This window comes from Erwinia persicina (assembly GCF_019844095.1).
In the GTDB taxonomy this organism is placed as follows: Bacteria; Pseudomonadota; Gammaproteobacteria; order Enterobacterales; family Enterobacteriaceae; genus Erwinia; species Erwinia persicina.
On sequence record NZ_CP082141.1, the window covers coordinates 3,162,918 to 3,220,588 of the forward strand.

General features: G+C 56.8%; 53 protein-coding genes (1 of these 53 only partly in view). 30 read left to right on the top strand and 23 right to left on the bottom strand.

Translation table 11 applies throughout. The features are described from left to right. Positions 1-84: 84 nt before the first annotated feature. From K6L24_RS14480 to mntR, 7 genes are all read right to left on the bottom strand, one after another. Positions 85-1,677, bottom strand: a complete 1,593-nt coding sequence (locus tag K6L24_RS14480; RefSeq protein ID WP_062746635.1) for an ABC-F family ATPase — start codon at positions 1,675-1,677, stop codon at positions 85-87. Positions 1,678-1,828: 151 nt separating this feature from the next. Then, entirely contained in the window at positions 1,829-3,319 is a 1,491-nt protein-coding gene (locus K6L24_RS14485) for a sugar porter family MFS transporter (protein ID WP_062746633.1), read from the bottom strand. A gap of 605 nt (positions 3,320-3,924) precedes the next feature. Then, on the bottom strand, positions 3,925-5,475 hold the full coding sequence (locus K6L24_RS14490) for an efflux transporter outer membrane subunit (protein ID WP_062746631.1): 1,551 nt from the start codon (positions 5,473-5,475) through the stop codon (positions 3,925-3,927). Position 5,476: 1 nt separating this feature from the next. Further along, a complete protein-coding gene (locus K6L24_RS14495) occupies positions 5,477-7,045 on the bottom strand; it encodes a DHA2 family efflux MFS transporter permease subunit (protein ID WP_062746629.1) in 1,569 nt (522 codons plus the stop codon). Then, complete coding sequence (locus K6L24_RS14500) at positions 7,042-8,172, bottom strand: HlyD family secretion protein (RefSeq protein WP_118664378.1); 1,131 nt, start codon at positions 8,170-8,172, stop codon at positions 7,042-7,044. The genes K6L24_RS14495 and K6L24_RS14500 overlap by 4 nt, the downstream gene beginning before the upstream one ends. 109 nt (positions 8,173-8,281) lie before the next feature. After that, positions 8,282-9,397 (bottom strand): SLC13 family permease, encoded by a 1,116-nt coding sequence (locus K6L24_RS14505; RefSeq protein ID WP_062746625.1) that lies wholly within the window; start codon positions 9,395-9,397, stop codon positions 8,282-8,284. A 119-nt stretch (positions 9,398-9,516) separates the two neighbouring features. Beyond that, a complete protein-coding gene (gene mntR / locus K6L24_RS14510) occupies positions 9,517-9,966 on the bottom strand; it encodes a manganese-binding transcriptional regulator MntR (protein WP_062746622.1) in 450 nt (149 codons plus the stop codon). 187 nt (positions 9,967-10,153) lie between these two features. Here mntR and K6L24_RS22545 point away from each other — a divergent pair, with 187 nt between their 5' ends. Both K6L24_RS22545 and K6L24_RS14515 read left to right on the top strand, forming a co-directional pair. After that, entirely contained in the window at positions 10,154-10,261 is a 108-nt protein-coding gene (locus K6L24_RS22545; protein ID WP_478279657.1) for a hypothetical protein, read from the top strand. 231 nt (positions 10,262-10,492) lie between these two features. Further along, a complete protein-coding gene (locus K6L24_RS14515; protein ID WP_062746620.1) occupies positions 10,493-12,073 on the top strand; it encodes a phosphoethanolamine transferase in 1,581 nt (526 codons plus the stop codon). Between the two features lie 92 nt (positions 12,074-12,165). On the opposite strand, the gene ompX is transcribed toward K6L24_RS14515, so the two are convergent. After that, positions 12,166-12,675, bottom strand: a complete 510-nt coding sequence (ompX, locus tag K6L24_RS14520) for an outer membrane protein OmpX (RefSeq protein WP_062746618.1) — start codon at positions 12,673-12,675, stop codon at positions 12,166-12,168. A gap of 375 nt (positions 12,676-13,050) precedes the next feature. Between ompX and rhtA the strand changes: the two genes are divergently transcribed. The 6 genes from rhtA to ybiO all read left to right on the top strand — a co-directional run bounded on the left by rhtA (position 13,051) and on the right by ybiO (position 19,773). Further along, on the top strand, positions 13,051-13,947 hold the full coding sequence (gene rhtA / locus K6L24_RS14525; RefSeq protein ID WP_222681596.1) for a threonine/homoserine exporter RhtA: 897 nt from the start codon (positions 13,051-13,053) through the stop codon (positions 13,945-13,947). 355 nt (positions 13,948-14,302) lie between these two features. Next, positions 14,303-14,806 (top strand): DNA starvation/stationary phase protection protein Dps, encoded by a 504-nt coding sequence (gene dps, locus K6L24_RS14530; protein WP_062746613.1) that lies wholly within the window; start codon positions 14,303-14,305, stop codon positions 14,804-14,806. Between the two features lie 373 nt (positions 14,807-15,179). Then, on the top strand, positions 15,180-15,926 hold the full coding sequence (gene glnH / locus K6L24_RS14535; protein ID WP_062746611.1) for a glutamine ABC transporter substrate-binding protein GlnH: 747 nt from the start codon (positions 15,180-15,182) through the stop codon (positions 15,924-15,926). Between the two features lie 90 nt (positions 15,927-16,016). After that, entirely contained in the window at positions 16,017-16,676 is a 660-nt protein-coding gene (gene glnP / locus K6L24_RS14540) for a glutamine ABC transporter permease GlnP (protein WP_062746608.1), read from the top strand. Further along, positions 16,673-17,395, top strand: coding sequence for a glutamine ABC transporter ATP-binding protein GlnQ (gene glnQ / locus K6L24_RS14545; protein ID WP_062746606.1), 723 nt, complete (start codon positions 16,673-16,675; stop codon positions 17,393-17,395). Before glnP ends, glnQ begins: the two co-directional genes overlap by 4 nt. 122 nt (positions 17,396-17,517) lie before the next feature. Beyond that, complete coding sequence (ybiO, locus tag K6L24_RS14550; protein ID WP_222681597.1) at positions 17,518-19,773, top strand: mechanosensitive channel protein; 2,256 nt, start codon at positions 17,518-17,520, stop codon at positions 19,771-19,773. A 5-nt stretch (positions 19,774-19,778) separates the two neighbouring features. Here the strand turns inward: ybiO and rlmF are convergent, their stop codons facing one another. After that, on the bottom strand, positions 19,779-20,708 hold the full coding sequence (gene rlmF, locus K6L24_RS14555; RefSeq protein ID WP_062746604.1) for a 23S rRNA (adenine(1618)-N(6))-methyltransferase RlmF: 930 nt from the start codon (positions 20,706-20,708) through the stop codon (positions 19,779-19,781). Between the two features lie 104 nt (positions 20,709-20,812). On the opposite strand from rlmF, the gene K6L24_RS14560 reads away from it, so the two are divergent. Then, on the top strand, positions 20,813-21,445 hold the full coding sequence (locus K6L24_RS14560; protein ID WP_062746736.1) for a flavin reductase family protein: 633 nt from the start codon (positions 20,813-20,815) through the stop codon (positions 21,443-21,445). An 83-nt stretch (positions 21,446-21,528) separates the two neighbouring features. After that, positions 21,529-22,050, top strand: coding sequence for a 5' nucleotidase, NT5C type (locus K6L24_RS14565; protein ID WP_062746602.1), 522 nt, complete (start codon positions 21,529-21,531; stop codon positions 22,048-22,050). Positions 22,051-22,096: 46 nt separating this feature from the next. Here the strand turns inward: K6L24_RS14565 and hutG are convergent, their stop codons facing one another. Continuing rightward, positions 22,097-22,882 (bottom strand): N-formylglutamate deformylase, encoded by a 786-nt coding sequence (hutG, locus tag K6L24_RS14570; RefSeq protein WP_062746600.1) that lies wholly within the window; start codon positions 22,880-22,882, stop codon positions 22,097-22,099. After that, a complete protein-coding gene (hutI, locus tag K6L24_RS14575; protein WP_222681598.1) occupies positions 22,879-24,096 on the bottom strand; it encodes an imidazolonepropionase in 1,218 nt (405 codons plus the stop codon). The genes hutG and hutI overlap by 4 nt, the downstream gene beginning before the upstream one ends. Positions 24,097-24,177: 81 nt before the next feature. On the opposite strand from hutI, the gene K6L24_RS14580 reads away from it, so the two are divergent. Then, entirely contained in the window at positions 24,178-25,533 is a 1,356-nt protein-coding gene (locus K6L24_RS14580) for a formimidoylglutamate deiminase (protein ID WP_222681599.1), read from the top strand. Continuing rightward, the gene (locus tag K6L24_RS14585) at positions 25,530-26,105 is read left to right on the top strand and encodes a HutD/Ves family protein (protein ID WP_062746594.1); all 576 of its coding nucleotides are present in this window, start codon (positions 25,530-25,532) and stop codon (positions 26,103-26,105) included. Before K6L24_RS14580 ends, K6L24_RS14585 begins: the two co-directional genes overlap by 4 nt. A 6-nt stretch (positions 26,106-26,111) precedes the next feature. Here K6L24_RS14585 and hutC read toward each other — a convergent pair whose 3' ends face one another. Further along, positions 26,112-26,867, bottom strand: coding sequence for a histidine utilization transcriptional repressor HutC (hutC, locus tag K6L24_RS14590; protein WP_118664384.1), 756 nt, complete (start codon positions 26,865-26,867; stop codon positions 26,112-26,114). A gap of 303 nt (positions 26,868-27,170) precedes the next feature. On the opposite strand from hutC, the gene hutH reads away from it, so the two are divergent. The 3 genes from hutH to K6L24_RS14605 all read left to right on the top strand — a co-directional run bounded on the left by hutH (position 27,171) and on the right by K6L24_RS14605 (position 31,711). After that, positions 27,171-28,715: a histidine ammonia-lyase gene (hutH, locus tag K6L24_RS14595; protein WP_062746590.1), complete on the top strand. Its 1,545-nt coding sequence runs from the start codon at positions 27,171-27,173 to the stop codon at positions 28,713-28,715. A 23-nt stretch (positions 28,716-28,738) separates the two neighbouring features. Next, a complete protein-coding gene (hutU, locus tag K6L24_RS14600; RefSeq protein ID WP_137269612.1) occupies positions 28,739-30,424 on the top strand; it encodes a urocanate hydratase in 1,686 nt (561 codons plus the stop codon). 126 nt (positions 30,425-30,550) lie between these two features. Then, entirely contained in the window at positions 30,551-31,711 is a 1,161-nt protein-coding gene (locus tag K6L24_RS14605) for a M20 aminoacylase family protein (RefSeq protein ID WP_118664386.1), read from the top strand. Between the two features lie 60 nt (positions 31,712-31,771). Here the strand turns inward: K6L24_RS14605 and ybiB are convergent, their stop codons facing one another. The 4 genes from ybiB to K6L24_RS14625 all read right to left on the bottom strand — a co-directional run bounded on the left by ybiB (position 31,772) and on the right by K6L24_RS14625 (position 36,162). Further along, on the bottom strand, positions 31,772-32,743 hold the full coding sequence (gene ybiB, locus K6L24_RS14610) for a DNA-binding protein YbiB (protein ID WP_222681600.1): 972 nt from the start codon (positions 32,741-32,743) through the stop codon (positions 31,772-31,774). 27 nt (positions 32,744-32,770) lie between these two features. Beyond that, positions 32,771-34,933 (bottom strand): ATP-dependent DNA helicase DinG, encoded by a 2,163-nt coding sequence (gene dinG / locus K6L24_RS14615; RefSeq protein WP_062746583.1) that lies wholly within the window; start codon positions 34,931-34,933, stop codon positions 32,771-32,773. A 138-nt stretch (positions 34,934-35,071) separates the two neighbouring features. Beyond that, entirely contained in the window at positions 35,072-35,602 is a 531-nt protein-coding gene (locus K6L24_RS14620; protein ID WP_118664388.1) for a GNAT family N-acetyltransferase, read from the bottom strand. After that, a complete protein-coding gene (locus K6L24_RS14625; protein ID WP_137269609.1) occupies positions 35,599-36,162 on the bottom strand; it encodes a helix-turn-helix domain-containing protein in 564 nt (187 codons plus the stop codon). Before K6L24_RS14625 ends, K6L24_RS14620 begins: the two co-directional genes overlap by 4 nt. Positions 36,163-36,312: 150 nt before the next feature. On the opposite strand from K6L24_RS14625, the gene K6L24_RS14630 reads away from it, so the two are divergent. The 13 genes from K6L24_RS14630 (at position 36,313) to K6L24_RS14690 (ending at position 46,172) form a co-directional block, all read left to right on the top strand. Beyond that, a complete protein-coding gene (locus K6L24_RS14630) occupies positions 36,313-37,044 on the top strand; it encodes a MerR family transcriptional regulator (protein ID WP_062746577.1) in 732 nt (243 codons plus the stop codon). A 10-nt stretch (positions 37,045-37,054) separates the two neighbouring features. Beyond that, positions 37,055-37,486 carry a nuclear transport factor 2 family protein gene (locus tag K6L24_RS14635; RefSeq protein WP_062746575.1) on the top strand — a complete coding sequence of 144 codons (432 nt, stop codon included), beginning with the start codon at positions 37,055-37,057 and terminating at the stop codon, positions 37,484-37,486. After that, a complete protein-coding gene (locus tag K6L24_RS14640; protein ID WP_062746573.1) occupies positions 37,483-38,199 on the top strand; it encodes an SDR family NAD(P)-dependent oxidoreductase in 717 nt (238 codons plus the stop codon). Before K6L24_RS14635 ends, K6L24_RS14640 begins: the two co-directional genes overlap by 4 nt. 3 nt (positions 38,200-38,202) lie before the next feature. Then, positions 38,203-39,468, top strand: a complete 1,266-nt coding sequence (locus tag K6L24_RS14645; protein WP_222681601.1) for an NAD(P)/FAD-dependent oxidoreductase — start codon at positions 38,203-38,205, stop codon at positions 39,466-39,468. Continuing rightward, complete coding sequence (locus K6L24_RS14650) at positions 39,465-40,181, top strand: DUF1365 domain-containing protein (RefSeq protein ID WP_222681602.1); 717 nt, start codon at positions 39,465-39,467, stop codon at positions 40,179-40,181. Before K6L24_RS14645 ends, K6L24_RS14650 begins: the two co-directional genes overlap by 4 nt. Positions 40,182-40,184: 3 nt before the next feature. Beyond that, on the top strand, positions 40,185-41,414 hold the full coding sequence (locus tag K6L24_RS14655) for an SAM-dependent methyltransferase (RefSeq protein ID WP_062746567.1): 1,230 nt from the start codon (positions 40,185-40,187) through the stop codon (positions 41,412-41,414). Beyond that, positions 41,411-41,890, top strand: a complete 480-nt coding sequence (locus K6L24_RS14660; protein ID WP_062746565.1) for a DUF2878 domain-containing protein — start codon at positions 41,411-41,413, stop codon at positions 41,888-41,890. Before K6L24_RS14655 ends, K6L24_RS14660 begins: the two co-directional genes overlap by 4 nt. Further along, a complete protein-coding gene (locus K6L24_RS14665; RefSeq protein WP_137269634.1) occupies positions 41,890-42,402 on the top strand; it encodes a chalcone isomerase family protein in 513 nt (170 codons plus the stop codon). Before K6L24_RS14660 ends, K6L24_RS14665 begins: the two co-directional genes overlap by 1 nt. Beyond that, complete coding sequence (locus K6L24_RS14670) at positions 42,402-42,935, top strand: DUF3833 domain-containing protein (protein ID WP_062746561.1); 534 nt, start codon at positions 42,402-42,404, stop codon at positions 42,933-42,935. Before K6L24_RS14665 ends, K6L24_RS14670 begins: the two co-directional genes overlap by 1 nt. Positions 42,936-43,008: 73 nt before the next feature. Beyond that, the gene (locus K6L24_RS14675) at positions 43,009-43,113 is read left to right on the top strand and encodes a protein YohO (RefSeq protein ID WP_072277467.1); all 105 of its coding nucleotides are present in this window, start codon (positions 43,009-43,011) and stop codon (positions 43,111-43,113) included. A 134-nt stretch (positions 43,114-43,247) separates the two neighbouring features. Next, positions 43,248-44,723, top strand: coding sequence for an MFS transporter (locus tag K6L24_RS14680; protein ID WP_222681603.1), 1,476 nt, complete (start codon positions 43,248-43,250; stop codon positions 44,721-44,723). 71 nt (positions 44,724-44,794) lie between these two features. After that, positions 44,795-45,526 carry a DUF2384 domain-containing protein gene (locus K6L24_RS14685; RefSeq protein ID WP_222681604.1) on the top strand — a complete coding sequence of 244 codons (732 nt, stop codon included), beginning with the start codon at positions 44,795-44,797 and terminating at the stop codon, positions 45,524-45,526. Further along, positions 45,519-46,172, top strand: coding sequence for an RES family NAD+ phosphorylase (locus K6L24_RS14690; RefSeq protein ID WP_062746553.1), 654 nt, complete (start codon positions 45,519-45,521; stop codon positions 46,170-46,172). The genes K6L24_RS14685 and K6L24_RS14690 overlap by 8 nt, the downstream gene beginning before the upstream one ends. On the opposite strand, the gene idi is transcribed toward K6L24_RS14690, so the two are convergent. From idi to bglX, 5 genes are all read right to left on the bottom strand, one after another. Further along, positions 46,154-46,708 (bottom strand): isopentenyl-diphosphate Delta-isomerase, encoded by a 555-nt coding sequence (gene idi / locus K6L24_RS14695; RefSeq protein ID WP_118664397.1) that lies wholly within the window; start codon positions 46,706-46,708, stop codon positions 46,154-46,156. The genes K6L24_RS14690 and idi overlap by 19 nt on opposite strands. A 123-nt stretch (positions 46,709-46,831) precedes the next feature. After that, positions 46,832-47,941 (bottom strand): suppressor of fused domain protein, encoded by a 1,110-nt coding sequence (locus tag K6L24_RS14700; protein ID WP_062746549.1) that lies wholly within the window; start codon positions 47,939-47,941, stop codon positions 46,832-46,834. 151 nt (positions 47,942-48,092) lie between these two features. Further along, on the bottom strand, positions 48,093-48,506 hold the full coding sequence (locus K6L24_RS14705) for a lysozyme inhibitor LprI family protein (RefSeq protein WP_245006688.1): 414 nt from the start codon (positions 48,504-48,506) through the stop codon (positions 48,093-48,095). Positions 48,507-48,534: 28 nt separating this feature from the next. After that, the gene (locus K6L24_RS14710) at positions 48,535-49,401 is read right to left on the bottom strand and encodes an oxygenase MpaB family protein (RefSeq protein ID WP_062746545.1); all 867 of its coding nucleotides are present in this window, start codon (positions 49,399-49,401) and stop codon (positions 48,535-48,537) included. Between the two features lie 50 nt (positions 49,402-49,451). Then, the gene (gene bglX / locus K6L24_RS14715; RefSeq protein ID WP_062746543.1) at positions 49,452-51,749 is read right to left on the bottom strand and encodes a beta-glucosidase BglX; all 2,298 of its coding nucleotides are present in this window, start codon (positions 51,747-51,749) and stop codon (positions 49,452-49,454) included. Positions 51,750-51,937: 188 nt separating this feature from the next. Here bglX and dld point away from each other — a divergent pair, with 188 nt between their 5' ends. Continuing rightward, positions 51,938-53,659 carry a D-lactate dehydrogenase gene (gene dld, locus K6L24_RS14720; protein WP_062746541.1) on the top strand — a complete coding sequence of 574 codons (1,722 nt, stop codon included), beginning with the start codon at positions 51,938-51,940 and terminating at the stop codon, positions 53,657-53,659. Positions 53,660-53,699: 40 nt separating this feature from the next. Here the strand turns inward: dld and K6L24_RS14725 are convergent, their stop codons facing one another. Beyond that, positions 53,700-56,132, bottom strand: a complete 2,433-nt coding sequence (locus K6L24_RS14725) for a DUF3772 domain-containing protein (protein WP_062746539.1) — start codon at positions 56,130-56,132, stop codon at positions 53,700-53,702. A gap of 187 nt (positions 56,133-56,319) precedes the next feature. Between K6L24_RS14725 and K6L24_RS14730 the strand changes: the two genes are divergently transcribed. Next, positions 56,320-56,835 carry a GNAT family N-acetyltransferase gene (locus K6L24_RS14730; protein WP_062746537.1) on the top strand — a complete coding sequence of 172 codons (516 nt, stop codon included), beginning with the start codon at positions 56,320-56,322 and terminating at the stop codon, positions 56,833-56,835. Between the two features lie 53 nt (positions 56,836-56,888). Here the strand turns inward: K6L24_RS14730 and pbpG are convergent, their stop codons facing one another. Beyond that, positions 56,889-57,671 carry the 3' portion of a D-alanyl-D-alanine endopeptidase gene (pbpG, locus tag K6L24_RS14735; RefSeq protein WP_062746535.1) on the bottom strand. The gene runs 168 nt beyond the window's last position, so the window shows 783 of its 951 coding nt (coding positions 169-951); the start codon falls outside the window, past its right edge — the gene reads right to left on this strand; the stop codon is at positions 56,889-56,891.

Sequence of the window (57,671 nt, forward strand, 5' to 3'; positions counted from 1 at the left end):
CCGGCGAACCGATCACCCTGCGGGATAACGTCCCCCGTGTCGTGACGATCCACAACACGGACAGATATCCCAACCGGCAGAACGTTAAACGATACCCTGGCTGCGCAGGTAATCTTCGTAGTCACCGGTGAAGTCGTTAATTTTGCCCGGCGTCATTTCAATCACGCGGGTCGCCAGTGAGCTGACGAACTCGCGGTCGTGAGAAACGAAGATCAGCGTCCCTTCGTACATTTCCAGCGCCATGTTCAGCGCTTCGATAGATTCCATATCGAGGTGGTTAGTTGGCTCATCCATGATCAGCACGTTAGGCTTTTGCATCATCAGCTTACCGAACAGCATGCGGCCCTTCTCGCCGCCGGACAGTACCTTAGCCGGCTTCTTGATGTCGTCCTGGCTGAACAGCAGACGACCCAGAATACCGCGTACTGCCTGCTCGTCATCGCCTTCCTGCTTCCACTGGCTCATCCAGTCAAACACGGTCAGATCGTCTGCGAAGTCATGCGCGTGATCCTGCGCGTAGTAACCGACCTGCGCATTTTCAGACCATTTTACCGTACCGTTATCCGGCAGCAGTTCACCAATCAGCGTTTTCAGCAGCGTGGTTTTACCAATACCGTTAGGGCCTAAAATTGCCAGTTTCTCGCCCACTTCCAGCAGCATGTTGACGTTTTTAAACAGTGGACCGTTATCGAAACCTTTGGTGACGGCTTCCAGCGTCAGCGCATTACGGAACAGCTTCTTATCCTGCTCAAAACGGATAAACGGGTTCTGGCGGCTGGAGGCTTTCACTTCGTCGAGCTTGATTTTATCAATCTGCTTGGCGCGAGAGGTGGCCTGACGGGATTTCGAGGCGTTGGCGCTGAAGCGGCTGACGAAGGACTGTAGTTCGTTGATCTGCGCTTTTTTCTTCGCGTTATCGGACAGCAGGCGTTCGCGGGCCTGGGTGGCCGCCGTCATATATTCGTCGTAGTTACCCGGATACACGCGCAGTTCGCCGTAATCCAGATCCGCCATGTGCGTGCACACCATGTTCAGGAAGTGACGGTCATGCGAAATAATGATCATGGTGCTGTTACGTTCGTTCAGCACCTGCTCCAGCCAGCGAATCGTATCGATGTCCAGGTTGTTCGTCGGTTCGTCAAGCAGCAGAATTTCCGGGTTAGAGAACAGCGCCTGTGCCAGCAGCACACGCAGTTTCCAGCCGGGCGCGACTTCACTCATCGGGCCGTAATGCTGTTCCAGCGGGATCCCCACGCCCAGCAGCAGCTCTCCGGCACGCGCTTCTGCGGTGTAGCCGTCCATCTCACCATATTTCTCTTCGAGATCGGCCACTTTATAGCCGTCCTCTTCGCTCATTTCAGGCAGCGCATAAATGGCATCACGCTGTTCTTTCACCGCCCACAGCTCGCCGTGGCCCATGATCACCGTATCCAGTACCGAGTACTTTTCAAAGGCGAACTGATCCTGGCGCAGCTTACCGAGACGCTCGTTAGGATCGAGGGCGACGTTGCCGCCAGACGGCACCAGATCGCCACCCAGAATTTTCATAAAGGTGGATTTACCGCTGCCATTGGCACCGATCAGACCGTAGCGGTTGCCGCCGCCAAATTTGACAGAAATGTTTTCGAACAGCGGCTTACTGCCAAACTGCATGGTGACGTTGCTGGAAACTAGCACAGAGATAGCCTTTAATTTGCGATGTGAGTATGTGAGTCAGCGCGCATTATGCCAAAAAAAAGGCGCGCGGCATACAGTGGTCTGGCAGGAGGGAGAGTCAGGAAGCACATTGCGGCCGGGGTGCCCCCCGGCCAGTAGAGTAGTGATCAGATTAGTGACTTGTTGCTTTACGCTTCGATGCGTTCAGCGCTTTACTCTCTTCTTCGTTGCTCAGCCAGTCATGCAGATAATGTTCGATCTGCTCCAGGCTGCGGTTGCGGGTTTCCGGGATGCACTTAATCACGAATATCGCCCCGACAATGCCGATTAAGCCAAAGATAAAGAACGCACCTGACAGCCCCACGCTGGCCAGCAGCATCGGAAACGCCAGGGAGATGAGGAAGTTGGCAATCCACATAGCAAAGACGGCTCCGCCCATAAAGATGCCGCGCAGCCGCGTCGGGAAGATTTCCGACAGCAGCAGCCAGGTCACCGGCGACAGCGCCCCCTGCTGGAAGCTCAGGAACATCAGCATTCCCAGCAGTACCATATAGCTACGTAATACATCCACCTGTCCGTTAATGGTTTCCGGCATGAAGTAGCTGACAGCGCCGATAAAGAACAGGCAGGCAGTACAGCCAAACTGGCCGATTTTCACCATCGTTCGCCGGCCGATTTTGCCCAGTAACCAAATCCCGACAAAGGTCATGATCACGGAGATGGCACCATTGGCGATAGTGGCAAACAGCGCAGCATCGGTACTCATACCCACCGCTTTCAACATCGTCGGGGCGTAATACATGATGGTGTTAACACCGGAGGTTTGCTGGATCACCGCCACACCAATGCCGATCAGAAACAGCTTAAACAGCCAGGGCTTTCTCAGTTCGCGGAGGCTGGTCCTTGTCTGCTGCTTGTCTTCCTCTTCCAGCGTTTCGGTGATCTCTTCAAGCTCCCACTCGACATCCTCTTTGGCGCGGGTACGTTCCAGCACCTGACGCGCTTCAGCCAGACGCCCTTTCATCGCATACCAGCGCGGCGAGTCCGGCATAAACATCATGCCAAACCACAGCAGAACCGCAGGAATGGTGGCGACGGCCAGCATCCAGCGCCAGGTTTCATGCCCGCCCCACGCGGCGTTAAAGCCGGCGTTAGAAATGTAAGCCAGCATCTGCCCGGAGACAATCATCAACTCCTGGATGGTCACCAGCTGACCGCGCTTATTCGCCGGGGCAATTTCAGCAATGTAGATCGGCACGGTAGCCGAAGCGCCGCCGACGGCCACGCCTAATACCAGTCGGAAGAAGATCATCCATTCCACATTCGGTGCCAGGGCGGTACCCATAGCGCCAACAGCGAAGATAATCGCCAAAATGATAATGATCTTTTTACGGCCGGCAGACGCGGCGAAATGCCCGGAGAACAGCGCGCCAAATGCGGCACCAAACAACAGTGAACTGGTTACCAGTCCGGTGGTGAAGGGAGTAAGGTGTAATTCGTCGCCCATAAACAGCAGCGCGCCAGAAATAACGCCGGTGTCGTAACCGAAAAGTAATCCGCCGAGGGTAGCAACCAACGCAATGACCTTAACAAAGGGTTCTGTTTTGGTATCGCTGTTGGGCCCTGATGCCCGGTTCGGGGTGATATATTGTTCTTTTGCCATGGTGACTACAGTGACCTCTCATCGACCTGGTTAGTGGGGTACAGAGTGGTGAATCATTATGTGGTGGATCGTTCACCGCCTCTGCGAACCAATTTAGATCATTTTTTTCATTTTAATTAACAATGAAAATTAAATTTTGAGGCTTACATCCCACTATTTCATTATATTTGCGATACAAGTCACAGATACGCGCCATTTACGTTGTAATGGTGTGATCCAAATGCAGCAAATATAATTTGAGAACATTTCATCTCATCATAAATAATCCTCTCTCGTTTCATTTTTAAGTCTGTCAGGATAGAAACACATCAACTTCATGACAGTAAAACATCATCAATAAACAAAATAAGCTATTTATATCAATGAATTAAACCCATGATAGAGAGTTTTCATATAAACGACTTTATCTATCACCCTGCAATCTATCGCTCTCATGTCGGCTGGCAGAGCATGGGATAAGAGGTTTACGTGGACAGGCACTGATAAAAAAGCCTCAAAGGCATGAAAGCAGGGCAACTAATGTGGGTATGTTTGTCAGGAGGTGGTGGTGGAAAAAAAGCGTGGCTGTCAGGCGACAGCCACGCGGGATGAACAACAGAACCGGATTACTGCGGATTTTCTGCCGGGCCGAATACCGAATAATTCGGCAACGCCACATTTTGATACGCTTCCCAGCCACCGCCGAGCGCTTTATACAGCGCCACCAGATCGAGCGTGCTTTGCACCCGCGCCTGTTCGGCCTGCTGCTGCGCCTGTGCCAGCTGGCGCTGTGCGTCCAGCGCCTCAATAAAGGTGGAGATCCCCTGACGATAACTGTCGCTGGCGAGGTTGAAGGTACTCTGCAACGCTGCCACGGTATCGTCCAGCCCGTCCACCTGCTGCTGATCGCTGCGGTAGCTAACCAGCGCATTCTCCACATCCTGCAGTGCGGTCAGCACCGTCTGACGGTAGCCCAGCGCCGCGCTGGCCTGCTGCGCGCGGGCCAGTTTCACGCCGGAGACCAGCCTGCCGCCCTGGAAGATGGGAATGGTCACCGAGGGGCCATAACTGTAAAAATTACTGCTCCAGTTATCCAGGTAGCTGGCATCGCTGTTGCGCATGCCAAACTGCCCGGTCAGGGAGAAACTGGGAAAGAGCTGTGCGACGGAAACGCCGATATTCGCCGTGGCAGCATGAAGCCTGGCTTCAGCCTGCCGCACATCGGGGCGGCGACGCGCCAGTTCCGACGGCACGCCGACCGGGATTGCTTTGGGCAGAACGGGCAGCGGTTTCACCGTCATCAGTTCGGCATCCAGCGCCCCCGGGATTTTGCCCGTTAATACAGCCAGGCCATTCATCGCCTGATGGATCTGCGCCTGATACTGCGGCATCTGGGCCCGCAGCGAGTTAACCTGTGCGCGGGCATTTTCCACATTCGTCTGCGGAGCCAGCCCGTTACGCTGCTGGCTCTGCGTCAGCTCCAGCGTCTGCTGCGCCACATCGAGCTGAGTCTGCAGAGTTTGCGTGATGGCCTGTGCCCCGCGCAGTTGCAGATAGGCCCGGGCCACTTCCGCTTCTAATGACACCAGTGCGTCATTACGCTCTTCCACCGACTGCTGCTGCTGCGCGTCAGCCATCTCCACCTGACGGCGAACTTTACCCCACAGATCCAGCTCCCACGAGGCGTCAAAGCTCCCCTGATACAGGCCAACGGGCTTCGACAGGCTGTCGAGCGCCGGGCGAAGCTCCGTCTCACTGTTCGCCTGATCTATCTGGTCATAGACACCTTCAGACTCCAGCTCGCCTTTAATCCCTAACTGCTGACGGGTAAAGCGAGCGTTACCGTTCACCGAGGGTGCCCAGGCACCGCGCGCCTGATTAAGCTGCTGTCGCGCGCCGGCAATGCGCAATACCGCTTGCTGCAGGGATAAGTTCCCTTTCACCGCCCGTTCAATCAGACTGTCCAGCTGCGGATCGTTGAACGTTTTCCACCAGTTTGGGTTCGCCGACGCCGCCAGCGGCGCAGACCCCCCGTCAGACTGCATACTGTTAAAACGTGACGGCGTAGTGGGCTTCGGTGACTGATAGTCGGGGCCCACAGCGCAGCCACTCAGCGTCAGCGCCACGGCCACCAGTACACAACTGCGCGAACGCAAATAAGAAGAAGGAACGTTCATGTCAGTGTGCTCCCGCACTGCCCTGGCTTTTAATCGGGGCCAGCAGCAGACAAAATGGAATAAGGACAAGGGCAACAATACTCAGGCCCATAAAGACATCAATGTAGGCGAGGAAACGCGCCTGGACGATCATCTGCTTGTAGAGTTGCCCGGTGGCAATCGTGACCGGATCGCCCGCCATATGCACAAAATCTCTCACTCCCTGAGCCCAGCGCTCCACCGCCAGATTAAAGGGCTCATTGAGTGGGGTCATATTATCCACCAGTTGCGCGCTACGCGCCTGTGAACGCTCGGTAATCATCGCCGTAGAGAGCGAGATGCCAATCGAACCAGCTACGTTACGGAACATGGTAAACAGCGCTGAAGCGTCCGCATTCAGCCGCTGCGGGATGGTGACAAAGGCAATGGTCGTCAGCGGCACAAACAGGAAGCCCAGACCGATGGTCTGGAAGCTGCGCATAATCACCAGCGAAGTAAAATCGATATCCGGGGTCAGCGTTGACGAGTAGATAAACGACACGCCGAGCAGCAAAAAGCCGAAGGCGATCAGTATTCGCGTCTGGATGATCGGCATCAGCTTCAGCACCAGCGGGATAGACAGTACGATCAGCACGGCTCCGGGCGACAGCACAAGCCCGGACAGGGTGGCGGTATAGCCCAGATCCTGCTGCGCCAGCTGCGGGATGACCACCGAGCTGCCATACAGAATGGCGGCCATGCCGGCCATCAGCAGACAGGCCACCGCAAAGTTGCGATCCTTCAGCACATGCAAGTCAACCACCGGCCTTTTAGCATACATCAGCCAGTAAATTGCCCCGACAATGCCGGTCAGCGCCAGCAGCGCGAAAGTAACAATAAAGCTGGACTGGAACCAGTCTTCATCTTCCCCGCGATCCATCATCACCTGCAGGCAACCCAGGCCCAGGGTGATCAGGCTGATACCGATATAGTCGACGCGCAGCTTGCCCTTCGCCCATTTACGCTCCCACGGCGGATCTTCCAGCAACTGGTAAATGGCCAGCACGCTGAGAATACCCACCGGAATATTGATGAAGAAGACCCACCGCCAGCTGTAGTTATCGGTGATCCAGCCCCCCAGCGTCGGGCCCAGCACCGGGGCCACGATAATGGCAATCGAAGACAAACCAAAGGCCTTGCCGCGATCCTCAGGCTTAAAATAGTCCAGCAGTACCGACTGCTGCACCGGCTGCAGTCCACCGCCAAAAAAGCCCTGTAAAATGCGGAACAGGATAATCTGCCACAGCTCGGTGGCGATACCGCAGAGAAAAGAACAGACCGTAAACATCACAATGCAGATCAGGAAAAACTGTTTTCTCCCCAGCAGGCGGCTGAGGAAAGCAGAAATGGGCAGGACGATGCCGTTGGCGACCAGATAAGAGGTCAGTACCCAGGTGGATTCGTCGTAGCTGGCAGACAGTGACCCCGCCACGTGCGGCAGGGCAACATTGACGATGGTGGTGTCCAGGATCTCCATAAACACCGCCAGCGTCACCGTCATCGCCACCAGCCACGGGTTACTGGCGGGCTTCCAGCTCTGCGCGGAATTCATTCCAGCGTGACCTTCGGTTCAACCGACAGACCAATCGGCAGCGGACGGTTCGGGTCAAGCCCTTTATCAATGACGATTTTCACCGGTACGCGCTGAACGATTTTCACGTAGTTGCCGGTGGCATTCTCAGACGGGAAAGCCGAGAAACGCGATCCACTGCCCATCTGCACACTGTCGACGTGCCCTTCCAGCTTCATGTCCGGCCAGGCGTCGACGCCAATTTCAACTTTGTCGCCCGGCTTCATTCGGGCCAGCTGTGACTCTTTAAAGTTAGCCACAATCCACACGTCCGGAGACACCAGAGAAAATAAGGACGAGCCTGCCTGTACCAGCGTACCGACCTGCACATTACGCTTAGTCACAAAACCATCGTAAGGGGCACGAACCTCGGTGTAGGAAAGATTGAGGTTGGCGGTATTAAGCTGTGCCTGGGCCTGTTCAACCTGGCTCTGACGTGCCTCAACATTGGTTTCCTGCTGACGGATTTGCAGTGCGACCTGAGAAGCTACCTCAACCTGAGCCTGGGCATTCGCCAGTTCCGCTCTGGCACTGCGTAACTGGGCGTTCGCCGTATCAATATTCCGCTGTGACGTCGCCCGGGGGTCGACGCCGCGCTGACGTTTATCATCCGCCTGGGCGTTCATATAATTTGCCTGGGCGCGCGCTAACTGTGCCAGCGCCTGGTCTTTCTGTGCCGGATACTGCACTTTAGCCAGCGCCAGCTGTGCCTGCGCCTGATGCAGTTGTGCCTGAGCCAGCCCCAGCTGTGCCTGCGCCTGTTCGCGCTGGGCAGTGGTATCCCTGGGGTCAATCACCACCAGCAGATCGCCCTTCTTCACCCGCTGGTTGTCCTTTACCCTCAGCTCGGTGACATAGCCGGACGCTTTAGGCGCAATAGTGACAGCATCGGCTTCGGTAAAGGCATCGTCAGTAGTTTCAATATTACGGGTGGTCAACCAGAACCACAGCGCCACCACCAGCATCAGGAGGATCACTATCGCCAGAATAATCAGCGGCTTTTTGCCGGGACGTTTGCGCTGAACCTCTTCATCTTCATGTGAAGAGCCATTTTGATGCTGGTTTTCATCATCGGGTACGGAAGGTGTTTGATTAGCCATAGTATCCATCAGTAAAAAGTCCCCTGTTCAGGGGACGCAATTTTTTCAGTCTGGTATAACCATAGGGCTAAAATTGACAAATGCCAGGGTTTCCTGACAAAAGCAGAATTGCCTGACGTCAGGAAGCATGAATAAACAAAAACAATCCCCACCCGGTGAGCAGCGCCCAAAGCAACATAGGCACCGAATAGAGATGAAAGTGCCACCAGATGGCGCGATCTTTCGCCATCCGCAACGCGATCAGATTCGCCAGCGATCCCGGCAGCAGGCCAAAGCCACCAATGTTCACCGCCCAGGCCAGCAGTACAGACGGAGGGAGGCTGCTCAACAGAAGGATCGTTGCCGGGACATTACTGATCACCTGCGACAGCCCCGCCGCCATCAGAAACTGCCCACCCTGTGATAATTGCCCCGTCGTCTGTAACAACGACTGGATGGCTGGCAGCCGGGTAAGTAAAAAGACATCGATAAACATCACGATAAACACCACCAGCAGACTCCAGTCGATCCCCAGCAGGATACGACGGGCCATCACCAGGAAAATCGCAAATACCAGCAGCAGCCCCCAGACAGCGAAATCAAGCTCAAGCGCGACGATAAACAGCAGATACAGTACCGCACTGGTATACAACAGAGAGCGCTGCCACGTTGCCGCGTCCTGTTCCTGATGGCGCTCAATTTTCTTTGCACGAAAACAGAAGACCGTCAGCAACAGCAGGCTGGCGACCAGCCATCCGGCCAGCGGCAGCATCTGAACAATAAATCCGGCAAACCCGGCATCACCATGACGCCACAGCAGGATATTTTGCGGGTTACCGATCGGCGTCAGTAGCGAACCGGCATTCACCGCCAGCGCTTCGAAGATAATCAGCCGGGCAACCGGCAGCGCAGAGTATTTACGCAGAGACAGGGTGAGCGGCACCAGAATAAACAGCGCCACATCGTTCGTCAGGAAGGTTGAAAGCAGCGCCGCTGCCGCGACCAGGAACAATGCCAGCTGGCGCTGATGGCTGAACCCCTGCACCAGGCGTCGACCCAGCACATCAAAATAGCCGCTGGCTTCGATGCCCTTGGTCAGCATCAGCAGGCCGGAAAGCGTGATAATGGTCGGCCAGTCAACAGCAGCCGGCAGTTCAGCCAGCTGGAAGGGAACAAAACAGGCCAGTATCAGCCCCAGGACTACCAACAGATGCAGAAAATGATCGTGCAAAAAAGGTCTTAGCAATGAGGTCATGCTGGCGCGCCATGTTATGTCCCGACATTCTGACGCTGTATTACAGGGAATCCGGCCTGCGGGTGCGCTCCTCAGGCGGTTGCAGACAGCGTCAGTGATCGGAGATAAATAAAGGGGGGTTAACGACTTTCGCTAAATTTTTTGAAGATTGCCAGTGTTTCATCACTGACATGATGTTCAATACCTTCGGCATCACGGCGGGCGGTGTCGGGGCTGATCCCCAGCGCCAGCAGAAAGGTTTCAACAATATGATGGCGTTCGCGACTCTCTTCTGCCAGTTTTTCTCCTTCCGGCGTCAGGAACACGCCCCGGTAAGGCACCTGCTCAACCAGTCCCCCGGTCGCCAGGCGTTTCAGCATTTTGGCCACCGTCGGCTGCGACACGCCCAGACGGGCGGCCATATCGACCTGGCGGGCCTCTCCAAATTCTCGGATCAGATCGGAGATCAACTCGACATAGTCATCGATCAATTCACGGCGGTGCGCTTCCCGCACCTGGCGGAAGCCTTCGACATGCTCTTCAATATCTTTCAGTGGCGCGGGCACTGCAATTTTTGCGCGACGACTCATTAAGCTTCCTCTTCTTATCAACCGACGCATTATATACCGAAAAGCCGCACCAGTCTGTTGTGGCACACAGTGTAAACGAACCGCGGGCCAGCACAAAATTTAGCATCTTAGCTATGGCTATAGGGTATAGCCTGTGCTATACCTGATGATAATTCGTTCATATCCTGACTGCCCGGAGGGACATCAGATGAAAGTACCGCTGTTATTAAGATTATTTTGCCGTTCGCCGTTTACACTGCGACTGATGCTGCTGGAAATGCTGGTCAATTCGAAGCCTGCCGGTCAGGCTTCTTAACCCGCCAGCGCCGTAACTGACTATTTTGTCAGCGACTTCACAGAACTTATTGATATTGCTGGTTGCCTTTCAGTAAAACAGCGATTATCGTGCCAGCCTTTCGTTAAGAGTGCAGGCCGATTGGGCACCACCCCACCCCATCCCCCCTTATCTGACGAGTAGTATCAGGCAGTCAGCCACTTCAGCGTCGAACTGAGCGGCCGCTATAGATCTCCCTAATAAGAACCAATAATGAATCTGACATTAATTAAAACTGCGTCCGCAGGCCGTTATCGTGCCTGGATTAGCCCGTATGTTGGGCTGTATTTGCTGTTGTCCGCCCTGATTAACCTGGCCTTTGGCTACCCGATAAGCGGTTTATACACGCTGGCGTTTACCGCGCTACTGGTATTGCTGGCGGCCGTCGCGCTAACGTCACAGAAAATATTGATCGCCGCCTGTGCGACCATTGCCGGCTTTTACTATCCCTTTGGTCAGGTCTATGGCCCACCTAATTTTAATACCCTGCTGGCACTGCACGCGACAAACGTGGAGGAAGCCAGTGAAATCCTGCTGATCTTCCCACTGCACGACTATGTTATCGGGCTGGCCATCCTTATCGTGGGCGCGGTAGCCCTGATGCGTAAACCCCGGGTAAAACAGCCCTGGGGACACCCGGAAAGCGCCTGTCTTGCCTTCGTGCTGGTTGCCTTGATAACCCAGCCCGTGATCAATCAGCTGACCGGGGGGGTATTTAACCTGAAAGATACCGGCTTCCCGATGGCACGCTTTGTAAAAGATACGATTGAAAGCAAGCTGTCAGTCGATAAAGAGATTGACCGCATGAACCAGCTGGCCACGCTGAAAGATGACTGGCATGTGACCAGCGTTAAGCCACAGCAGCAAATTTATGTGGTGGTCATTGGTGAAAGTGCCAGGCGGGATGCGCTTGGGGCATTTGGCGGGCGCTGGGATAACACCCCCTTTGCCAGCCAGCTGAACGGACAATTTTTTACCCACTACACTTCAGCGGCCTCCTCAACGCAAAAATCCCTGGGCCTGACCCTGACCCAGGTGGTGGACGGTAAACCTGAATATCAGAACAATATTATTACGCTGGCCAACCGTGCTGGTTTTGATACCTGGTGGTTGTCCAATCAGGGGCAGATTGGTCAGTTTGATACACCGATAGCCAGCATTGCCCGCCGGGCGAAAAACGTGCATTTTCTTAAAAACGGCGACTTTGAAGCCGATAAAGCGACTCGCGATGAAGACCTGCTGAATTTTACTCCGGCGGCGCTGACCCATCCGGTCGATCGCCCTCGTCTGCTGGTGTATCACCTGGTCGGTTCTCACCCGAAAGCCTGCGACCGGACGCGGGGGCGCTACGTGGAGCGCCTGCACTCACTGGAGACTTCCTGTTACCTCTACAGCGTGACCCAGACCGACGGTTTCCTGCAGCAGCTCTGGCAGCAGTTGCACAGCAGCGGACTGACTTTTTCGATGATCTATTTTTCCGATCACGGGCTGGCTTTTAAAGAAAAAGGCACCCGCAACGAATACCTGACCCACGATGATAAATACCGGCAGAATTTTGAGGTGCCTATGTTTATCAGCTCAGGCAATGATCGTCGCCATCAGAAAATTGCCACACCCCGTTCGGCCAATGATTTTATGATGCTGTTTTCACAGTGGACCGGGATCCAGAGTCAGGAAATCGTGCCGCGCTATCGCTTTATTTCAGAAGATAAAGGCCCGGCTATTGAGGTGACCAACTTTGCTCTCAAGCGTCTGCCGTTTAGCCAGCTACAGCAGGATCCCTTTGCGAAATAAGCAGTAAAAGGCTGGCCTTCAGACAAAAAAAATCCGCCCCGGGGGGCGGATTCTTCAACGTCAGTCCGGATAACGGACTTGCGGTTAGCAACTTAGAAGCTGTAACCTACGCCAGCAGTCCAGGTGCCAACGTCAACGTTGCGGATACGGCTCTGCTCGTAACCCACGTCCAGAGCGATGTCCTGGATTGGGTTGAACTGCAGGCCAGCACCGTAGGAGAAACCTACGTCGCTTGAATTATAACGCTCACGGTTTGGTTCGTTGTACTGGTATTTGCCATAGCCGATACCAACAACACCGTAGATGCTTGCCCAGTCATTCAGACGGTAAGCTGGACCACCAGTGATGCCATAGTACTGGCCCTTGATGTAGTCGCCTGCATCAGTACGATCTTTCTCAGTGTAAGTGAAAGAACCGATCCAACCCAGTGCATCGCTGCCGTTTTCGTAGCGGTACTTCAGGTTGAAACCGTTAGCTTTGTTTGCCACGCCCTGGTAATCGCTCTGAGCGTAACCACCGGTAACGGTGCTCTGTGCCATTGCTGAACCAGCAGATACTGCCAGAACGCAAGCTAATGCTGAAAGACATGCAATTTTTTTCATAACCACCTCAAATGTGAAAGTACTTCTCTCCTGACAACGCTGAAAATATAACAAAAATCAGCAAGAAACTCTGCCCTGATTTTGTTGTCTAAGAGAATGTTTGGTGTAACAGAAAGTTAATGATCGCATCTATGTCATTCTTTTTTCTTATAATTCCCGCATTTTAACGCCTGATCATTTCGTGTGTAAAAAAACCGTCATTGAGATAAATCCTAATCATTTCTGACAATTCTTTACTGAACTGGTACTGAATTTTAAGAAAACCGAACTTTTCGCACGGAATATTCTTCGCCAATACTGAGATTACCCGAGCCTTTCAGTACACTGTCAACGCAAACTCTCCTCATAAACGGAACATTAAGGCGGGAACACCGGATGTCCTCTTCACGCGTTATCAATTCAGTCTGGCTACCTGTCATGGTGCTTGTGATTGCCATGATCTCTATTCAGGGCGGTGCCGCGCTGGCTAAAACCCTCTTCCCAACCGTTGGTGCGCCAGGTATTACCGCCCTGAGGCTGGGGCTGGGCACGCTGATACTATGTGCCATCTTTAAGCCATGGCGGCTGCGTTTTGCGCGGCAGCAAATTGTCCCGCTGGTGATATATGGTCTGGCTCTGGGGGGCATGAACTACACCTTCTATTTATCGATACAAACCGTCCCCCTGGGTATTGCTGTGGCGCTGGAATTTACGGGTCCACTGGTGCTGGCACTTGCCGGCTCGCGCCGCCCGCTCGATTTTCTCTGGGTGGCACTGGCCGTCACCGGGCTGATTTTCCTGCTTCCGATCGGACACAATATCAACAGTATTGATCCCATCGGCGCGCTGTACGCGCTGACCGCCGGTGCCCTGTGGGCAGTTTATATCCTGTCGGGCAAACGGGCAGGCAGCCAGCACGGCCCGGCTACCGTCGCGGCCGGTTCACTGATCGGTGCGCTGGTCTTCGTCCCGCTGGGGCTGGTATATGCCAACCCCGGAATATGGACGCTGTCACTGATCCCGATTGGCCTGGCGATCGCCGTCCTGTCCAGCGCCCTGCCCTACTCGCTGGAGATGGTAGCCCTGACCCGTCTGCCTGCACGTACTTTCGGGACGCTGATGAGTCTGGAGCCCGCGATGGCCGCGATGTCCGGCATGCTGTTTCTTGGCGAACGGCTGACGCTGGTACAGTGGCTGGCCCTGCTGGCGATTATTACCGCCTCTGCAGGTTCGACCCTGACCATGCGCCCGCCCAAGCGTGACATTGACCCGGTAGGGGAAATCAGGGAATAAAATTAACAGCCGCAGCGAAAATACATTCACGGTGGGTGACTGCCCGCCATCGTTATTTTTTAGCAAATTTCGCCATTCATTGGTTAATTTAAGCGCAATGAAACACTTTGTTATTAATATAATCAACCTGAATTAAACAATTTTAAAAAAATCAAATAAAACAAGGTGATAAATAAAAATAACAAATGAAAATCATTCGCATTTTTATTCTGTATACCGATTAACGGCCTCTGTTTACTCAACCGGGGCCTGCTATTCCAGCAATAGGCAGTATCTTTCCTGCAAGGTTAAAAATGAGTGCTATACTTATTCCCGTATTCAATTAGGACAACCTGACTTCAAGAGGATATTAATGATGAGTACCGCTAAACTGGTTAAAGCAAAATCTTCTGATCTGATTTACACCCGTAACGACGTGGCCGAAGACGACAAAAAAGCCACCATTGAGGTGCTTAATCGTCTGGTTATTGAATTTATCGATCTGTCCCTGATCACCAAGCAGGCCCACTGGAATATGCGTGGCGCTAACTTCATCGGCGTGCATGAGATGCTGGACGGCTTCCGCACGGCGATCACGGAACATCAGGACACCATCGCGGAACGCGTGGTGCAACTGGGCGGTGTGGCGCTGGGGACTACGCAGATTGTGGCGGACAGAACCCCTCTGAAAAGCTACCCGCTGAACATCCACAGCGTGCAGGATCATCTTAAAGCACTGGCTGACCGCTACGGCATCGTGGCTAATGATGTCCGTAAAGCGATTGGTGAAGTCGCTGATGAAGACACTGCGGACATCTTTACCGCCGCTTCCCGCGATCTGGATAAGTTCCTGTGGTTTATCGAATCTAACATCGAATAACGTCACTCCTGTCCGTGACATTATGGGGTGATATTGCTCACCCTTTTAGAAACAGAGGAATATATCCTCTGTTTTTTTTTGCTTTTCTTGTTCAAAAGTAAGACGTCAACGACATTTAATTGCTACCCCCCGCCACTATCTGTTGTTTTTATCCCGCAATTTGCTAAAACTGCTGCTGCACCACAATAAACATAACGCACCATAACGGGGCACCAAAAAAGTGCACCACAGTGAACCCTGCCAACAGCATGAAGAAAAACTGCATCCAACACCCTGTTTTTCAACAAATTTTACAAGTTGGCACGAATATTTCATAGGGCTGCGGGCATTTAATCGGAAAAGACCTTTCCCGAGAAGCGATAAGGATAAAATGATGAAGTCAATTTTTAAGGTTTCTCTTGCTGCGCTGACATTAGCGTTTGCCATGTCTTCCACGGCTGCTGACAAAAAACTGGTTGTTGCTACCGATACCGCTTTCGTGCCTTTCGAATTCAAACAGGGCGATAAATATGTCGGTTTCGACATTGACCTGTGGGACGCGATCGCGAAACAGCTGAACATGGAATATACCCTGAAACCTATGGATTTCAGCGGCATCATCCCCGCACTGCAAACCCGTAACGTTGACCTGGCTCTGGCCGGGATCACCATTACCCCAGAGCGCCAGAAAGCCATTGATTTCTCAGACGGCTACTACAAAAGCGGCCTGTTAGTGATGGTGAAAGCCGGCAATGATGCCATTAAAAGCATCAATGATCTGAACGGCAAAGTCGTGGCAGTCAAGAGCGGCACCGGGTCGGTTGACTACGCTAAACAACACATCAAATTTAAAGATCTGCGTCAGTTCCCGAACATCGATAATGCCTACATGGAATTAGGTACAAACCGTGCCGATGCGGTTCTGCACGATACGCCAAATATTCTTTACTTCATCCATACCGCAGGCAAAGGCCAGTTCAAAGCCGTCGGTGACTCTATTGAAGCCCAGCAGTACGGCATTGCCTTCCCGAAAGGCAGCGATGAATTGCGCGAAAAAGTTAACGGCGCACTGAAAACGCTGCGCGATAACGGCACCTATAACACTCTCTACAAAAAATGGTTCGGCAGCGAACCTAAATAATAAGAATAATACCGCCGTACTTAAACGCAGGAGTGTGATGCCCTGCGTTTTTTCCACATCAACAAAATGGTTTAGATCCGGAGAATAAACATGCAGTTTGACTGGAGCGCCATCTGGCCTGCAATTCCAATCCTGCTTGAAGGCGCCAAAATGACCCTGTGGATTTCGGTCCTCGGTCTGCTTGGTGGTGTCATCATCGGTCTGGCTGCGGGCTTTGCCCGTGCCTACGGTGGCTGGCTTTCACGCAACATCGCGCTGGTTTTCATTGAACTGATCCGTGGCACGCCGATTGTGGTGCAGGTGATGTTTATCTATTTCGCCCTGCCTATGGCCCTGCCGGACTTCAGGATTGACCCGTTCACCGCTGCTGTGGTGACCATCATGATCAACTCCGGTGCTTATATCGCTGAAATCACCCGTGGTGCAGTTCTGTCCATTAACCGTGGCTTTCGTGAAGCCGGTCTGGCACTGGGCCTCTCCAGCCGTGAGACGCTGCGCTACGTGATTATGCCGCTGGCGCTGCGCCGCATGCTGCCCCCGCTGGGTAACCAGTGGATCGTCAGCATTAAGGACACTTCGCTGTTTATCGTCATTGGCGTGGCAGAACTGACCCGTCAGGGGCAGGAAATTATTGCCGGTAACTTCCGCGCGCTGGAAATCTGGAGCGCCGTCGCTGTTATCTATCTGATTATCACGCTGGTGCTGAGTTTTGTTCTGCGTCGCCTTGAGAGAAGGATGAAAATCCTGTGATTGAATTTAAAAATGTATCCAAGCACTTTGGTGCTACCCAGGTTCTGCATGATATCGATCTGAAAATTAATCAGGGTGAAGTGGTGGTGATTATCGGCCCTTCCGGCTCAGGTAAGTCAACGCTGCTGCGCTGTATCAATAAGCTGGAAGAGATCACCAGCGGTGAGCTGATTGTCGATGGCAAGAAAGTGAATGACCCGAAAGTGGACGATCGGCTAATCCGCCAGGAAGCCGGCATGGTGTTTCAGCAGTTCCACCTGTTCCCACAGATGAGTGCGCTGGACAACGTGGCTTTCGGGCCGATCCGCGTGCGCGGCGCGAAGAAAGAAGAAGCGCAGCGTCTGGCACGTGAACTGCTGGGCAAAGTCGGCCTGGCTGAACGGGCTAACCACTTCCCTTCCGAGCTGTCCGGTGGCCAGCAGCAGCGCGTGGCGATTGCCCGTGCACTGGCAGTGAAGCCCAAGATGATGCTGTTTGATGAGCCGACCTCTGCCCTTGACCCGGAACTGCGCCACGAAGTACTGAAAGTGATGCAGGATCTGGCCGAAGAGGGGATGACGATGGTGATCGTGACCCATGAAGTCGGCTTCGCGAAGAAAGTGGCCTCACGCCTGATCTTCATCGATAAAGGCCGTATTGCCGAAGATGGTAACCCTGACGAGTTGATCTCCAACCCGCCAAGCGCTCGTCTGCGAGAGTTCCTGCAGCACGTGTCGTAATCCCTTCAGGGGCGAACCCGCGTTCGCCCCTGCTTTCGCCTTTGTCTTAAAAAATTTGCTTTTCTCCCTGCCCCGCCTGAGGGACTATACTTTTCTGCTGCGCGCCACCACAGGAGAAGAGGATGTCTGGGTTCGCCACGCCATTGCGTATCTTTTTATTTATGCTGTTGCTCACCGGTTTTACTTCCCCTGGTCACACCGTTACGTTGCCCGCCGCCGCTGTGGCCGCCTCACAGTCTCAGCCAGCGCCTGACAGCCAGGCAGAGCCGGATATCGCAGAGAAAAAAGCCGCCTACGCCGCGCTGGCTAACATCCTTGAAAACGATCGGTCGCGCCAGGCGCTGATCGATCAGCTCCGTTCCGCAGCCTCCACGCCGGACAGCGCGAAAGAGCCTGTGCTGACGCCCCCCACGGAAGAGGAAGACAAAACCGTGCTGCAGGGCGTTACTGATGTCAGCCGTCATTTTGGCGGGGAATTTGCTTCGCGCCTGCAACAGCTCCACCACAATATTGCTAACGCCCCGCACAAGCCGTTTAATCAGCAGACTTTTTTTAACGCTCTGCAGCATTTCGCCATGCTGGCGGCGGGTCTTTTTGCGTTTTACTGGTTGATTCGCTGGGCGGTGACACCGCTTTATCGCCGTATGGGGGCCTGGGGCCGTCAGAAAAATGCCGACCGCCGCAGCTGGCTGCATTTGCCAGCGATGATCGCTGCTGCCTTTGTCATCGATCTGCTGCTGCTGGTACTGGCGCTGTTTGTCGGGCAGATCCTCAGCGATAATATGAATGCAGGGAGCCGCACCATTGCCTACCAGCAGGGTCTGTTCCTCAATGCCTTTGCCCTGATCGAATTCTTTAAAGCCATTCTTCGTCTGTTGTTCTGCCCGCGTTATCCGCAGCTGCGCTTCTTCCACCTCAGCGACGCGCGAGCGCACTACTGGAACACGCGCCTGAGCTGGTTAAGCGGGCTGATTGGCTATGGCCTGCTGGTTATCGTGCCAATTGTGTCTAATCAGGTGAACGTGCAGGTGGCCGCGCTGGTCAATGTCGCGGTGATGGGGGTGATGACCGTCTGGGCGCTGTATCTGATATTCCATAATAAACGCAATATCCAGCTTGAGCTGACGCGCCTTGCCGACCGTTCACTGGCCTTCTTCGCGCTGTTTATTCGTGCCTTTTCACTGGTCTGGCACTGGCTGGCCAGCGCCTATTTTATCGCGCTGTTTCTGTTTTCAATGTTCAACCCCGGCGACAGCCTGAAATTTATGATGGCAGCGACCGTGCGTTCACTGGCGATCGTCAGTGTGGGCGCGCTGGTATCCGGGATGCTGACGCGCTGGATCAGTAAAACGATCGTGCTGTCACCGGAACTGCGACGCAGTTATCCGGAACTGCAAAGTCGGGTGAACGGCTGGGTCTCTGCGATGCTCAAGCTGGCACGCATTATCACTGTCTTTGCCGTCACCCTGCTGCTGCTCAACGCCTGGGAACTGTTTGACCTGTGGCACTGGCTGACGGTGGGGGCGGGAGAGAAACTGGTGGATATTATCATTCGCATTGTCATGATCCTGTTCTTCTCTGCGGTGGGCTGGACGCTGCTGGCAAGCCTGATTGAGAGCCGTCTGGCCTCCGATTCTCACGGCCGCCCGATGCCCAGCGCGCGTACCCGCACGCTGCTGACGCTGTTCCGCAATGCGCTGGCGGTGATCATCAGTACCATTACGATTATGATTCTGCTGTCAGAGATTGGGGTCAATATCGCACCGCTGCTGGCAGGGGCCGGGGCACTGGGTCTGGCGATCTCCTTCGGCTCACAAACGCTGGTCAAAGACATTATTACCGGGGTGTTTATACAGTTCGAAAATGGTATGAACACCGGTGATCTGGTGACCATCGGGCCGATCACCGGCACGGTGGAACGGATGTCGATCCGATCCGTTGGCGTCCGTCAGGATACCGGGGCTTATCATATTATTCCCTGGTCTTCGATCACCACCTTCGCCAACTTTGTTCGCGGCATCGGATCGTTTGTCGCCAATTATGATGTTGACCGGCGGGAAGACGCGGAGCGCGTTAACGCCACGCTTCAGGCCGCGGTACAGGATCTGCTGGAAGATGAGAACATTCGAGGCATGGTGATCGGTGAGCCGTCATTCTCGGGCCTGGTGGGGTTAACCGATCGGTCATTTACCGTCCGCGTGTCGTTTACCACCCAGCCGCTGAAACAGTGGACGGTACGTTTTGCACTGGACGCCAGGGTGAAAAAACACTTTGATGCGGCAGGGATACAAGCCCCACACCAGACGGTGCAGGTGATGCAAAGCGGGCCTCTGGCTGACGGCGTTGCCGGTATGGCAGCTCTCGAGGCCCCGCAGTAAAAGGGTTATTTACTCAGTAAGCGGGTACGCTGTGGTTGCTCCATAAAGCTCCAGGCAAGGAAGCGGCTCTGTTTCTGCCCTTGTGCCATTTCCACGGTACGCATGGCGGCAACCTCTGCCTCTTCCAGTGCCCGCCACAGGTCCGGCAGGTGCTCCTTACGCGATACCAGCGTGGTGAACCACACGCACTGGCGGCCGAAGCGGGCGCTCTCATCGATCATCCGGTTGATGAACGCGACTTCGCCGCCTTCACACCACAGTTCATCCTGCTGCCCGCCGAAGTTAAGCGGCGAATGGCGATCGAGTCCCAGATTGCGCAGTTTGCGCTGGCTTCCCTGGTGCGCATCGGCGGCAGAGGCATGGAACGGCGGGTTACACAGCACGGCCTGATACAGCTCGTTTTTGTGAATTACACCGTTAAAAATCGCGTTAGTCTCTTTCTGACGTCGCAGACGAATGGCGCGGTTGAGCCCCGGGTTTGCTGCGATAATGGCATTCGCAGAAGTCATTGCCTGCTCATTCACTTCGCTGCCGGTAAAGCGCCACTGGTATTCACTGTGGCCGATCAGCGGATAGATCAGGTTAGCGCCACAGCCAATATCCAGAACGTTAATATCACGAGGTACGACGCGGCGGTTATCTTCCGCCAGCAGGTCAGCCAGATGATGAATATAGTCAGCACGCCCTGGCACAGGCGGGCAGAGGAAACCTTCCGGGATATCCCAGTGGGCAATCTGATAAAAATGGCGCAGTAACGCCTGGTTCAGCGCTTTCACCGCGTCCGGGTTGGCAAAGTCGACGGACTCGCTGCCCCAGTTATTGACCGCCACGAACGGTGCCAGTGGCGGGTGGCTGGCAATCAGCGCAGCAAAATCATAACGGCCGCGATGGCGGTTGCGTGGGTGAAGCACATTTTTTTCAGCAGGGGTTTTCATTGGCAATTCTCTTATCAGCAGGCGCGTAAGATACCTGCTGTGATAATAATGGTAAACCACCGGTGACGTTTTTCCGTCTTAACCTGTTTATTTTTGGAGCCCGTATGTCCCGCACTCGTTATTCCTATCAGCCCAAACAGGGCCACGGCCTGCCGCACGATCCGCTGAATGCGATTATTGGCCCGCGTCCGATTGGCTGGATCAGTTCGCAGAATGCAGCCGGGCAGCGCAACCTTGCCCCTTACAGCTTTTTTAACTGCTTTAACTACCGGCCGCCGGTGATTGGCTTTGCCAGCAGCGGCTGGAAAGACAGCGTCGCAAATATTGTGGAAACCGGTGAGTTTGTCTGGAACCTGGCGACGCGCTCGCTGGCGGTTCCGATGAACGAGAGTTCAGCATCGCTGGCCCACGGCGAAGATGAATTTGCTTATTCCGGTCTCACCGCCCTGCCCGCCAGCCTGGTTAACGTCAGTATGGTGGCGGAAAGCCCGGTTAACTTCGAATGCCGGCTGTCTCAGTGTATTCAGTTAACCACCGCTGACGGCGAACAAATTCCCAGCTGGCTGGTTCTGGGTGAAGTGGTGGCGGTGCATATTGATGATGCGCTGCTGGTCGAGGGTATCTACCAGACAGCGCAGGCCGAACCGATCCTGCGTGCTGGCGGCCCTTCTGCCTATTACGCCATCAGTGAAGCGCTGCGCTTTGATATGGTCAGGCCGGACGCACGCAACAGCTGAGAGCTTAACCTGCGCGCTGACCTCACAGGCGGGCTTTTTTTGCTATGATGGCGGCTCTGAAAACCGTTTGTCATGGAGTGATTATGAAACGCATCGCCATCGATATGGATGAAGTTATCGCTGATTTTCATCCTAAGATGTTAACCACATGGAACGCGCATTTTTCCCAGCAGCTGACGCTGGATGAGCTCAACCTGTTTAATCTTCATCAGGAAGATCCGGCAAAACTGGTCGAGATTTTTGAGCTGGTCGGCGATCCGGCATTCTTTGCCGATCTCGGCGTCATTGCCGACAGCCAGCGGGTGATCGCCAGCCTGAGTGAACATTATGAGATCTTTATCACCACCGCGGCGATGGAGGTCCCGACCTCTTTTAATGCCAAGTTTCAGTGGCTGAAGACCCATTTCCCGGCGATTAAGCCCAGCAACATCGTGTTCTGTGGCAATAAAAGCATTATCAATGCCGACTATATGATCGATGACAATGTGATTAACTTCGCCCACTTCTGCGGGGAAGGCATTCTCTATTCGGCCCCGCATAACCGTCATGTGACGGGTTACCGGCGTGTAGAGAACTGGCGGGAAATTGAAACCCTGCTGCTCTAGGGCAAAAATAAGGGCGCAACCATGTTGCGCCCGACGCGGCGACCGCTTAATGAGGGCCCTTTAGCAGGGTGCCGATCAGTTGCCTGAGCAACGGCTGCAGCCTGGCCGCTTTATCCTCACGCCAGCCGAAAGGCGGCTGTTCATCCATGTAGTTACACTGTGCCAGCTCCAGCTGTATGGCGTGCTGACCCGCTTCTGGCCTGCCATACGCACGGGTAATATACCCCCCTTTAAATCGCCCGTTCAGCACCCAGCTAAACGCAGACTGTGCCTGGCAGCATTCCGTCAGCCGCCGGGTGATCGCCGTGCTGCAGCTGACGCCGTCGTTAGTTCCCAGGTTCATATCCGGCAGCTGGCCGTCAAATAATCGCGGGATAACGGAGGCAATCGAATGGGCATCAAACAACAGCGCATAGCCATGCTGCTGTTTGAGACGTGCCAGCTCTTGCTGAATGTTGTTATGGTACGGCTGCCAGATGTTGTGCAAATAGCCTTCACGCTGCGCTGGCGTTGGGGTTTTCCCCGGGATAAAGGTGGGCGTACCGTCAAACAGCGTTTCCGGATACAAACCCGTGGTGGCCGTGGTGTAGAGCGCCTGATTATCCGGTGGTCGATTGAGATCAATCACAAAGCGGGAGTAGTTACCCACCAGCACGCTGATGCCCATTTCACGAGCAAAATCGTACAGCTGAGGAATATGCCAGTCGGTATCCGGCAGGCCCCTGGCGGCTTCGCTTAATCCCGCCTCGACTTCCGGTGTCAGTTGCGTCCCCGCATGGGGAATACTGAGCAGCAGCGGCAGCGTGCCGGCGCTGAACTGAAAGGCATTCATCGCTCTTCTCCCTTGTAGATGACCCGGCAGGGCAACTGCCCGCCAAGCCAGTAAACCAGTTCAGCTGGACGGGCAAGCGGCCAGTGAACGAAATCGGCCCGCTTGCCGCTTTCCAGCGATCCCAGACGGTCATCGAGTCCCAGCGCCCGCGCACCGTGGAGCGTCACCCCGGCCAGCGCCTCTTCCGGGGTCAGACCAAACAGCGTACAGCCCATATTAAGCATCAGACGCAGGGAGAGCGCGGGAGAGGTGCCCGGGTTAGCGTCACTGGCCAGCGCCATCGGCACCTGGTAGCGGCGAAACAGCTCAACGGGTGGCCGCTGCGTCTCACGCAGCAGATAGAAAGCCCCCGGCAGCAGGACGGCTACCGTGCCATGTTGTGCCATCGTCGCCACATCGCTTTCTGTGGCGTATTCCACATGGTCAGCAGACAGGGCGTTGAATTCAGCGGCAAGGGTACTCCCTCCCAGCGGCGAGAGCTGCTCCGCGTGCAGCTTCACCGGCAGCCCCAGTGCCTGAGCGGCTGTAAACACCCGCCGCACCTGTTCGGGCGAAAACGCCAGATGTTCGCAGAACGCATCAACCGCGTCGGCCAGGCCTGCGGCGGCAACCTGGGGCAGAAGCTGGTCGCAAATGACGTCAACCCAGGCGTCAGGCTGATGCTGATACTCCGGTGGCACCGCATGCGCGGCCAGACAGGTGGCCTGAATCTGCACGGGCATCTGCTGCGCCAGCTGTCGGATGGCCTGCAACATGCGCAGTTCACTGGCGACTTCAAGTCCGTAGCCGGACTTGATCTCGACGGTGGTTACCCCTTCGGCCAGCAGGTGCACCAGGCGCTGGCGGGCGCTGGCCACCAGCCCGGCCTGGGAAGCCGCCCGCGTTTCGCGAACGGTGGAAAGGATCCCACCGCCTGCGGCGGCAATGTCGCTGTAGCTGACGCCGTTCAGACGTTGTTCAAATTCATGGCTGCGATCGCCGCCGAAAACCAGATGCGTATGGCAGTCTACCAGGCCTGGCGTCACAATCCCGCCGCCCAGATCGGTGCGCTGGTCAGCCTGAATATGAGCGCTGTGCGATTCAGGGCCGACCCAGACAATCTCTTCGCCGCTGACGGCAATCGCGCCCTGTTCAATGATGCTGTAACGCCCCCCCTGCATGGTAACCATATCAGCCCCATACCAGAGATGGTCACAGTTGAGTTGCTGGTTCATCCGCTCTCCCACGTTGCGCACTTTACTGTTAATGCATAAGTATGTATATGTATATACAACCACAATGCACAGGAAGCAACCATGACTCGCTTTTTTGCGCCCCGCGCCCTGCTGGCTGCCGGCTGGCAACACAATGTTGTGATCGAGGTCGACCCGCAGGGGATGATCCTCGCCACTACCGCCAACAGTACGCCAGAGGGCGCACAGCGTCTTAATGGCATTGTGCTCCCGGCGATGGCTAACCTGCACTCACATGCGTTTCAACGCGCCATGGCCGGGCTGGCTGAAGTCGCCGGCGATCCGCAGGACAGCTTCTGGACCTGGCGTGACCTGATGTACAGGATGGTGCAGCGCCTGTCGCCGCAACAGGTCGGTGCGATTGCCACCCACCTCTATATTGATATGTTGAAAGGCGGCTATACCCAGGTTGCCGAATTCCACTATCTGCACCATCAGCCCGACGGGCATCCCTTTTCCGATGATGCCATGTTGCAGCAACTGATCCTCGCCGCTGAGCAGAGCGGCATCGGCCAGACGCTGTTGCCGGTACTCTACAGCTATGCCGGATTTGGCAGCCAGCCTGCGCAACCGGGGCAAAAGCGTTTTATCCAGGATACTCAACAATATCTTGCCCAGCAGCAGCGCCTGCAAACGCTGATTGCCGGGCGACCGCTGCATAATCAGGGGGTCTGTTTCCACTCCCTGCGCGCCGTCAGTGAACGGCAGATGCGGGAGGTACTGGACAACAGACCCGGCGACTGGCCCGTGCATCTCCATATTGCCGAACAGGAAAAAGAGGTTAACGACTCACTGGCCTGGAGCGGCGAACGGCCGGTCAGCTGGCTGCTGGATCGCTTTGACGTCAACCCTCGCTGGTGTCTGGTTCACGCCACTCACCTGGATGAGGATGAAATCCGCCGGCTTGCCGCCAGTCAGGCCGTCGCGGGTCTGTGCCCCACCACCGAAGCGAATCTGGGTGACGGTATCTTCCCGGCGACGGAGTATGTGGCACAGGGTGGACGCTGGGGCATTGGCTCAGACAGTCATGTGTCGCTGGACATCGTGGAAGAGCTGCGCTGGCTGGAATACGCCCAGCGCCTGCGGGATCGCCGCCGCAACCGGATTGTCACGGCACAGCAGGCTTCGGTGGGCGACGTCCTCTTTCAGCAGGCGCTGGCCGGCGGCGCACAGGCCTGTGGGGTGAAAACAGGTAGCCTGCAGCCCGGTTTCCGCGCGGACTGGCTGGTGCTGGGCGGGGATGCGCTGCTGGACAATACACCGGACGTATCGCTGCTCAATCGCTGGCTGTTTGCCGGGCAGCGCACGCAAATTCAGGATGTCTTCGTGGCCGGTCAGCAGCGTATCACCGCTGGTCAGCATGCCCGCCAGGCAGAGACGGATGCCGGACTGCGTGACGCGCTGGAGGCGCTGCGATGATCCATCTTTATGACAGCAACAGGCTCAGGGTAACGCCATGGCGTAACGGCGGCGGGGAAACACGGGAGATCATCAGTTACCCTCCCGGTTCGCCAGATTTTGACTGGCGTATCAGCATCGCCACTATTGCTGCAGACGGCGAATTTTCATCGTTTCCCGGTATCGACCGTATCATTACGCTGCTGAGTGGCGACGTCCTGCTCTACCGACATGGCACACTGTACCAGCGGCTGGCACTGCATCAGCCGTTTGCTTTTGCCGGAGAAGAACCGATTGCGGCCCGCCTGTGCGGTCAGACCAGCACTGATTTTAACCTGATGGCACGACGCAGCGCTTATCACCCGGCGGCTGGCATAACGACCGCACGTTTTGCTCCGGCCAGCGCCGTGGCGGGCGTGGTATATGTGCTTGCCGGGCAGTGGCAGCATCAGCAAACGCTGCTGTCAGCCGGTCAGGGGGCCTGGTGGGAGAACCACGGCGGGGCTTTTATTCCGCTCTCTGCCGACGCCCGGCTGCTGTGGGGCACGCTGGAAACCCGGGAGCAGGCAATGCCTCTGCGGCTCGAAGTATAACGGCTGTCAGCCGTGACCTTTAAAGCGTCCCAACAGCTTATAGCGCGAACCGGGATAGAGCAGGCGCGCATAGGTAACAATTTTCCCGTCACTCCAGGTCTGGCGACGGATCAGCAGGCAGGGCTCCTGCGCCTCAATCGCCAGGTGGTGGCACTGCTGAACATCGGGCAGAACCGCTTCGACAATATGCTCCCCCGCCGTCAGCGGTGCCACGCGCATCAGATAGGTATAGGGCGTCTGATTAGCGTAATCCTGCTGCAGATAATCCGGGGCCATCTGCGGATTGACCAGACGATCTTCCAGCTGCACCGGCTGCTCATTTTCATAGTGCACCATCAGCGAATGAAACAGCGGCTGACCGGGGATTAACCCCAGCACGGCGGCCTGTTCCGGGTCGGCTTTCGTTTCACACAGCGTCAGAATTTTGCAGCTGTGACGGTGGCCGCGCTGGGCAATCTCTTCCGCGATGTTATGCACTTCCAGCATAGCGGTGTAGCCCTTCACCTCAGCGACAAACGTCCCGACCCCCTGCATACGGATCAGATAGCCTTCGCTGGTGAGCTCACGCAGCGCACGGTTAATGGTCATCCGGCTTACGCCGAGCTCATTGACCAGCTCGCTCTCTGACGGTACCCGCTGATTGGCTTTCCACACCCCTTCGCTGATCTGGCTGATGATAGCCTGTTTAACACGCAGGTAAATCGGGGCAGGCTGATCGCTCATGGCTGCGGAAAGTTGTGAAATGGCAGTCTGACCGACCATGGAGGTTTCCTTAATGTTCTGATTACGGCAGTTTACTGGCTAAATTCTGATATGTATAGACATCCTCCCTGCCCTGTAATCCGGCGCTCTGCCCTCAGGTGGTGCAGCGGAGAAACGTTTCAGCCAGTGGCCTTTCCCTTCCAGGGCGTATCCATCGTCACCCTGTCGCGGTCATCCGTTTTGTGACACAGCTGGCACAATGCTTGCAGGTTGTATAGACAAGACTATACGTATGTGATTCACTCAGTAGCATCTTGTTAACAAAATTCAATACAACCCTAGTTGTCTATACAGGAGTATACCATGTCACTGACTACGCATCATTGCCTGCTGACGCCGGGCAAGGTGGATCTGGCCACGCTAAAAGCTATTTATCGCGGAGGAGTCACACTGGCGCTGGACGACACATCGCGCAGCCGTATTCAGCAGGCGAGTGCCACGGTGGCTGCCATTGTCAAAGAAGGCAAAGTGACCTACGGCATCAATACCGGCTTTGGCAAGCTGGCGCAGACGACCATTCCCACAGAGCGCCTGGCGGAACTGCAGCGTAATCTCGTGCTGTCGCACAGCGTCGGGCTGGGCGATCTGCTGCCGGATGATGTGGTGCGGGTGATTATGGCGACCAAGGTCATCAGTCTGGCACGCGGTCATTCGGGCATCCGCATTGAGCTGGTCGATGCCCTGATTGCCCTGTTTAATGCCGGAGTGATGCCCTGTATTCCGGAAAAAGGATCGGTCGGTGCTTCCGGCGATCTGGCGCCGCTGGCGCACCTGTCGCTGATGCTGCTGGGCGAAGGTGACGTCCGCGTGAACGGCAAACTGATACCGGCGACAGAAGGGCTGGCCCTCGCCGGTCTGCAACCGATTGTACTGGGGCCGAAAGAGGGCCTGGCCCTGTTGAACGGTACTCAGGTGTCGACTGCGCTGGCGCTGCGCGGCCTGTTTGAGGGCGAAAACGTGTTTGCTGCCGGGCTGGTGGCCGGAGCCCTGTCGCTGGAAGCCATCAAAGGCTCGATTAAACCTTACGACCGTCGTATTCATGAGGCACGCGGCCAGCAGGGGCAGATTGATGTCGCCGCAGCCGTCTCTGCGCTGCTGGAAGGCAGTCATATCCTGACATCACACGCTAACTGCGGGCGGGTGCAGGATCCTTACTCTATTCGCTGCGTGCCGCAGGTGATGGGTGCCTGCCTGGACAACCTCAACCATGCGGCAAAAGTGTTGCAGATCGAGGCGAACGCCGCCTCCGATAACCCGCTGGTGTTTACCGATACCGGGGAAGTGATCTCCGGTGGGAACTTCCATGCCGAGCCGGTTGCCTTTGCCGCCGATATTATCGCCCTCGCCGTGGCGGAAATCGGGGCGATTTCCGAGCGCCGGCTTGCCCTGCTGCTGGATACCGGCCTTTCCGGCCTGCCGCCCTTCCTGGTCAACGATGGCGGGGTGAACTCCGGTTTTATGATAGCCCAGGTGACCGCCGCGGCGCTGGCCTCTGAAAACAAATCCCTCGCCCACCCGGGGAGCGTGGACAGCCTGCCTACCTCCGCCAATCAGGAAGATCACGTTTCGATGGCCACCTATGCGGCCCGTCGCCTGGGAGCCATGTGCTTTAACACGGCTGCCGTGGTGGGGATTGAGGCGATGGCCGCCGCACAGGGTATTGATTTTATCCGTCCGCTGAAAAGCTCTCCACAGCTGGAGCAGGTGCTGGCCGGCGTCCGCGAACGTGTGGCTTATCTGGAAAAAGATCGCCTGATGGCCCCGGATATTGAGCAGATGCGCCTGTGGGCGACATCAGACCACTGGCCAGAAACGATCGCCGCCCTGCAGCCTGCACGCGCGCGCTAAGCCTGTTTGAAAAGGAAAAAATAATGACTGATTCCGTAAGCAAAGCCGTCGCCCGCACGATCCGTGCCCCGCACGGCAGTGAACTGCACTGTGCCAACTGGCTGATCGAAGCCGCTTACCGCATGATCCAGAACAATCTCGACCCGGATGTGGCCGAACGCCCGGAGGATTTGGTGGTATACGGTGGCATTGGTAAAGCAGCCCGTAACTGGGCGTGCTTCGAGCAGATCCTGCGTTCACTGCAGGCGCTGCAGCCGGAAGAGACGCTGCTGGTCCAGTCCGGTAAGCCGGTGGGCGTATTCCGTACCCATGCCGATGCGCCACGCGTACTGATTGCCAACTCTAACCTGGTGCCGCACTGGGCCACCTGGGACCACTTCCACGAGCTGGATAAAGCCGGTCTGATGATGTACGGCCAGATGACGGCCGGATCCTGGATTTATATAGGCGCACAGGGCATTGTGCAGGGTACGTTCGAAACCTTCGTAGAAGCTGGCCGTCAGCACTACAACGGCGACCTGACGGGGAAATGGATCCTCACCGCCGGGCTGGGGGGGATGGGCGGTGCACAGCCGCTGGCAGGAGTGCTGGCCGGAGCCTGTGTGCTGGCCGTTGAGTGCCAGGAGTCCCGCATTGATTTCCGTCTGCGCACCCGTTATCTCGATCACAAAGCATTTTCCGTGGATGAGGCGCTGGCGATTATCGATAAGGCCTGCAAAGAAAAACGTGCTATTTCCGTCGGTCTGCTCGGCAATGCCGCGGAGATCCTGCCTGAGCTGGTGCAACGTGCCAAAGCCGGGGGTATGAAGCCGGATATCGTGACCGACCAGACCTCCGCACACGACCCGATTAACGGTTACCTCCCTGCGGGGTGGGATCTGGCACGCTGGGAGTCCAGCCGCCAGTCCGATCCGAAAGCCGTCGAAAAAGCCGCCCGTGCGTCAATGGCTGTCCATGTTCAGGCGATGCTCGATTTCTGCCATATGGGTATTCCAACCGTGGATTACGGTAATAATATCCGCCAGGTGGCGCTGGACGAAGGGGTCAAAAATGCCTTCGATTTTCCGGGTTTTGTGCCGGCCTACATTCGCCCGCTGTTCTGCGAAGGTAAAGGCCCCTTCCGCTGGGTGGCGCTCTCCGGCGACCCGGAGGACATCTATAAGACCGATGCCAAACTGAAAGCGCTGTTCCCTGACCATACCAACCTGCACCGCTGGCTGGATATGGCCCAGGAGCGCATCGCCTTCCAGGGTCTGCCTGCCCGTATCTGCTGGCTGGGCCTGGGAGAGCGGCATCTTGCCGGTCTGGCCTTTAATGAAATGGTGCGTAACGGTGAGCTGAAAGCGCCCGTGGTGATTGGTCGTGACCACCTTGACTGCGGATCGGTGGCGTCGCCAAACCGGGAAACGGAAGCAATGATGGACGGGTCGGATGCGGTGTCCGACTGGCCGCTGCTGAATGCCCTGTTGAATACCGCAGGCGGGGCGACCTGGGTCAGCCTGCATCACGGTGGCGGCGTGGGAATGGGCTTCTCCCAGCACGCCGGGGTGGTCATTGTCGCGGACGGCACCGCTGAAGCCGATGCACGGCTGAGCCGCGTGCTGTGGAACGATCCGGCCACAGGTGTAATGCGCCATGCCGATGCCGGATATGAGGTTGCCAGAGACTGTGCCCGCAGGCATGAGCTGACTCTGCCGATGGTCAAATAACGCCCCTGACGGGCCTGGCTCTCAGGCCCGTTTTTCTGACTCCCTGCCCTATCCTTCCCCGTTTTATGCTAACTTATTTTCTGCCCGCTACTGGATAGCAGAGTCCCTGAACAGGAGAAGTAACCTATGGTCATTCCCGTTTCGCTGATTGATGAGGCCACCGGCTGGCGCAGGACCTTTCATGCCCATCCGGAGCTGGGCTATCAGGAGCATCAAACCTCACAGGCGGTAGCGGACCAGCTAACGGCGATGGGCCTGCAGGTTCACCGGGGTCTGGCCGGAACAGGCGTGGTCGGCACGCTGGAAAACGGCCCCGGCCCGACCATCGGCCTGCGGGCCGATATGGATGCGCTGCCCATGACCGAACTCGGCAATCCTCCGCACCGCTCCACCCGGGCGGGGGTGATGCACGCCTGCGGCCATGATGGCCATACGGCGATCCTGCTGGCGACCGCGCGGCATCTCACTGCCACCCGATGTTTTAGCGGTACCGTTCACTTTATCTTTCAGCCTGCCGAAGAGAACCTCGGCGGGGCCCGTCGTATGGTCGAAGAAGGCTTATTTACGCTGTTCCCGATGGATGCGGTCTATGGGATGCACAACTGGCCGGGTCTGCCTGCGGGGCACGTGGCGGTCAACGAAGGGGCAATGATGGCCTCGCTCGATTCGTTTGAAATTACCCTGCACGGGCGCAGTTGCCATGCGGCGATGCCGGAAAATGGCGCAGATCCCATTGTCGCCGCTGCCCAGCTGATCCTGGCCCTGCAAACCATTCCCGCGCGCCGTCTGTCACCACTGGCATCAGCGGTAGTGAGCATTACGCAGATTAACGGCGGTGAAGCGATCAACGTGATACCGGAAACGGTGGTGCTGCGCGGGACGTTACGCTGCCTGCAGGCCGACGTGCGCCTGCGGGTTCGTCAGATGATTGATGAGTTTGTGACCACTTTCACGGCTCCGCTGGGAATTGAAGGCAGTATTGTTTATCAGACTGACTATCCGGTGACCGCGAATCATGCCACGGAGGCGGCGCAGGTGCGCGATGCAGCACTGACGATACTGCCGGCAGAGCAGGTTCACTTCAACGTTAACCCGTCAATGGCATCGGAGGATTTCGCCTGCATGCTGGAGGCCTGCCCGGGCGCCTATTTCTGGCTGGGGGCCGACGGCAGTACCCCATCAGCTCCGCTGCACAACGCCCGTTATGACTTTAACGATGCATTAATCGGCCCCGGCATTGCGCTGTGGACCGCGCTGGTCACAAAGCTGTTACCGGCATCCGTTTAAGGCCGCCCACAAAACAGGGTTTGAACGGGACGGCCTTTTTTCCGCTCGTCCCGGGCCCACTTAATACCCTGCTGAAGCGATCTGCGCTAAAGCTTCGTCCAGATCGCTGGCCCGTCCGGTGGACAGATAACAGCAGGCAATTTGCAGACGCAGCGACGCGGGCACCGGCACCTCACGATCCAGACAGCGGCGGATCCAGGCGGCCGTCGTGGCAGCATCTTTGGCCTGTGGCAGGAGGTCGCCATTCAGCACGGTCTCCTCCTGGCGTGCCAGCAGCACCTGCGGCTCTTGTCCGGCAATCAGCGTGATCGACGGACAGCGCTGCGGATTAGCGTAGACCTCCCCTTCCGTCCCGTTCAGTAATAAACCTCGCCCACCGATAGCACTGAAAAAAGCCGCCACGCGCGGGATGTATTCCGGGTGCGAAACGCTGGCAATGCGCAGCGCCGCCTCTTCTGCAAATGGCGTCGCCAGTTTCGCCAGCGTGTGCGCACTGTTGCGCACCCCCATACGCCAGCGCAGTGACAGCTGCTGCTCCATCGGCTGACACAGTGTGCCAATGGTGAAAAATGCCAGCTCCCCCGCATCCAGCCTTGACTGCGCGTCGTCTGCCCCCGTCACCGGGGCAACGTCCAGCGCGGCAAACACCGCTTCACTGGTCACCCGCGTCGGGTCATCGCTGACGCCGTGTACCACCACCGGGAAGCCAAGGTGCGACAGCAGCAGCGCCAGTAATGGCGTCAGATTGCCCTGACGGCGCGCCCCGTTATAGCTGGGGATCACCACCGGCATCGGCCGGTCTGCAGGTGGGGTCAGGCGCGGCATCTGCTCCTGCATTGCGCGGTAAAATCCCTGCATTTCATCTTTGCCTTCACCCTTTATGCGCAGGGCAATCAGTATCGCACCCAGTTCCAGATCGGGTACCTCACCGGCCAGCATGCAGCGATAAAGTTGATGTGCGGTGTCAGCATCAAGATGACGGGCGTGATTCTTACCGCGTCCGACTTCTTTAATAATCTTGTTATATTCCATGCTTATGCTCAGTCAGAGTTAAGGGGGTTAACGACGCCGGCGCGCTGCGGGCTTCTTTTTCACCGCAGGTGCGACGGCCCTGGGCAGTTCACCCTCCGGCATCGGTGGCTGCGCAATCGGGAACACCGGTAGCGCCCCCAGCAGACGTGCGCCATAGCTTTTGCTGATCAGCCGGCGGTCATAAATCACAATCTCGCCGAAACAGTCATGGCTGCGGATCAGCCTGCCCACCTGTTGGATCAGGTTAAACGAGGCACTGGGCAGACTTTGCACTTCAAACGGATAGCGCTTCAGGCTTTTCAACCACTCGCCCTCCGTCAAAATAACCGGACTGTCTATCGGGGGGAAAGCAATTTTATGAATATGCACCTGGGAAAGCAGATCACCCTTCAGATCCAGCCCTTCTGCGAAGGACTGTAGCCCCACCAGCACGCTGGTCTCCCCCTGCTCCACGCGTTTGCGGTGCAGCGCCACCAGCGCAGGCCGGGGTTTATCCCCCTGCACCAGCATCATCAGCCTCAGCTCGGGCAGGTAGGCGAGAAACTGATGCATGGCGCGACCACTGGCGAACAGCACCAGAATACCTTTATGGGCGGCCAGCTTAATCTGATGACGGAAAAAGTGCGCCATTTCAGCAAGATGCATCACTTCATTGGCCAGCATCGGCTCATATTTCATCTGCGGGATAATCAGCGTCCCCTGCGTCACGTGATTAAACGGGGAGTCGAGTGCGACAAAGCGGTCACCCTGTTTTTCACTCAGCCCGGACATCTCCTGCAGGCGCTGAAAACTGTTGAGGGAACGCAGCGTGGCCGACGTCACCACCACGTGAGGGATCTTACGCCACAGTAATTTTTCCAGCTGTTCACTGACGCGGATGCCGGCACAGTGAAAAAGCAGATGTGCCGAACCGTCACGTACTTCCCGCGTCACCCATTTGGATACCGGCGCACCGGAGGCCTGCTCCATCGCTGCCAGCCGCCACAGCTTGCTGGTCGCTTCAAACCAGCCCAGAGCACGGCTCATCTGAATCAGTGTGCGGTGCAGACGCACCACGTCAAACTGCCCGCTCTTCTCGCTGAGGTCATTCATCATCCCTTCCGCCAGCCCGCGCAGCGCATCGCTGAGTTTAAACAGCCGGGCGCAGATCGTCAGGATCTCGTCGGGAAGTCGCCCCATCTCAAAGCGATACTCCCCTTCCTGGCTGTCCGGCGGCAGATACAGCCCCAGGATCTGCGACAGCATCTGCAACTGTTCGCGCACCTCTTCGCAGTGCGCTTTCAGTTTATCGGGGTGGCTGAGAGACGGCGGCCGCTTGGGGCGGAACTGCGCCAGGCACTGCTCCACCAGACGGCAAAACAGATCGAGCTGCAGCTGGGTCCAGCCCGGCGTAATATCACCGCTCATCTCCAGGGCATCGCGCGCCACATCCGGCAGGTGATGGCCTTCATCCAGTACCAGCAGCAGATTTTTCGGCGGGGGCAGTACGGATTCGGTCTCCAGCGCGGCCATCACGAGGGCATGGTTGGCCACCACCACATCAGCATCTTCAATTTCGCGGCGGGCCACATAGAACGGGCATTCACGGAACCAGTTGCAGTTGCTGCCGAGGCAGTTGGCTTTATCGGTGCTGAGGCGCTGCCAGAGGGAGTCTTCGATATTTTCCGCACAGTGATCGCGCAGCCCATCCCACTGGTAGCGTTTCAGGGATTTTTCCAGTTCGGTGCAGATCGCCCGCTCATCCTTGCTGGCGGTCATATCGTCATCAAGGAACAGCAGCAGATCGCCCTGATTTTCTTCATCCGTGGCCAGGGCGGAGAGATTGCGCGGGCAGACGTAGCGTCCACGGCCAAAAGCAGCCGTAAATTTCAGATCGGGAATAATTTTCTTCAGCAGCGGCAAATCTTTGCTGAAAATCTGATCCTGCAGCGCCACGTTAGCCGTGCTGACCACCAGTGGTTTTTCTTCGGCGCGGCTGACGGCAATGCCGGGGATCAGGTAGGAGAGCGTTTTCCCCACGCCAGTGGGGGCTTCAATGGCCAGATGACGTCCGTCATCTCCCGACAGCGTTTTAGCCACCTCAGCAATCATCTGACGCTGAGGTGCGCGCGGAATAAAATCGGGGACCTGCTGCTGCAGGGCTTTATACCACCCGGCAATTTGCGTTTTTAACGCGACAGTTAACGCCATGACAACCACTTCCAGCTAAACAAGCCTGTATTTTTACACAGTATGGCGGCGGCGTCAGCCTGCAAACGTTAATCTTGCAGGAGCGCCTGCTGTTTCAGCAGGTCATCCCGTGCCGGACAGGGCTTCCCCCCGCGCACTTTAAATCCCCTTCCCCGGGATCTTAAACATCACCGTGGTTGCCTCCATCACCCCGGCGGTGGATCGGGCATAGTCGGGGATCTGCCCCGCCGCCCGCCACCCCAGCGAGCCGTACAGCATTTCAGCCACGTCACCGCTGCGGGTATCCAACACCAGCAGGCTGCGGCCGAGTTCAGCAGCGCGTGCCTCCGCCTGCTGCATCAGCGCGCGGGCAATGCCGCTGCGACGCGCCTCAGGGTGAACCAGCAGTTTGCACACCTCGGCGCGGTGGGCGCCGTTGGCGGGCATGGCCAGCGTCAGCATCACCGTACCGACAATCCGCCCTTCCCGCCGGGCGACCAGCAGCTGTTTATCCCCGCAGGCCAGGCTCAGAACCGCATCAAGCCAGAAACGGTTAAACTGCTGCGAGTCGCGATCGACAAAACCGATACTCGCGCCTTCGGCCACGCAGCCATCCAGCACATCACACAGCGCCGCGATCTCCTGTCGGGCCTGTGCCGCGTCCAGCCACTGATAACTGATAGTTTTCATGGGCGAGCCACCACCAGCGCGTAATGCGCCCCGGCAGGCTCAGGCGCATGAAAAGTGCTACGCCCAAACAGATGAAAGCGCAGGCAGTCGCCCTGTTCCAGTCGCCACAATTGCCCCTCCATATGAAATTCCAGCACCCCTTCCAGTATCCAGATATGTTGTTCCAGCCCGGACAGCGGGGGAATGTCGTAATCAATGCGCGCACCGCCCTGCAGTCTGGCATCTATCAGCTCGGCATGAAACGTCTGAGCGGGGGGAGAGATCGACCGGCGCTCATAACCATTTTCCACATCGCGCCAGACGTTTTGTTGATGTGGCCGCAAAAGCTGTACAGCGTCCTGTTCCACTTCACTCAGCAGCCGTGACATGGTCAGCCCGTAAGCATGACACAGACGGTTAAGCAATGACGCGGTGGGACTGGTCTCAGAACGTTCGATGCGGGATAGCGAAGCGCGGCTGATCCCGGTAAGCTCGGCCAGTGTTTCCAGCGACCAACCTTTTTCCAGGCGCAGGTCTGCAAGGCGTTGTGCCAGACGTTGTTCCGTTGGGGTATATTCCATCTTATTTTCTCATATATGGGAATAAATCTCTTAAACGAGATATAACAGGCCATTTCCACTATTTCAACTTGTACAATAAATAATACTTTGTACAACCTGATAATATTGGTTAGGCTGATAACAGGTCTGACAGTCAGTAAGAGGTAATTCATGGCACTGTACAGTATCGGAGACGTCGCAGAGCGCTGCGGCATCAATCCGGTAACGCTGCGCGCATGGCAGCGTCGCTATGGTCTGCTTAAGCCACAGCGTACAGAAGGAGGTCATCGTCTGTTCGATGAAGACGATGTGGCGCGCATTGAAGAAATTAAACGCTGGATTGAGAGCGGCGTGCCGGTCGGCAAGGTGAAGGCCCTGATCGAAGGCGAAAACATTAATACGGATGATGGATGGGCGGCCATTCAGGAAGAGATGCTGATCGTTGTCCGCCAGGTACGCCCGTCTAAATTACGGGTAAAAATTGCCGCCATAGGAAAAGATAATCCGGCCGAAATGCTGATCGACAACGTATTCGTACCGATTCGTCAGCGACTGGGGTTAGATCAAAACACTGCCAGAGCGATGTGTAGTTTATTAGATGGCGCGTTAATTGATTACATTGCCTTCTGTTTAACCGGCTCACGTAAAAAAGCGGGTAAAGATGCCCTGCTGATCGGCTGGGGGATCGCTGACCGCACGCGGCTGTGGATGGAGGCCTGGCGGCTTTCTCAGCAAGGCTGGCGTATCGACGTACTGGCAGAACCGCTGGAGTCGCCGCGTCCCGAGCTGTTCCCCGGACAGCATATTTTTGTCTTCACCGAGAAAGCCCTGACCAAACGCCAGCAGGAGCAGTTAACCCAGTGGCAGGCTCAGGGATTCTCGATTACCGCACACGGCCAGTGAGGGATCCGGTATGACGCAGCAGATCGCACTTCAGCAGTTAGTGACGTTTTATCAGACCCTGGACAGCACGCGTCTGACGATGCTGGCAGAGATATACCATCCGGATGTCCGTCTGAGCGATCCGGTCGGTGAGCACCAGGGCCTGGCCGTCGTTGAGCAGTACTTTGCCAGCCTGCTGAAGAATATGCGTTACTGCCGTTTTGTCGTCACGCTGACCCGCGAGTTTGACAGCGATGCGCTGCTACTGTGGCGTATGGAGTACGCGCATCCCTCGTTACAGGGCGGTGCAGATCAGACGCTGGAAGGCAGCAGTTATCTGCAGTTTCGCGAAGGCAAAGTCGTCTTCCAGCGGGATTATTACGATATGGGCGCCATGCTCTACGAGAAGCTGCCGCTGCTCGGCAGCGTCATTGGACTGGTCAAAAAGAGGCTGCAACCATGAATCGTGTTCTGATCACCGGAGCCAGCTCCGGCATTGGCCTGCAGCTAGCCCGCGACTATGCCGCCGACGGCTGGCATGTCACCGCCTGCGGCCGCAACGAAGAACGACTGGAGACGCTGCGTCAGGCCTTTCCGCAGATTGAAACCTGCGTCTTTGACATCACCGACCTGGCGGAAACCCGAACGGCACTGAGCGGCAAGCTGGTCGATCTGGCTATTCTCTGTGCCGGTACCTGTGAGTATCTCGATCACGGCGTGGTGGAAGCAGAGAAAGTCCACCGGGTGATGCTGACAAACTTCAGCGGGCCCGTGAACTGCCTCGACAGCCTGCTGCCTCAGATGCAGCCCGGCAGCCGCGTGGCGCTGGTCGGTTCCACCGCCAGTATGGTTCCCCTGCCCCGTGCTGAGGCTTACGGTGCCTCCAAGGCGGCCCTGGCCTATTTTGCCCGCAGCCTGGCCCAGGACGTGAAGCGCCAGCAGGTCGGCATTACCCTGGTGCTGCCCGGGTTTGTTGACACGCCGCTGACGCAGCGCAACGATTTTGCCATGCCGATGATCGTCGATGTGGTTCAGGCTTCGCGCATTATTCGCCGCGGCCTGGCAAAAGGAAAAGCTGAGATTGCTTTCCCCGCACTGTTTGCTTTTATCCTGCGGGTGACCTCCCGGTTACCCCTGGCCCTTCAGCGTCTGTTAACGCAGAAAATAGCGAGGTAAATCGTGCGCGTTGCGATTATTGGCAGTGGTATTGCTGGCCTGAGCTGTGCGTGGAAATTAGCCCCGCGCACGGAAGTCCACCTTTATGAATCAGGCTCCACACTCGGCGGTCACACGGCGACGGTGGACGTTGAGCTGGACGGTAAAAACTGGGCGATTGATACCGGGTTTATTGTTTTTAATGACCGCACCTACCCGCGTTTTCTGGCCCTGCTGGCTGAACTGGGGCTGGAAAGCCAGCCCACTGAGATGAGTTTTTCCGTGCGCAATACCCGTACCGGACTCGAATATAACGGCCATTCGCTCAGCAGCCTGTTCGCCCAGCGCAGTAACATGCTGAAACCCTCCTTTTACCGTTTCCTGGCTGAAATTGTGCGCTTCAACCGCTGCGGTAAGCAGTGGCTGACGCACCAGCAGGAACAGGGCACGCTGGATGAATTCCTCACCGCACAGGGATTCAGCGACTTCTTTGCCCGGCACTATATTCTGCCCATGGGGGCCGCTATCTGGTCCGTCTCGCTGAGTGAAATGCGCCGGATGCCGCTGACGCAGTTCCTCAATTTCTTTAACCATCACGGCCTGCTGGATTTAACTCACCGCCCGCAGTGGTACGTCGTGCCCGGTGGATCGCGTGAATATATTCGCCGCCTGATGCAGTTGACAGGTCAGCAGATGCAGGTCTATCTGGATACCCCGGTCACCCGTGTGACGCGCGATGCACAGGGCGTTACGCTGGAAAGCGCGCGCGGTGTCGAACGTTATGACCAGGTGATCTTTGCCTGCCACAGCGACCAGGCGCTGCACCTGCTGCACGATGCCTCTCAGCAGGAAAGTGAGATGCTGGCTGGGGTGCCTTATCGTGCCAATGAAGTGGTCCTGCACACCGACACCAGCCTGCTGCCGAAGAGCCGTGCGGCCTGGGCCAGCTGGAACTATCGCCTGAATGACAGCGACGATAACAGCGAACAGCAGGGTGCCAGCGTAACCTACAATATGAATATTTTGCAGGGCATTGCCTCTGCACACACCTTCTGCGTCAGCCTGAACCCCACTCAGACCATCGACCCGGCAAAAGTGTTACGCCGCTTCGAATATCACCACCCTCAGTTTGGTCCTGACTGCCTGCGAACCCAGCAGCAGCGGCTGTTGCTGAACGGAACGAACCGCACGTGGTTCTGCGGGGCCTGGAGCTATAACGGCTTCCATGAGGATGGTATTCGCAGTGCCCTCGACGTGGTCGTGGCGATGGATCAGGCAGGCCTGCTGTGAACAGCGTCCTGTACAGCGGCCACGTGCGCCACCGCCGCTTTACGCCGGTGGATCACCAGTTCAGCTATCGTATTTTTATGCCGCTGATTGATCTGGATGAGCTTCCGCTGCTGAAAAGTGTGGGCATTGGCAGCAGCCGTCTGTGCGCTGCCAGCTTCAGCGAGGATGATTTTCTTGGCGGCGGCGACAATATCAAACAGCGTGCACAGGCTCGCATTGCTGCCCTGACGGGTGAGCATCTCTCCGGACGCGTGATGCTCCTGACCCAGCTGCGCTACTTCGGCTGCTCGTTTAATCCGGTCAACCTTTACTATCTTTACGACGCCGCCGACACCCTGCGCTGGATGCTGGCCGAAGTGCGGAATACGCCATGGAACGAGCGCCACACCTACGCGGTGAAACCGGACGGCAGCGAAACCACGCAAAAAGCGTTTCATGTCTCACCCTTTAACCCTATGGATATGGTTTATCACTGGCGGCTGTCGCCACCGGGTAAATCTCTGGCCGTACATATTGAAAACCACCGCGAAGGCCGTGAGTTTGACGCCACGCTACATTTACGCCGTCAGCCGCTCACCCGGCAGACGCTGCGCCATTTCCTCTGGCGCTTCCCGATGATGACCGTTCGAACCGCGCTGGCGATTTACTGGCAGGCGTGGAAACTTTGGCGCAAAGGTGCGCCTGTCTATGACCACAGCAAGTCGGAGAAATAAACCATGACTGGCACCGACCTCAGTCTGACACGCCGTGCAAAAAGGGGTAAACGCTTCTCCGCTTCCCGCCGGGTGATTTTTTCCCTGCTGCAGGCGATTAAAGGCGCAGGTCTGACCCTGCACGATCCCCATCTCGGCACACAGTTCTTCGGCGATGCCCAGGCACCGCTGCAGGCCGAAGTGATGGTTCATCATTCTCGCGCCTATCGCCGCATTCTGCTGGGAGGCAGCATCGCGGCGGCAGAAACCTATATGGATGGCGAGTGGGAAACCCCGGATTTAACCGCAGTGATCCTCACGCTGGCACAAAATATCCGCGTGGCCGATAAGCTGGAAGCCCGTCTCAGCTGGCTCACTGCCCCGTTTAACCAGCTGGTCCATGCGCTGCGGCGGAATAATGTGCGGCAGGCAAAACGGAATATTGCGGCCCATTACGACCTTGGTAACGATTTCTATACCACCTTTCTGGATGAAGCCATGCTCTATTCCAGCGCCTGGTTCCAGCAACCGGAGATGACCCTGGAGCAGGCGCAGCAGGCGAAAATGAAACGCCTGTGCGTCAAACTGGCGCTGACCCCTCACGATCACCTGCTGGAAATTGGCAGCGGCTGGGGGGCGATGGCCGAATTTGCCGCCCGCGAATACGGCTGCCGGGTGACCACCACCACCATTTCCCGCGAACAGTATGAATACTGCTGTCAGCGTATCGCCGCGGCTGGCCTCAGCGATCGCGTCACCGTACTGTGTGAGGATTATCGTAATCTCAGCGGCCAGTACGACAAAATCGTATCGATTGAAATGATCGAGGCGGTAGGTAAACGCTATATCCCCCTGTTTATCGAACGCTGCCAGCAGTTGCTGAAGCCGGGTGGCCGCCTCGCCCTGCAGGCGATTACCATCAGTGAAGAACGCTTTGATGGCTATGCGCGCGGTGTGGACTTTATCCAGCGCTACATCTTCCCCGGCGGCTTTTTACCGTCGGTCAGCCTGCTGCAGAACACCCTGCGGGAGGTCAGCGATTTTAGCGAGATCGATCAGCTTGAAATTGGCCCCGACTACGCAAAAACCTTACAGCTGTGGCGGCGACGTTTCGACCACGCATGGCCGCAGCTGGCGCAGGGACGCTTTGACGAACGCTTCCGCCGCATGTGGCTATTTTATCTCTGCTACTGCGAAGCCGGTTTCCGTGCCCAGACCATTGGCACCGTCCAGCTGACGCTGCAACGCGCATGAGCCGCCTGCGCTTCTGGCTGTTGACCCTCGGATTCGATGTCTACTGGGGACTGGCGGTTGCGCTGCGCGCGCGTATCTGGCCGCTGCTGTGCGGGGTGGCGCTGTTCGCCTGGTTCCTCTGCCCCAGCCGGATCAAACCCCGGCTGCTGCTGGTGGCGTTACTGGGGATAGCACTGGACAGCCTGTGGCTGCGGCTCGGGCTGTTCCGCTTTACTCAAAGCGAAACAGTACCGCTCTGGATGATGGCTCTGTGGCTGGCTTTTGCCTGCTGGTGGTGGCTGATCCTCACCCGCTTTGCGCCCGGTCGCCTCTGGCAGGTGCTGGCCGGCGCGCTGGGTGGCCCTTTTTCCTATTTTATCGGTGAGCGGCTGGGCGGCCTGCAGTGGCATCAGCCCCTGCTCGTCGTTATGGCAGCCCTGGCCCTGGGCTGGGCGCTGTATTTACCCTTAGCCAGCCATCTTCTGCGGAGCAAATGATGAAAAAATGGCTGTTGTTATTACTGCTGTGCTCACCGCTGACCCAGGCCGCTGACTGGCTGCGCTGGCAGACAGTCGGTCAGGCCACGCTCACCTGGGGACCGTTTACCGTCTACGACTCGCAGCTGCTGACCCCCGGAGGGCGCTGGCAGGCGCAGCAGTGGCCACTGGCGCTGGTCATTACCTACCGCCGGGATATCAGCCGCCAGGATTTGCTGGACGCCACGCTGGAACAGTGGCAGGCACAAAAAACAGGCACGCCGGATCAGCGCCAGCAGTGGCTGAAAACACTGGCCACCGTCTGGCCAGACGTGAGCCCGGGTGACCGACTGGCCTTTCAGGGCGATGCCGGCGGCGGGCAGTTTTACTGGCAGGATGCCGGAACGCAGGCGGCTATCCGTCCTGTCGGGCCGCGCTTTGATACCGCCTTTCGCGATGCCTTCCTCAATATCTGGCTTTCGCCACAATCGACTTACCCCGATATCCGTCGGGAACTGACCGGAGGTGAATGATGTGGAAATCCCTGTTACTGACCTGCACCCTGCTGCTGTCGGGCTGTGGTACAACGATTGACGAATATCAGCAGGCCCAGCCAAAGATTGATATTTTTAGCTGGTTCAACGGTGAGTCCCGCGCCTGGGGCATGGTGCAGGATTACAGCGGCAAACAGATCCGCCGTTTCGAGGTGGCCATCCAGGGTCAGGTGGTCGGTGACACACTGACGCTGAACGAAAAGTTCGTTTATGACGACGGCGAGAAGCAGACCCGCGTCTGGCATATTCGCCGCCTGGCTGACGGCAGCTATGTGGGTACCGCAGGCGATATTATTGGTACCGCGAAAGGTCATGCCAGCGGCAACGCCTTCAACTGGCGCTATACCATGACGGTGAAAACCGATGACAGCAGTTATAAACTGAACTTCGACGACTGGATTTATCAGCAGGATGCCCTGCACCTGATGAACGTCACCTCGATGAAAAAGTTTGGTGTTGAAGTGGCGCGCGTCACGCTATTTTTCTCAAAACAGCCCGCAGCGGCACAATAAAACCCCTGTTCGGCTTAATTACGCAGGGCGAAAGCGCTATACTTCGCCCTCCGTATGAAAAACAGGTTTCGTGATGAACTTACAAAAGATTGGTGTGGTATTTATTTTTCTGCTGATGGCGCTGGGCGGTATTGGCGGCGTTATGCTGGCCGGTTATACCTTCATCGTTCGCTCCTGACGGGAGGGCAGGTCGCACTCCTCCTGCCGCCCCGCTAAGTGTCATTCGTTTTAACTTATAACCAGCTGGAATTTCTCTCTCCGGGTCATGTCGTTATGCTCTGAGTTTACTTCTTAAAATAAAACTCAAACATCATGACTGAAATCACTTCATCCGCGCACGTCGCGCTGGCGGGGAATGCACCGACTGGTGAAGTCTTGCCGATCCGTAAGGCGTCTGACGTCTCTCAGTTGGTCAATAACAGCACTCACTCCGGTCACAACGCCCGTATCGTCATCGCTATCGCCCTGGGCGGTGTGTTTCTTGATGCCTACGATCTGGGTGCGCTGGCCTTTGGCATGAAGGACGTCACGCGTGAATTTGGCCTGTCCCCCGCCGGGGCCGGCATGATCGCTTCGTCCATTACGCTGGGTGCCATCGTTGGCGCGCTGTTGGGGGGGTATCTCACCGATAAAATCGGGCGTTACCGCGTGTTTATGGCGGATATGTTCTTCTTTGTCTTCGCCGCCCTCGCCTGCGCATTTGCGCCGAATGAATACGTGCTGGCGGCAGCGCGTTTTGTCATGGGTATGGGTATTGGCATCGATTTGCCCGTGGCCATGGCCTTCCTGGCAGAGTTCTCAAAACTGCGCGGACGGGGCAATAAAGCAGCCAGTATCGCCATGTGGTGCCCGACCTGGTACGCCGCCATCTCGATCTCATATCTGCTGGTTCTGTTTTTCTGGTCAGTGCTTCCGGAAAGCCACAGCGATCTGATGTGGCGCATCATCCTCGGCTTCGGGGCCGTGCCTGCGCTGATCATTATCGCCATTCGCAGCCGCTATATGAGCGAATCCCCGGTCTGGGCCGCCAATCAGGGCGATCTGCAGGGTGCGGCGGCGATCCTGCGTAACGCATGGGGCATTAATGCACATGTCGCCCCAGATGCCGATCTCAGCCCGGCCAGCACCGTGCGGCGCGCCAGTTGGCGTAATTACGGATCCTTATTCAAAGGGGTTTACCTGAAGCGCACCCTACTGGCAACAATCACCTCGATTGTCTCCCCTTTTGCTTATAATGCCGTGGCATTTGGTCTTCCGGTCATTATCTCCAGCTTCCTGGCACAGTCGATGCTGAACACCATCCTGCTGTCGCTGGCGCTGAATCTGCTGTTTGCCTTTGTCGGCGGCATGCTCGCCGTACGACTGGTGCCGCGTTTTGGCGCGTGGAAAATGATGACGCTGGGCTATGCATTCCAGATCGTGGCCCTGGTTGGTCTCGCTCTGGTCGGCCGGCCACAGGACGGGCATCAGGCGGCTATTTCCATTGGGATGCTGGCTCTGTTTCTGCTGGGTCAGGGCTTCGGTCCGGGTGCGCACACGATGACCTACGCGTCACTCAGCTACCCGACCTCCCTGCGCGGCGTCGGCGTCGGATTTAACCAGACGATGGTCCGTGCCAGCTCCACCGCGTCACTGTTCCTGTTCCCGGTGCTGGCCGCCCTGCTGGGTACCAATGTGTTCTGGGTGATTGGCATGGCACCGGTGATTGGTCTGCTTGCACTGCTAATGATTCGCTGGGAACCCTCTGGCTACGATGTGGACGCCGAGGATTTCGCCCCCGCCCGGTGATGGAATTTTAGACACCCCGTTAAATATGCGATATATTCAATCTATGCAATATATTCAGACAGGGGTGTTTTATGTCCGCTAAAATGACAGCCGTCACACCGGAAACCGTCGGTCTCCTCAACGGTCATCAGTTGCGCAATATGGTCGCGGAGGAGAGCGCCGAATATCTGGTAATTAATGTTAACCAGTTAAAAGAGCACGCGTCACCGCCCGCAGACAGTCGCGATGCCCTGCGCAAAAAGCTGGATACGCTGGTCAATAATCCTCTGCTCGATCCCGCCCTTGCTCTGGCACTCTTTGAGGTTGCGCAGACGCTGCTGATGCCGGCGCGGCGTAAAGCAAAGGTCGTCCCGGCGGCAAAAAAAACCGCCAGTATCTTTGACGGCTATGAGCACCTCAGGGCCAGTAATCAGCAGCGCGCGCAGGATATCCGCGCCTTTGTGCTGCGTGAAGATGAATGGATTGCCTCCGGAGAACTGTCCGACAGGGCACACTTTACCAACCGCAACCGCAGCGCCGGGCCGAACGCCTGGAAGCGTCGCGGGAAAACGTTTGCGATCAGCATCGATGGTCAGGATCGTTACCCTGATTATGCCTTTGATGAGGCCTGGCAACCGCTGCCAGTGATCAAACGGGTACTGGAGATCTTCGATGGTACCCGCACCTCCTGGGCGCTGGCGGCCTGGTTTGCCAGTAACAATAGCTGGCTGGGCGGACGTAAACCGAAAGACCTGCTCAACAGCGATCCGCAGGCGGTGGCAGAAGCCGCTCTTCAGGCAAGGTCAGGAGCACAGCATGGCTAAGGAGAGCCACAACGAAAAAGGACTTTTGCCGCCAGCGGGCGCGGTCGTGATTAACGATCTGTGCCTGCTGCCTGGCCACATACTGTTTCGTGTTCACCGCCAGCAGTTCGCGGGCGACGGCTTTAACACCACGACACAGGGTAACGCTCGCTTCAGCCCGATATTCGATCGGCTGGGCGCCGTGATCCCCACCCTCTATGCCGGCGATGCCACACGCGTGGCGCTCTGCGAGGTGATTTTCCACGATGTTGATATTTCTCAGCCCGCTATCGTCTACCCGGTAAATCAGCTGACTCCCTTTCGTCACAGCCAGCTGGTGACCAAGGTGCCTGTTCAACTGGCCAGCCTGGATTTACCTTCTCTGGTAAAAATGCGGGTGGGGAAAAAACTGATTCACTCCGATGCCAGCGGCTACGGGATCACCCGACAATGGGCAGAAGCCATCCACCAGCAGCACCCGCAGGTTCAGGGGCTGACCTGGCCCTCACGTCAACATGAGGGCAATGCGTACCTGTTTTTTGGCGATCGTATGGCCGGCAAACTGCAGATATCCGGACGTGGAACAGAGCCACTGACCTCCCCTCCCGTGGTGGGTGAACTGCTGGCGCTGGCAGACCGTATGGGAATTTATCTGGAGGAATCGTGACAGGGTGGCAAGGCGATGTAGCGGGCAAACTCGGCCGGGATGCGCGCAAAGGTCAGCAGAAACCAGGGGGTAAAGCGTTCCGGGTGGGTATGCATTTCACGCTGAATATCCGTTAGCGAACTGTAGCGCCACGCCTCCGCTTCTTCCGGGTTAATGCGCGGCGGGTCATCGCTGACCGCGAAATAGACATGACCATATTCATGTTCGGTCAGGCCGTTACTGAGCGGCAGGTTGTAGCTGAGTTCAAACACCGGCTGGAGCGGCAGACGCAGTCCCATCTCTTCTTCAAGACGCCGCTCGGCCGCACTCTGTGTGGACTCCTGCGGGTAGGGGTGACCACAGGTGGTGTTGCTCCACAGTCCGCCGCAGTGGTATTTATCCCTGGCACGACGCTGTAACAGCAGCTGATGGTCAGAATTAAACACGTAAACGGTGACCGCACGATGCAGCAGCCCCTTTTCGTGAACTTCCATTTTTTCCATCTTACCGGTAGGACGGTCCAGACTATCGACCAGTATTACTTCAATTGCAGACATGCCGACTCCTCAGAACTGATACTGACTATTCTGGCATAAGAGGCGGCAGTGGATCTGCACTAAATCGTGCTTTCGTTAACGTTCCCGGTAATTGCCCACGTCCCTGGCGGGCGGAAGGCGGCATTACTCTTCTGCGTTGACCACCTGCTGACGGGCACGGAAAATATGTCCGCTGCCATACTGCAACAGCCGGGCAACCAGCTCCATACCGCCATTCTCTCCGGCCTGCGCAAACTCGCGCTCTGGCGTGGTAATCGGCGCCGCCCAGAGCAGATTGACCTTCTCACCGTCGCGTTTTGGCAAAGGAAACTGACCGCTTTCACGGCCAAGGGCAGAGGAGAGAATAAACCCTTCGAAGCCCATCGGGGCCGTGGCAGAAACCAGTGTATGCCCCTCGCCCAGCCAGCTGAGGCGCGCCCACGGCATATGAGCAAACCCGGCCAGCGCACTGGCCATCTGTACCGCATTCTCTTCCGTCATCACCTCAGCATCTACCGCCATTGCCAGTTCAGTACGCCGGTACTCCGGTGCCAGATCTTCATAGAGGAAGTCGACCCAGGGCATCGGGCGAATGCACATACCCAGCGTCAGGAAATACCAGCTACCCTCATGGTAATGCTGCGAGATCGCCATCGGTGGCCAGTTACCCTGGTCGATAGAGTAATATTTAAGTGACTCACCGTACTGAGCTTCATAGCACTGCAGCATTTCCTGCTGAAACGGTTCCCACAGCTGGCCGTCGTGCCACTCTCGCCAGAACTGACGGTGCTGCTGCGCGGCGGCGTAATTTTTATTGGTGGAGGCAGAGCCCAGCGGTGAGGTCAGGCGGTTAGCTTTAATGCAACCCGCAGAAAAACTCACCTGCTGATCCTGATACAGGCTCCAGCCCGGGATCACCGCCAGTAGCTGCCCCTGATACCAGACCGCAGCGCCATCATCGCTGGGTTCCCAGATAATCTGCAGTCCGGCCGGGTCGAGCATCGGCTCGGCAGCAAGCGTCCGGCAATATTCCGCACTCAGCAGCGGTGGCGTACCCTGCTGCATCGCGGCAACATCGTCCTGCTGCGGAGCAGGCAGCAGGTTACGCAGCCAGCAGCCTCGCACGGCAAACTGCTGGCGAAACGCTTCGGCCGGCCAGATATAAAAATAAGCGGTGCGTTCATCCTGCTCAACAATTGCAATCAGCGTCTGTTGCTGATTGGCCACCTCAGCAATCTGATAGGGCTGTGTCATAAGGCCTCGACGGTTGTAGGGTTCCATTCCCCTGAGAACAGGTCAGGATAAGAGGAGAGAATGGCGCGTTGCACCCTGTCAGGGCAAGGGTAAAAGTCTCAAAATGGTGCAGCCGGAAGACGGCGTGGTTTTCCGCTGCCCCCTCACGGGGTCAGTCGCCCATCCGGGTGCTGTTACGCAGCCGATATAGATCCCGCGCTTTGTCTCTGACAACATTCAGTTTCGATTCGGCCGCCACCGGTCCCCAGACCGTGCCCTGCTGCTGCTGATAAAAGTGATTTATGCCCTGAAAGTAGCTGTCGCGATAGCCTATCCACGCGCGCTGCGCCTTTTTCAGCGCCGCCTGCGCCGCGGGCGACTGCCCGGCCAGCAACTGCTTATACTGGTTGTTCAGCTCACTGTCCCAGGCGGTGTTTGCCGCCTCATAGCACTGCAGATTCTCAAGCGTACTGACCGCCTGCTGCTGGCAGCGCTCCAGCTGCGTGTCCAGATCCTGCCGTAACCGTTCTGCACCGCTGGCCGTTGCGGCGATCAGCAGCAGCGCACCGGCAAAAAGAATTTTCATGATCATCTCCTTCGTCGTCAGTTCACACTTATCGCCCTACCCGCGTCATTGCCCGCTGATACGCGCCGCGTGAAATTGCCCAGCGCAGCATTCTGGCGATGATGGCAATACGCAGCCGTATCAGCCGTCGCCGCAGCGGGGAAAAGTGCAGGCCAAACGCCTGTAGCGCCCAGTCCGGCAGCAGCTCGATACCGGCGACCAGCATCGCATTCATCGCCGGTCGCGCCTGCCAGGAGGGCGCGGGTGCATTCAGCAACAGCGACAGAACCTCCTGGGTGCGCTCATCGCACCGCAGCTGCGGCCGCATCGCCGTCAGGTACGTCTCCACTGCCGCCACGCTGTCCGGCACCTGTTCAGCCCCCAGCGCTTCGGCCACTAACGCCGCCTCAGCGTAGTAACGGTTCTGCTCTGCCAGACTCAACTGCGGATTTTTATAGCGCAGATGAGCTGCGAGGAAACAGCGCGTTTCTGCTACGTGTACCCAGGTCAGCAGCTGCGGATCGCTGGCAGCATAAGGCTGACCCCGTGCGTCCACGCCGGTGACGCGCAGGTGAATACGTTTCACCCGCGCGATCAGCGTATGGGCATCTGCGGTATTACCAAAGGTGGTGACGGCGATAAACTGGCTGGTCCGGCGCAGCCGTCCCATCATATCGTCGCGGAAGGTGGAGTGGTCCCAGACCCCGGCCAGTGCCAGGGGATGTTGCATCTGTAACAGGAGTGCGGCGATCCCACCGCATAACATGGACGGGAAATCACCGTGTACCCGCCATATCACGCTGTCAGGGCCATAAAGGCCTGGGTCACCCGGGGGTTGTGACAGATCAAACTCGTTCAGTGACAGCCCGTTTAAACGAAAAACCTGCTGCTGAATTCTGTCGCGTAAACTGACCATTCTTTTCGCCTGGTAAAACAGAACGGGCGGGGCAGCCCCCGCCCTGGGGTTTACAGATAATCAAACTCAGCGTTGACGGTCCGGGCAGAATCCAGCCCGATCATCACGCTAAATTTACCCGGCTCGGCCACCTGCTGCATTCTGGCATTCCAGAATTTCAGCGCGCTGACGTCGATCGGGAAGGTGACCGTCCGGGATTCGCCCGCCTTCAGCATAATACGCTTAAAGCCCTTCAGCTCTTTCACCGGGCGGCTGATACTCGCCACCTCATCACGCAGATAAAGCTGAACCACCGTCGCCCCATCGCGCTTACCGCTGTTCGTGACGGTGACGCTGGCGTTCACTGTTCCGTTGCGCGGCATCGTGGCAGATGACATCTTCACCGGGGAGAGGGTGAACTGCGTATAGCTCAGTCCGTAGCCAAACGGGAACAGTGGGCCGTTTGCCTCATCGAAGTAGTGAGACGTGTACTTATTCGGGTTTTCGAAGTTATACGGACGGCCGGTATTCAGGTGGTTATAATAGATCGGGATCTGACCCACCGAGCGTGGGAAGGACATCGGCAGCTTACCGGACGGATTGTAGTCACCGAACAGCACATCGGCGATGGCGTTACCGCCCTCGGTACCGCTGTACCAGCTTTCCAGCATCGCATCCGCCTGCTGCGTTTCATGGGTCAGCGTCAGCGCACGCGCGTTCATCAGCACCATCACCAGCGGTTTGCCGGTCGCCTTAATGGCATCAATCAGCTTCAGCTGGCTCTCCGGCAGCGTCAGATCGCTGCGGCTGGAGGCTTCATGCGCCATACCGCGTGCTTCACCAATGGCCAGCACCACCACATCCGCTTTCTTCGCGGTTTCAACGGCTTCATCCAGCATCTGTTGCGGCGATCGTGTATCCACGGTCATCGCTTTTTCATACAGATTGATAAAGTCCTGAATGCCTTTATCGTCGGTGACGTTGGCCCCTTTGGTGTACAGCAGCGTCGCCTTACCGGCAGTGGCATTTTTCATCCCCTGCAGCAGGGTCACGGACTGGGCGGCCACACCCGCGGCAGACCAACTGCCCATAATATCAATCTGGCTGTCAGCCAGCGGGCCGATCAGCGCCACCGTGCCGGATTTTTTCAGCGGCAGCGTCTCCAGACGGTTTTTTAACAGCACCATACTTTTACGCGCCACATCCCGCGCTTCGGCACGATGCAGGCGGTTTTCCGCATTAGTATCTGCCGGATCGCTGCTGGCGGGCCCCAGATGGCTGTACGGGTCATTAAACAGGCCCATATCGTATTTAACGTTCAGTACGTGGCGCGCGGCGTCATCGATCTCTTTTTCACTGACCTGGCCACTTTTAACCAGCCCGGGCAGGTACTTGCTGTAGTACTCGTCGCTCATACTCATGTCGATGCCGGATTTCAGCGCAATACGCACGGCATCCTGCGGGTCGCTCGCCACGCCGTGTTTGATCAGCTCTTTGATCGCGCCATGATCGCTGATGGTGATGCCTTTAAAACCCCAGTCATCACGCAATACATCTTTTAACAGCCAGCTGTCGGCACTGGCCGGGACACCATTCAGTGAGTTCAGCGCCACCATCACCCCACCACTTCCGGCGTCCAGCGCCGCTTTATACGGCGGAAGATAGTCCTGGAACAGGCGCTGTGGGCTCATATCCACGGTATTGTAATCACGCCCGCCTTCAACCGCCCCATAGGCGGCGTAATGCTTGACGCTGGTCATCACCGAGTAGCGATCGGCCGGGCTTTTACCCTGCATGGCCTGCACCATGGTGCGGCCCATCACGGACGTCAGGTAAGTGTCTTCCCCGAAGCCCTCCGAGCCGCGTCCCCAGCGCGGTTCCCGGGTCACATCGACCATCGGTGCCCAGGTCATATTTAACCCATCATCGGCGGCCTCATAAGCGGCAATACGGCCCACTTGCGCCACGGCATCGGTGTCCCAGCTGGAGGCCAGCGCCAGCGGAATGGGGAACTGAGTGCGCTGACCGTGGATCACATCATAGGCAAAGAACAGCGGGATTTTCAGACGGCTGAGCTGCATGACCTGATCCTGCATCTCACGGATATCATGACGGGTCACGGTATTGAAAATCGCGCCCACCTGACCCTGCTGGATCATATCGCGGATCGCGGATTTGGGATTATCCGGCCCGACGCTGATCAGCCTCAACTGGCCAATCTTTTCATCCAGGGTCATTTTTTTCAGCAGGTCGGTGACAAAAGCGTCGCGTGCCTGCGGTGTGAGTGAGTGCGGGCCGATCAGATCGTCGGCAAATACTGGCTGAATCGCCAGCGTAACGGCAAGGCTGACAGAGCAAATCCATTTCATCAGAGGGTTTTCTCTCAAGTGACTGTGGCGTATCTATTATTTTACTGCCGGTAACACATGGCAGCAGTGTGTCATACCTTGAGAATAGCAGCTAGTTTTCAGGTGATGAATCACAGAGGTCTCAGACGAGACTTTATTGCCAGACAGTGAGTGCTACAGTAGAGCGGTGATACTGACAAGGACATGACATGCACACTTCCCAACACGCTGGACAAAAACTGATTGCTGAACTGGGCCGCATCGTTGGCCGCAACCATCTGCTCACGGACCCCGAAAAAACAGAGCGCTATCGCAAGGGCTTCCGATCGGGCGAAGGCGATGCGCTGGCCGTGGTGTTCCCCGGAACGTTACTGGAGCAGTGGCGCATACTGCAGGCTTGTGTTGCCGCGGATGTGATCATCCTGATGCAGGCGGCCAATACCGGACTGACCGAAGGCTCAACGCCGAACGGGAATGACTACCCGCGTGATATTGTGATTATCAGCACCCTGCGCATGGATAAAATCCAGCTGCTTGATGAAGGGAAACAAGTGCTGGCCTTCCCCGGCAGCACCCTGTATCAGTTAGAAAAAGCCCTGAAACCCCTGGGCCGCGAACCCCATTCGGTGATTGGTTCTTCCTGTATCGGTGCGTCCGTGCTCGGCGGCATCTGTAATAACTCCGGAGGTTCGCTGGTGAAACGCGGCCCGGCCTACACCGAAATGGCGCTTTACGCGCAGATAGATGCCAGCGGTACGCTGCGGCTGGTTAACCACCTCGGCATCAACCTGGGGTCAACCCCGGAGCAAATCCTGGGTAAGCTGGATGATGACAGCTGGCAGCAGAGCGACGTGCTGCACGACCAGCGCCACGCCTCCGACCCGGATTATGCCGTACGGGTACGCGATGTTGATGCCGACACGCCGTCACGTTTTAATGCAGATGCGCGCCGGCTGTTTGAAGCCTCCGGCTGTGCCGGTAAGCTCGCCCTGTTTGCGGTACGTCTGGATACGTTTGCCAGCGAAAGTGCCCAGCAGGTCTTCTATATTGGTACCAATGATACGGCGGTGCTCGATCGGCTGCGCCGCCATATGCTGGCCAGTTTTACCCATCTGCCGGTGGCCGGCGAATACATGCATCGTGATATTTTTGATATCGCGGAAACCTACGGCAAAGACACCTTTGTGATGATCGACAAGCTTGGCACCGACAAGATGCCGCTGTTCTTCACGCTGAAGGGGCGCGCAGATGCGCTGCTGGCGCGGATCAAATGGCTGAAACCCCACTTCAGCGACCGGATGCTGCAAAAAATCGCCGCGCTGCTGCCCTCCCACCTGCCGCCGCGCATGAAGCAGTACCGCGATCGTTTTGAACACCATCTGATGCTGAAAATGTCCGGCGAAGGCGTGGCCGAAGCGCGGGCCTATCTGCAGGAATTCTTCAAAGATGCCGACGGCGGGTACTTTGAATGTGAAGGAAAAGAAGGCGCACACGCGTTTCTGCACCGCTTTGCCGCCGCCGGGGCCGCCGTGCGTTACCACGCCGTGCATCATGAAGCGGTGGAAGATATTCTGGCGCTGGATATTGCGCTGCGCCGTAACGATCGCGACTGGTTCGAAAAGCTGCCGCCAGAGTTTGACGATGCCCTGACCCACCGCCTCTATTACGGCCACTTCCTGTGCCACGTATTCCACCAGGACTATATTGTGAAAAAAGGGGTGGATGCGCACGCGCTGAAAGAGAAGATGCTGGAAATTCTGCATGCCCGCGGCGCGGAGTATCCGGCAGAGCATAACGTTGGCCATCTGTATCAGGCCAAACCGCAGCTGAAGGCTTTTTACCAGCAGCTTGACCCGACTAATACGTTTAATCCTGGCATTGGAAAAACCACACGGGCGAAGCACTGGGGTGAGTGCGGGTGCGATAAATAGCCGTAGGGGCGACCGGAAAAAGGGTCGCCCCTACGGGGGATTACTCCTCCGGCGCGTCCTTCAGTACCATCTGGCCGTTTTTACGCTCGATGATCATGGTCTGCGGCGCAGAGAGCATCACCCCTTCTTTGCGCAGTCGGGTGAGGATATCAAACAGCAGATCGCTTTTTGCGCCACCCACCTGACGCGGGCTGGCCACATTCCCCGTCACCGACAGTACGATGCCGGTTGAGGTCAGATCCTTGAACGTGACCGAGGGCTCCGGATTCTCCAGAATACGTTCGTTCTCGTTATACACTTCCAGCAACAGCTGACGCACCTGCTGCGGGTCAATATCCAGCGGGAAGGTCAGCGTAATGGTGGCCACCCCCTGCGCATTGCCCATCGTGGCGTTGCGCACGTTCTGAGAGATCAGCTGCGAGTTCGGCACAATCACGGTGGATTTATCACTGAGCTGAATTTCGGTGGCGCGCACGTTAATACGGCGGATATCCCCTTCAATGCCGCTGATGCTCACCAGGTCACCCACTTTGACCGGGCGCTCCGTCAGCAGGATCAGGCCGGAAATAAAGTTCTTCACAATCTCCTGTAAGCCGAAACCGATACCGACCGACAGGGCGCTGACGATCCACGCCAGCTTGTTCCACTGCAGACCCATAATCGACAGTGTCATCAGGATCACCAGCACAAATCCAATATTGCTGAACAGCGTGAGCAGCGACAGCCGCATCCCTTTGTCCATGGTGGTTTTGGGCAGGAAATCATGCTCCAGCCAGCGTTTCACCGAACGCAGCACCCAGATGCCGACCACCATGCAGATCAGCGCATTGACCATATGCGCAGGCACGATATTCAGGGATTCAAGCCCTTTGCCGCCCCAGAATTCAATCGCTTTCTGCACCAGCTCAATCGGCGTCGAACTGCCGAAGGTGCCATTAAGCAGCGCCATCGCGGCCGCCAGTACAAGGAACGTCTTGCCAATGGCACCAAGCACCGCCGCCACCTGCCCCAGATGCCGCTCGTCGATATTCAGTGAGGTCTGAATACGCTTGCCGGAAGCATTGTTGGTGGAGAACAGGCTTTCGCAGCCGTCCGCTACCAGCTGGCTGCAGATGTAGAATGAACCAAAGACAATTCCCATCCAGATCAGCTCATAGCTGAGGAAGCGCGCCAGGGTGATATAACCAATCAGCAGCGCGATCATGATCGCCACGCCAATCAGCGTCAGCGCCATCTGAATCAGCCCTACCAGCGTGGATTTGGCCTCCGGTGGGTTACCCGCCTGGAGCATACGCCGGCGCACGCGATTGGTTCGCATGCTGATTGACAGCGCCGTGGCACCGATCAGCAGCGCCGTCATGCCGTTGGCAAAAATCGTCGTGCCGACGCTGGTGCTGGCGCTGCTGTTAAAGGTCTCTACCGTCTGGAAAATAAACACCAGGGCGGCGGTGAGCGGTGGATAGGGCTTTAAAGCCAATGCCACTTCATTGGAAATATTGGGCAGACGCCATGAGGGCCGACGGGTGGAGAGGAACGCCCGCCCTAATCCGGCGATCAGACCGCAGAACACACTCAGCCCGACCAGCTTATCGGCAAAATCACGGACGTCATCAATCACCTGATCGTGACGGGTAAAGGCCTGGTCGAGGAAATTAAATGCCAGCACCACCGCGGCCAGGGTGGTCACTGCCGTGGCGGCCGCCAGGAAACTACGGCGCAGACGCCCTTCGGGCAGATGATGGATCCCCACCCAGGCGAGAAACTCCTCCAGATAGCGGCGACCCAGCGTGGCGACCAGCCCGGCGGCCAGCACCCACATAATGGTGCCAAAACGCCAGCCTGACTCCCACGACAGTGCGGCGGTGGAAGTCAGTTCATCAATAAAATCGCTGATTTTAACGCTGTCATCGCTTTGCGTGTTATACAGCGGCGCCCAGAAGCGCGGGCCAAGAATACTGCCCGCGTTCAGTGCCAGCTGAGTTTTCAGCGCATCACGGCGCAGGGTAACGATCTGCGCGGAAAGATTAATGGCCCCGCTCTTTATGGCTTCCGCCTGTTTGATCTGGGCATCCATTTTCCCCTTCTGGTTTTCCAGCTTATTTCTTTTGCTGGTCACCTCCGCGGTCTCTTTCACTCCGCTGTTCGCCTGCGGAGCCGGGCCAAGCACGGCCAGCTGGGCCTGCAACTGGGCACGCTGGGGAACAATACCCTGCATCAGCGTATCCGCATCGCCAGACAGCTCCAGCGCCAGTTCGTTGAGCGCCATCAGCTTGCTGTCGTTGGTTTCACCGGAAACCTGCTGTTTGATCTTGTCCAGCACCTTCTGCATTTTCGGCAGTTCAACGGCAGCATTGACCTTTGGAGGGGCATCGGTTTGCTGTGCGTCATCGCCCTCCGCAGCCATAACCAGCTGGGGCGATAGCGTCACGAGCGCCAGCAGACAAACGCGAAGAAAAGTTAACAAGCCAGACATGTGCAGGTTCCTGATACTAAGGCAGCGCCGGGCGGCGCCTGACAATTGCCGGCTAGTTTATGCTTTTGCCCTGGCCGGCACTATAGGATTTGTGATGTAAAAATGAGGTCGTTATCATAAGAATATTCTATGACTATCGTCGACGGTGAGTATGGCAAATTAAGAAGAAAATACGCATGGAGCAAACATGTCTCTTCCCCACGCTGACCTGACGGTCCGCGACGCCGTCCTCGCCGATATCGACGCCCTCACCCGTATTTATGCCTGGCATGTCCTGCACGGCTGCGGTTCCTTTGAAGAAACGCCGCCTGATGCGGCAGAAATGGCCGATCGCTATCGAAAAGTCGCTTCATTCGATCTGCCGTGGCTGGTAGCAGAGAGGGACGGCCAGGTGGTGGGATATTGCTACGCCACCCAGTATCGCCCCCGTCCGGCTTATCGCTTTACCGTCGAAGACTCGGTTTATATTGATGCCGATCAGGGCGGACGAGGCATCGGCACCGCACTGCTCGCCGCGCTGATTAGCCGCTGTCAGCAGGGGCCGTACCGGCAGATGCTGGCCATTATCGGCAATGGTGAGCGTAATGCCGGCTCACTTAACCTGCATAAGAAAATGGGCTTTGAGATCGTCGGCAACTTTCGCGCCGTGGGTTTCAAACACGGTGAATGGCGCGATACGTTATTGATGCAGCGGGCGCTATAACCGGGGCTATCGGGGGCGAGTGTAAAAAGGATCGCCCCCGACAGGAGCGCAGGTCACTCTACCGCGCTGTCATCGACCACACGGTTACCTGCCAGCTGTGAGGCTTTTTGCTTTTTATAACTCAAAGCTGCAGGCGGAACCGGGGAAATTTTACCGGTTTCAATCCACTTACGCAGGCGATTTGCGTCAGCAAAATGCGTGTATTTACCAAAGGCATCCAACACGACCAGGGACACCGGGCGGTGATTGATCACCGTACGCATCACCAGGCAGTGACCCGCTTCATCGGTATAACCGGTTTTCGTCAGCTGAATATTCCAGTCAGGCCGATACACCAGATGGTTGGTGTTGCGGAACGGCAGGGTGTAGTTCGGATTACGGAACGTCGCCATATCTTCATGGGTGGTGCTCAGTTCACCCAGCAGCGGATAGCGTTTCGAGGCAATCAGCAGTTTGCTCAGATCGCGCGCCGTGGAGACATTTTTAATCGACAGCCCGGTGGGTTCCACGTAGTGCGTATTGCTCATGCCCAGCGCGCGCGCTTTGGCGTTCATGGCGCGAATAAATGCATCATAGCCACCCGGATAGTGGTGCGCCAGGCTGGCCGCTGCGCGGTTTTCCGAGGACATCAGCGCCAGCAGCATCATATTCTTGCGGCTGATCTCACTGTTAAGGCGCACGCGGGAATAAACACCGCGCATCTCCGGGGTATGACTGATATCAACCGCCAGCATTTCATCCATCGGCAAATGGGCATCCAGCGTCACCATCACCGTCATCAGCTTGGTGATCGAGGCGATCGGCCGCACCAGATCGGGGTGGCTGGCGTAGATCAC

Coding starts and splice junctions, on each gene's coding strand:
- K6L24_RS14495 (WP_062746629.1), bottom strand. CDS start 7,045: ATGAATTCCGCGCAGAGCTGGAAGCCCGCCAGTAACCCGTGGCTGGTG.
- K6L24_RS14635 (WP_062746575.1), top strand. CDS start 37,055: ATGACGCAGCAGATCGCACTTCAGCAGTTAGTGACGTTTTATCAGACC.
- ybiB (WP_222681600.1), bottom strand. CDS start 32,743: ATGGAATATAACAAGATTATTAAAGAAGTCGGACGCGGTAAGAATCAC.
- K6L24_RS14620 (WP_118664388.1), bottom strand. CDS start 35,602: ATGAAAACTATCAGTTATCAGTGGCTGGACGCGGCACAGGCCCGACAG.
- K6L24_RS14665 (WP_137269634.1), top strand. CDS start 41,890: ATGAAAAAATGGCTGTTGTTATTACTGCTGTGCTCACCGCTGACCCAG.
- K6L24_RS14580 (WP_222681599.1), top strand. CDS start 24,178: ATGACTCGCTTTTTTGCGCCCCGCGCCCTGCTGGCTGCCGGCTGGCAA.
- K6L24_RS14685 (WP_222681604.1), top strand. CDS start 44,795: ATGTCCGCTAAAATGACAGCCGTCACACCGGAAACCGTCGGTCTCCTC.
- K6L24_RS14605 (WP_118664386.1), top strand. CDS start 30,551: ATGGTCATTCCCGTTTCGCTGATTGATGAGGCCACCGGCTGGCGCAGG.
- K6L24_RS14690 (WP_062746553.1), top strand. CDS start 45,519: ATGGCTAAGGAGAGCCACAACGAAAAAGGACTTTTGCCGCCAGCGGGC.
- hutG (WP_062746600.1), bottom strand. CDS start 22,882: ATGAATGCCTTTCAGTTCAGCGCCGGCACGCTGCCGCTGCTGCTCAGT.
- idi (WP_118664397.1), bottom strand. CDS start 46,708: ATGTCTGCAATTGAAGTAATACTGGTCGATAGTCTGGACCGTCCTACC.
- dld (WP_062746541.1), top strand. CDS start 51,938: ATGCACACTTCCCAACACGCTGGACAAAAACTGATTGCTGAACTGGGC.
- K6L24_RS14485 (WP_062746633.1), bottom strand. CDS start 3,319: ATGGCAAAAGAACAATATATCACCCCGAACCGGGCATCAGGGCCCAAC.
- dinG (WP_062746583.1), bottom strand. CDS start 34,933: ATGGCGTTAACTGTCGCGTTAAAAACGCAAATTGCCGGGTGGTATAAA.
- K6L24_RS14640 (WP_062746573.1), top strand. CDS start 37,483: ATGAATCGTGTTCTGATCACCGGAGCCAGCTCCGGCATTGGCCTGCAG.
- K6L24_RS14490 (WP_062746631.1), bottom strand. CDS start 5,475: ATGAACGTTCCTTCTTCTTATTTGCGTTCGCGCAGTTGTGTACTGGTG.
- K6L24_RS14560 (WP_062746736.1), top strand. CDS start 20,813: ATGTCCCGCACTCGTTATTCCTATCAGCCCAAACAGGGCCACGGCCTG.
- ompX (WP_062746618.1), bottom strand. CDS start 12,675: ATGAAAAAAATTGCATGTCTTTCAGCATTAGCTTGCGTTCTGGCAGTA.
- K6L24_RS14675 (WP_072277467.1), top strand. CDS start 43,009: ATGAACTTACAAAAGATTGGTGTGGTATTTATTTTTCTGCTGATGGCG.
- K6L24_RS14585 (WP_062746594.1), top strand. CDS start 25,530: ATGATCCATCTTTATGACAGCAACAGGCTCAGGGTAACGCCATGGCGT.
- K6L24_RS14515 (WP_062746620.1), top strand. CDS start 10,493: ATGAATCTGACATTAATTAAAACTGCGTCCGCAGGCCGTTATCGTGCC.
- glnP (WP_062746608.1), top strand. CDS start 16,017: ATGCAGTTTGACTGGAGCGCCATCTGGCCTGCAATTCCAATCCTGCTT.
- K6L24_RS14705 (WP_245006688.1), bottom strand. CDS start 48,506: ATGAAAATTCTTTTTGCCGGTGCGCTGCTGCTGATCGCCGCAACGGCC.
- glnH (WP_062746611.1), top strand. CDS start 15,180: ATGAAGTCAATTTTTAAGGTTTCTCTTGCTGCGCTGACATTAGCGTTT.
- K6L24_RS14730 (WP_062746537.1), top strand. CDS start 56,320: ATGTCTCTTCCCCACGCTGACCTGACGGTCCGCGACGCCGTCCTCGCC.
- K6L24_RS14660 (WP_062746565.1), top strand. CDS start 41,411: ATGAGCCGCCTGCGCTTCTGGCTGTTGACCCTCGGATTCGATGTCTAC.
- mntR (WP_062746622.1), bottom strand. CDS start 9,966: ATGAGTCGTCGCGCAAAAATTGCAGTGCCCGCGCCACTGAAAGATATT.
- K6L24_RS14500 (WP_118664378.1), bottom strand. CDS start 8,172: ATGGATACTATGGCTAATCAAACACCTTCCGTACCCGATGATGAAAAC.
- dps (WP_062746613.1), top strand. CDS start 14,303: ATGAGTACCGCTAAACTGGTTAAAGCAAAATCTTCTGATCTGATTTAC.
- K6L24_RS14505 (WP_062746625.1), bottom strand. CDS start 9,397: ATGACCTCATTGCTAAGACCTTTTTTGCACGATCATTTTCTGCATCTG.
- K6L24_RS14725 (WP_062746539.1), bottom strand. CDS start 56,132: ATGTCTGGCTTGTTAACTTTTCTTCGCGTTTGTCTGCTGGCGCTCGTG.
- ybiO (WP_222681597.1), top strand. CDS start 17,518: ATGTCTGGGTTCGCCACGCCATTGCGTATCTTTTTATTTATGCTGTTG.
- K6L24_RS14710 (WP_062746545.1), bottom strand. CDS start 49,401: ATGGTCAGTTTACGCGACAGAATTCAGCAGCAGGTTTTTCGTTTAAAC.
- rhtA (WP_222681596.1), top strand. CDS start 13,051: ATGTCCTCTTCACGCGTTATCAATTCAGTCTGGCTACCTGTCATGGTG.
- bglX (WP_062746543.1), bottom strand. CDS start 51,749: ATGAAATGGATTTGCTCTGTCAGCCTTGCCGTTACGCTGGCGATTCAG.
- hutC (WP_118664384.1), bottom strand. CDS start 26,867: ATGGTCGGTCAGACTGCCATTTCACAACTTTCCGCAGCCATGAGCGAT.
- K6L24_RS14565 (WP_062746602.1), top strand. CDS start 21,529: ATGAAACGCATCGCCATCGATATGGATGAAGTTATCGCTGATTTTCAT.
- K6L24_RS14630 (WP_062746577.1), top strand. CDS start 36,313: ATGGCACTGTACAGTATCGGAGACGTCGCAGAGCGCTGCGGCATCAAT.
- K6L24_RS22545 (WP_478279657.1), top strand. CDS start 10,154: ATGAAAGTACCGCTGTTATTAAGATTATTTTGCCGTTCGCCGTTTACA.
- K6L24_RS14670 (WP_062746561.1), top strand. CDS start 42,402: ATGTGGAAATCCCTGTTACTGACCTGCACCCTGCTGCTGTCGGGCTGT.
- hutI (WP_222681598.1), bottom strand. CDS start 24,096: ATGAACCAGCAACTCAACTGTGACCATCTCTGGTATGGGGCTGATATG.
- K6L24_RS14680 (WP_222681603.1), top strand. CDS start 43,248: ATGACTGAAATCACTTCATCCGCGCACGTCGCGCTGGCGGGGAATGCA.
- hutH (WP_062746590.1), top strand. CDS start 27,171: ATGTCACTGACTACGCATCATTGCCTGCTGACGCCGGGCAAGGTGGAT.
- rlmF (WP_062746604.1), bottom strand. CDS start 20,708: ATGAAAACCCCTGCTGAAAAAAATGTGCTTCACCCACGCAACCGCCAT.
- K6L24_RS14625 (WP_137269609.1), bottom strand. CDS start 36,162: ATGGAATATACCCCAACGGAACAACGTCTGGCACAACGCCTTGCAGAC.
- K6L24_RS14655 (WP_062746567.1), top strand. CDS start 40,185: ATGACTGGCACCGACCTCAGTCTGACACGCCGTGCAAAAAGGGGTAAA.
- K6L24_RS14700 (WP_062746549.1), bottom strand. CDS start 47,941: ATGACACAGCCCTATCAGATTGCTGAGGTGGCCAATCAGCAACAGACG.
- hutU (WP_137269612.1), top strand. CDS start 28,739: ATGACTGATTCCGTAAGCAAAGCCGTCGCCCGCACGATCCGTGCCCCG.